Origin of the sequence: Streptomyces lomondensis (assembly GCF_014651035.1) — a bacterium.
In the GTDB taxonomy this organism is placed as follows: domain Bacteria; phylum Actinomycetota; class Actinomycetes; order Streptomycetales; family Streptomycetaceae; genus Streptomyces; species Streptomyces lomondensis.
In genome coordinates this window covers 285732-343402 of the sequence record NZ_BMWC01000009.1, presented here as the reverse complement: position 1 = coordinate 343402, position 57671 = coordinate 285732, and the positions used below count along the sequence as shown (strand labels likewise).

Here is a 57671-nt window from a genome sequence, read left to right as displayed (position 1 = left end):
CGCCGTGCTCCCGGGTGTCGAGCAGGTCGACGCTGACGAAGTCGGCGAGCGCCGGGACGCACACGTCCGCCAGCTCCTGGGCCGTACGGGTGACGTCGAGGGTGGTGCCGATGCGCACGCTCGCCTCGTTGACCAGTTGCAGCCGCTCCCGTGACCGGTACTGGTCGGTGAAGTCATGGGCGGTCACGCACACGCCCCGCACCCGCCCCGAGTCGTCGGAGAGGGGGGCGATCCGGGCCAGCCAGGCGTGCGCACCCCGGCTCTCGCCGCTGGCCTTCATGTACGTCTGCATCTCCTGCCGCCGGCCCGTGCGCAGCACCTGGCGCAGATACTCCTCCAGCTCCGCGTTCTGCGGCCGGCTGCCGACGTCGGTGGGCCTCAGACCCCACAGGCGGTCGGCCGGCAGCCCGACGAGGTCCGCCATGGCGTCGTTGACGCCGCGCAGCCGCAGCCGGTCGTCGAAGATCATCATGGCGCAGGGCGACTGCCTGAGGGCCGCCCGCACCAGCGGGTCGTCCGGCAGCTCCTGGTCGGGTGCCCGCGGCGGGGACACGGCGAGCCAGTCGGTCGTCTCCGGGCCGTCCGGTGGTCTGCGGTGGGCCAGCACCCACACGGACACCGTGTGGCCGTCCCGGTGCCGCAGCGCCAGGGTGCCGCTCCAGCGGGCGTCCAGGGGCACGGGCGGCGGGTCCGCGCCGTCGGCCAGCAGCTCGGCGGCCGGGCGGCCCACGACCTCGGCGGCCGGGTGGCCCAGCAGACGGCGGGCGCCCTCGCTCCACTCGGTGAGCGTGCCGTCGGCGGCGATGACGGCACGGGCGGCCACGCCATCGTCGAACGGCTCGTCCGGGCTCATCGTCGCCACTCCATACGGACACTCACAGTAAACAGGGAGGTCACTTGAGTTCCAGACTAGTCCGTGGACGCCCGGCGTGGACCGGTAACCCCCCTGCCGCCCGGCCCACGCGGTCGAGGTGCGCATCCGGCCGATGTGCCCTCGGGGGCAGAAGACCACTCCCGCACCCTTGACGGCCCGGTGTGACGCATCGACAGAATCTGTTTGTTCTCGATGAGTTGTGAGTACTTCTGGGCCCTGATGAGGGAGAGCCGCCATGTCGGTCAGTCGTAGATCGGTCCTGCTCGCCTCCGCGGCAGCCCCCGCGGCCGGAGCGCTGCTCGGCGCCCCGGAGGCGTGGGCCGCCGAGGAGGCGAGCGGCGCGTCCGGCCGCCGCACCGTCCCCCTGCGCGACGGCTGGCGCTTCGCGCTGGCCGACCCGGGCGGGATCACCGACCCGACCGGCGCCTTCGCCGACGCCGCCCTCCCCGGGTACGACGACTCCGGCTGGCGCGAGATCGCCGTCCCGCACGACTGGAGCATCGAGCAGACCCCCACCACCGAGCACGGCACCACCAGCGGCACCGGCTTCCTCCCCGGCGGCCTCGGCTGGTACCGCCTCGCCTTCACTCTGCCGTCCGCTCTCGCCGGGAAGCGGATCTCGGTGGAGTTCGACGGCGTCTACATGGACTCCTCCGTCTACTGCAACGGCAAGGAGGCCGGCCGCCACCCCTACGGCTATACGGGCTTCGCCCTCGATCTCACGGATCTGGTGCACACCGACGGCACGACGGAGAACGTGCTCGCGGTCGAGGTCCGCAACCGCCTGCCCAGCAGCCGCTGGTACTCGGGCAGCGGCATCTACCGCGAGGCCCGCCTGGTGATCACCGACCCGGTGCACGTGGCCCGCTGGGGCACCCGTGTCACCACGCCGGAGATCTCCGCCGAGCGGGCCGTCGTACGGGTCGCCACCGCGGTCGTCGACGCGTCGGGCACCGGCGCGGACGTCGAGGTCGTCTCCCGGATCGTCGACCCGAAGGGCCGGACGGTCGCCCGTACCTCCTCCACGGCCGCCGTCACCGGCGAGCACACCGAGACCCACGAGCTCACGGTCCGGCGCCCCGAGCTGTGGGACATCGAGAGCCCCCGCCGCTACACCCTGCACACCGAGCTGCGCGTCGGCGGCCGGACCACCGACACCTACCGCACGGTCTTCGGGATCCGCACCTTCCGCTTCGACCCGGACGAGGGCTTCTTCCTCAACGGCACCCACCACAAGATCCGGGGTGTCGACCTCCACCACGACCTCGGCGCACTCGGCGCCGCCGTCAGCATCGACGCGGTCCGCCGCCAGCTGGAGATCATGCGGTCCATGGGCGTCAACGCCCTGCGCACCGCCCACAACCCGCCCGCGCCCGAGGTGATCCAGGTCTGCGAGGAGCTGGGCGTCATCATGCTGGTGGAGGCGTTCGACTGCTGGCGCACCGGCAAGAACCGGTACGACTACGGCCGGTTCTTCGACGAGTGGGGCGAGAAGGACGCCACCGAGATGGTGCTGGCGGCCCGCAACTCGCCCGCCGTGCTGATGTGGTCCATCGGCAACGAGGTCCCCGACTCCACCTCCACCGCCGGCCTCGCCATGGCCGACCGGATCATCGCCGCGATCAAGTCCGCCGACGACACCCGACCGCTGGTCATCGGCTCCGACAAGTACCGCCGCCTGCCCGCCAAGGGCTCCGCGGCCGACCTGATGCTGGCCAAGCTGGACGGCCTCGGCCTCAACTACAACACCGCCAAGTCGGTGGACCAGCTGCACGCGGCCTACCCGCACCTGTTCCTCTTCGAGTCCGAGTCCTCGTCGGAGACCTCGACCCGGGGCGAGTACCAGGAACCCGAGCACCTCAACACGGGCGAGAACCACACGCCCGGCAAGCGCGGGACCTCCTCCTACGACAACAACCTCGCCTCCTGGACCATGAGCGGCGAGTACGGCCACAAGAAGGACCGGGACCGCAAGTGGTTCGCGGGCCAGTTCCTCTGGTCGGGCATCGACTACCTCGGCGAGCCCACGCCGTACGACGTCTTCCCGGTGAAGGCGTCCTTCTTCGGCGCGGTCGACACGGCCGGCTTCCCGAAGGACATGTACTACCTGTTCCAGAGCCAGTGGGTCAGCGAGCCGATGGTCCATCTACTGCCGATGAGCTGGAACCACGCCGAGGGCGACACCGTCGAGGTCTGGGCCTACTCGAACGTCGACACCGTCGAGCTGTACCTCAACGGAGAGTCGCTGGGCGTGAGGCGGTTCGACACCAAGAAGACCGTCGACGGCCGCCCGTACCTGGAGACGACCGAGGCGACCGGCGACGACAAGACCTTCACCGACGGCCCCTACCCCGGCAGTTACACCAGCCCCAACGGCAGCGCCGGCAAGCTCCACCTGACCTGGAAGGTGCCCTACCGGCCGGGCGAGCTGAAGGCCGTGGCGCGGCAGGACGGCAGGGTGGTCGCCACGGATGTGCTGCGCACCGCCGGCGCCCCGCACGCCATACGCCTGACCCCGGACCGCGCGTCCCTCGCCGCGGACGGCCGTTCCCTGGTCTTCGTGACCGCCGAGGTCGTCGACCGGCGCGGTGTCGTGGTGCCCGGCGCGGAGCACCTGCTCTCCTTCGAGGTGGCGAACGGCTCCCTCGCCGGGCTCGACAACGGCCGCCAGGAGAGCGCCGAGCGCTACCAGGCGAGCACCCGCACCGCCTTCCACGGCAAGGCCCTCGCCATCGTCCGGTCCGGCACGAGGACGGGCGCGGTGAAGGTGACCGCCTGGGCCGACGGCCTGCGCCCCGGCACCGCGACCGTACGCGCCACACCGGCCCGCGACCGGGCCGAGACCGAGCCGCCCGCGTTCCGGCCGGAGCATCCGGCACCGGTCACCTACCCGCACGCCGACGCCAGTTACTCCGGCCGCCCGGACACCCTGCCCGCCGCCATGCTCGACGGCGACCCGGCCACCGGCTGGTCCAACGGCTTCTTCAAGCAGGCCACCGCCCTGCTGCCCGCCTTCGACGGGGCGCGTACGCAGGACTGGGTCTCGGTCGACTTCGGGCGCGCACGCGGTTTCGACCGGGTCGACGTCTCCTTCACCGTGGACGCCACGCACAGCCTGCCCGCGGCCGTGGAGGTGGCGGTGTGGGACGGCCGGGCGTGGCGAGCCGCGGAGGGCACGGCGATCGACTGGGCCACCGCCTCGGACGCCCCGACCGTGATCACCTTCAGGGCGGTCCGCGGCTCCCGCGTCCGGCTCACGCTGACGAGCCGCCACCCGGACGAGGCCCGGGGCGCGATCCGCATCAGCCGGCTGGAGGCGCCGGCTGCCTGAGCCCGAAGCCGCGCGGTCCGGACGGGCAGGGAACGGCCAGTCCCGTCCGGACCGTTGACGGCGTGTCACATCTGCCACAAGCATGGCCTGCGTCCGCATCTGGGAGCGCTCCCACAGGAGCGCCACCCGCACCTCCCCTGAGGAGCCCAGACGTGAAACGACGCAGAACCGCCCTGTTGTCCCTGACGGCCCTCCTGGCGACCGCGCTCACCGCGCTGCCCTCCGCACCGGCCGGCGCCGAAGAGGTCGAGCAGGTCAGGAACGGCACCTTCGACACCTCCACCGATCCGTGGTGGACGACCAGCAACGTCACCGCGGGCCTGTCCGACGGCCGGCTCTGCGCCGACGTCCCCGGCGGCACCACCAACCGCTGGGACGCCGCCGTCGGGCAGAACGACATCACCCTCGTGAAGGGGCAGTCGTACCGCTTCTCGTTCAGCGCGACCGGGACCCCCGCCGGGCACGTGGTGCGGGCGATCGTGGGCCTGTCGGTGTCGCCGTACGACACCTACCACGAGGTGACACCGCAGCTCAGCGTCTCCGGCGACAGCTACTCCTACACCTTCACCTCGCCCGTGGACACCACCCAGGCCCAGGTCGGCTTCCAGCTCGGCGGCAGCGCGGACGCCTGGCGCTTCTGCCTGGACGACGTCTCCCTGCTGGGCGGCGTCGCGCCGGAGCCGTACGAGCCCGACACCGGGCCCCGGGTCCGGGTCAACCAGGTCGCCTACCTGCCGGCCGGGCCGAAGAACGCCACCCTGGTCACCGACGCCACGGCGAAGCTGCCCTGGGAGCTGAGGAACTCCGGCGGCACGGTCGTCGCCCGGGGCACGACCGTGCCGCGCGGTGTCGACGGCTCCTCCGGGCAGAACGTCCACTCGATCGACTTCGGCGCCCACCGCACGAAGGGCACCGGCTTCACGCTGGTCGCCGACGGCGAGACCAGCCGCCCCTTCGACATCGACGCGAGCGTCTACGAGCGGCTCCGGCTGGACTCGGCGAAGTACTACTACACCCAGCGCAGCGGCATCGCGATACGCGAGGACCTGCGGCCCGGCTACGGCCGCAAGGCCGGGCACGTGGGCGTGGCACCCAACCAGGGCGACACCGCCGTGCCCTGCCAGCCCGGCGTCTGCGGCTACACGCTCGACGTCAGCGGCGGCTGGTACGACGCCGGCGACCACGGCAAGTACGTCGTCAACGGCGGCATCTCCGTCTGGGAGGTGCTGAGCACCCACGAACGCGCGCTGCACGCCCGCACCGGCGACGCCGGCAAGCTCGGTGACGGCAGCCTCGCCATCCCGGAGAGCGGCAACAAGGTGCCGGACATCCTGGACGAGGCCCGCTGGGAGCTGGAGTTCCTGCTGAAGATGCAGGTGCCCGACGGCAAGCCGCTGGCCGGCATGGCCCACCACAAGATGCACGACGAGCAGTGGACCGGCCTGCCGCTGATGCCCCATGACGACCCGCAGAAGCGCGAGCTGCACCCGCCGTCCACCGCCGCCACGCTGAACCTGGCGGCCACGGCCGCGCAGGCGGCCCGCCTCTACCGGCCCTACGACAAGGCGTTCGCGGACAAGGCGCTGGCGGCCGCCCGCAAGGCCTGGTCGGCGGCGCTCGCCCACCCCGACCGCTACGCCTCGGAGAACGACGGCATCGGCGGCGGCGCCTACCCCGACCGCGACGTCACCGACGACTTCTACTGGGCGGCGGCCGAGCTGTACCTCAGCACCGGCGAGAAGCGGTTCGAGGAGTACGTCCTGAAGTCCCCGGTCCACACGGCCGACATCTTCAGCCCGGTCGGCTTCGACTGGGCCCGCACGGGCGCGGCGGGACGGCTCGACCTCGCCACGGTGCCGAACAAGCTGCCCGGCCGGGACAAGGTCCGCCAGTCCGTCGTCAAGGGCGCCGACCGCTACCTGGCCACCCTGAAGGCACACCCCTACGGCATGCCGTACGCGCCGGACGGCAACGTCTACGACTGGGGCTCCAGCCACCAGGTCCTCAACAACGCCGTCGTCCTCGCCACCGCGTACGACCTCACCGGCGCCGCCAAGTACCGGGACGGCGCACTGGAGAGCATGGACTACATCCTGGGCCGCAACGCGCTGAACATCTCCTACGTCACCGGCTACGGCGAGGTCAGCGCGCAGAACCAGCACAGCCGCTGGTACGCCCGCCAGCTCGACCCGAACCTGCCGAACCCGCCGAAGGGCACCCTCGCCGGCGGACCGAACTCGAGCATCCAGGACCCCTACGCGCAGAGCAAACTCCAGGGGTGCGTCGGGCAGTTCTGCTACATCGACGACATCCAGTCCTGGTCGACCAACGAGCACACGATCAACTGGAACGCCGCCCTGACCCGCATGGCCTCCTTCGTGGCGGACCAGGGATAGGGGCGCTGCGCCCCAGCCGCGTGCCGGGGGAGTCCGCCGACAGGACGCCCCCGGCACCCGCGCGTAGCCTGGTGTCATGCACGCGGTGCGGGTCGACGGCATCGAGGTCGCGTACGACCGGGTGGGCCAGGGCCCGCCCCTCGTGCTCGCGCACGGCGCCACGACGGACGCCCGCCTGTTCCGCCCGCAGCTCGCGGACCTGGCCGACGAGTTCACGGTCGTCGCCTGGGACGAACCGGGCGCCGGCCGCTCCTCCGACGTCCCGCCCTCCTTCGTCCTCGCCGACTACGCCCGCTGCCTGGCGGCGGTCATCGAGGACGTGGGCCTGGGCCCGGCCCATGTGCTCGGCCTGTCCTGGGGCGGGACCGTCGTGCTGGAGCTGTACCGGAACCATCCCGGCCTCGTCCGGACGCTGCTCCTGGTCGACACCTTCGCCGGCTGGAAGGGCTCGCTGTCCGCGGCGGAGGTGCGGTCGCGGGTCGAGGGGGCGGAGCGGATGCTCGCGGTCCCGGCCGAGGAGTTCGCCCCGACCATGCCGGGCCTGTTCGCCGCCGAGCCACCCGCCGAAGCCGTACGGCTGCTGTCCGTGATGTCGGCCGACACCCGCGCCCAGAGCATGCGGACCCAGGCCACCATCATGGCCGGGACCGACCAGCGCGACCTGCTGCCCGCGATCGAGGTGCCGACGCTTTTGCTGTGGGGCGAGCTGGACGCGCGCTCCCCGGTGGAGCCCGTCGCCCACCGGTTCCTCGAAGCGATCCCCGAGGCCACGCTGGTCGTGCTCCCCGGCATCGGGCACCTCAGCAACATGGAGGCCCCGGACGCCTTCAACCGGACCGTCCGGGAGTTCTGCCGCGCCCGGTCCTGACCTGCCCGGCCACGGCCCGGCGCGGCGGCTCGTGCCCGACGGGTTCCCCCGGCCGCTCATGGGCGGTCAGGGTGTGCAGCCGGGCCCGGCTCAGCGGCTCGTGCACCTCGACGTACTCGCCGTGCGGCAGCCGCTTGACCACCCCGGTGGGGCGGCCGTGCGCCACCAGCTCCCGGTCGCGCCGCTGCAGCCCCAGGCAGATTCGGCGGGTGGCGACGAAGACGGCCGCCGGGACGACGAACATCCCGATCCGCACCGCCCACGTCACCGTGTTGATCGACAGATGGAGGCGGGTCGCCACGATGTCGTTGCCGCCGCCCGCCAGCAGCACCAGGTAGAGACTGATCCAGGCCGCCCCGATCGCCGTGCGGACCGGGCGGTTGCGCGGCCGGTCCAGCAGATGGTGCTCGCGCCGGTCACCGGTGAACCGGGCCTCCAGGAACGGGTACACACCGATGAAGACCAGCAGCAGCGGGAACACCACGATCGGGATCAGCACGCCCAGCACCAGCGTGTGCCCCCACAGCGTGATCTCCCAGCCGGGCATGATCCGCACCAGGCCCTCGGCGAAGCCGAGGTACCAGTCCGGCTGGGCGCCCGTCGACACCTGGTCCGCGCGGTAGGGGCCGTACGACCAGACCGGGTTGATCGTCGCCACCGCCGCGATCAGCGCCAGCACCCCGAACACCAGGAAGAAGAAGCCGCCCGCCTTCGCCAGGTACACCGGCATGAACGGCGCGCCCACGACGTTGCGTTCGGTGCGGCCGGGGCCCGCGAACTGGGTGTGCTTGTGGTACACGACCAGCAGCACATGGACCACGATCAGCGCCGCCATGACCCCGGGGATCAGCAGCACGTGCAGCGAGTAGAACCGGGCCACGATGTCGTCGCCGGGGAACTCGCCGCCGAACAGAAACATCGCCAGATACGTCCCCACGATCGGCACCGACAGCAGCGCGCCGTGCACGAACCTGAGGCCCGTGCCCGACAGCAGGTCGTCCGGCAGCGAGTAGCCGAACAGCCCCTCGAACAGGCCGAGGAACAGCAGCAGCCAGCCGAACAGCCAGTTGACCTCGCGCGGCTTGCGGAACGAGCCGGTGAAGAAGTGCCGCATCATGTGCGTCAGCATCCCGGCGACGAAGACCAGCGCCGCCCAGTGGTGCAGCTGCCGGATCAGCAGCCCGCCGCGCACGTCGAAGCTGATGTCCAGCGTGGAGGCGTACGCCTCGGACATGCGCACGCCGTTCAGCGGCGTGTAACTCCCGTCGTACACCACCTCGTTCATCGACGGATGGAAGAACAGCGTCAGATACACGCCCGTGAGCACCAGCACCACGAAGCTGTACAGGCAGATCTCGCCGAGCAGGAAGGACCAGTGGTCCGGGAACACCTTGCGCAGGTACTTGCGGCCGAGCGTGTGGGTGCCGAGCCGGCCGTCGAACCAGTCGGCCAGGCGCTCGCCGCGCCCGGCGCTCACGCCGCGTCCTTGGGCACGCTGGTGAGCTTGTCCGGGTTGGCCACGACGTAGATGCCGCGCACCCGGTCGCCCTCGGGCGTGAGGTCCAGGACCAGGACGGCGAACGGCGCGTCGCCGTCGAACAGCACCGCCGCGTCGTCGCCGTTGACGCGCCGGTAGCGGAACACGGGGTTGCGCGGGCCGCCCCGCCCGGACGTGAGCAGGCGGGCCACCTTGTCCCGGCCGTGCACCGGGCGCAGGATCGCCGGCCTGCGCTTGCCGCCGGCGTCCGTCCACGCCGTGACGTCCGGCGCGAGCACCTCCATCAGCTCGGCGATGTCCCCGCCGAGCGCCGCCCGCACGAACCGCTCGGTCGCCTCCCGCCGCACCCGCGGATGCGCCCGGTACCGCGGCCGCCGCGTGTGCACGTGCTCCCGGGCCCGGTGCGCCAACTGCCGTACGGCGGCGGGGGAGCGGTCGATGATCTCGGCGATCTCGGCGTGCGGGTAGCCGAACACCTCGCCCAGGACGAACACGGCCCGTTCCAGCGGGGTCAGCGACTCCAGGACCACCAGCATCGCCAGCGACACCGATTCGCTCCGCAGGGCCGGGCCGTCGGCGGTGTCCTGGTCCGCCTCGGCGACCAGGGGCTCGGGCAGCCACGCGCCCACGTACGTCTCCCGCCGGCGGTTGATCACGGCACGGCGGCGCAGCGCGTGGTTGACCGCCACCCGGACGAGATAGGCGCGGGGGTTGTCCACGCCGGCCAGCGGAGCGCCCCCGCCGCGGGCCGTCCAGGACAGCCATGTCTCCTGGAGGACGTCCTCGGTGTCGGCGACACTGCCGAGCATGTTGTAGACGACGCCGAACAGCAGCTCGCGATGGTCGACGAACACCCCGGTCGCCTCGTCGAACGGGGCGTCGGTGCCGGGTACGGGGATCTCGGTCATGCGGGGTCCTCCCTGAGACGCGCTCACTCCTGCGAGCCGCCGAGGGACCCGGAATGTGACATCGCGCCGTGCGATGTGACCCACATCTCAGCGGCGGGCCCGTCCGCCCGCCTCTCCGGTACCGTCCGATTGCTGCTGTGACCTGGGGGTATTTACGAGTCAGTACCCGAGCGGTACCGTGAAGACATGCCAGCTCTCAACGTCGAGTTCAGCGACCGCGAACTTGAGGACCTGCGGCAGATCGCCAAGGAGCGCGGTACGTCCATGAAGGCACTCGTACGGGAGGCCGCCGCGGCCGACATAGCCCGCCACCGGGCGCTCCAGGAGGGCGCGGAGGCCTTCCGCCGGTTCTTCGCGACCCACGCCGACGAGTTCGCCGCCGCCTTCCCTGACGACGAACCGCCCACCAAGGGCGAGGGGCGGGCCGCCTGACCGATGGCACCCGTCCTCCATATCGACGTGCCCTGGCTGCTCCAGCGCCACGAAGAGGTCCTGCCGGACCAGCCCACGATCAACGACTTCTCCGCGCTGGTGGCCGCCGTCGCCCGGCACCGCGTCGACCCGCCGCGCCTCGGGGTGAACTCCGACCCCGCCTGGCGGGCCGCCGCGCTGCTGCACACCCTCGCCGTGCTCCGGCCGCTGCCCTCGGCCAACGCCCGCTTCGCCTGTGCGACCGCCGTGGCGTACATGTTCGTCAGCGGCGCCGGCATCGACCCGCCCTACGGCGCCCTCGTCGACCTCGCCCGCGACCTGATGTCCGGCACGACCGACGTCTACGGCGCGGCGGACCGGCTGCGCTCCTGGCAGATCTGAATCGTGCCCGATTCACACCGGCCGCAGGGAAATGTCGAAAACCGGTACGAGGCGCGTACGCCCGTTCCCGTTTCTGACTTCGTGTCAAAGGCGCGGATGTCGCCCATGCGCCTTGTTGGCCGTGTGGGGGTTGTGCAAGAGTGAAACACGCGTGCGGGGGGAATGGCCGAGTGTCGCACGTGATTTGTTGACCGGGTCCGATTCGCCGCCGGCGAATTCGTCCCTCCCGCGCCGCGCCAAAAAAGGTACGCACCAACCGGGCTCCTTTTTCGGCGGCAGGACTTCTGTGTGTCACATGCGTGGGAAGGAACCATCTCAGTGCCCACCCCCCACCCCCCTCGTCCTCCGTATCCCCCGCCCGGCGGGGATCCGGGGGAATCCGACGAAAGCCTCGCCGCGCCGCTGAGAGGCAGCCCGGAGGGCGAGGTCGCCGCCCATTCCGTCGCGCTGCTGATGGCGCGGCACTGGCAGCCGGTGTACGACTACGCGGTCATCTGTCTCGCCTCGTCGGCGCAGGTCGCCGCGATGGTCACCGGGACCGCCTTCCATCGCACCCTCAACCGGCTCGCCTTCGGCGAGTCGGCCGTCGCGCTGCGCCCGGCCCTTCTGGTGACCGTGCGCGACACGATCCGGGAGTGGTCCGGCGACGACCGAATATCGGCCGTCCTGCCCGCCCTGCAGAAACCGGCCGGAGGGCGCGGGCTGCGCGCGGCGACCTCCATGACGCCCGAAAACCGCGTCCTCGCGGAGCGGGCATTCCAGGCACTTCCCGCCGCCGCGCGCTGTCTGCTGTGGCACGTCGAGGTCGAGGCCGATCCTTTAAGCGTCCCGGCCGGCCTGCTCGGCATGGATACCGACCTCGCGTCGGCCGCGCTCGAACAGGCGCGTGACACATTCCGCAAAGGTTGTGTACATGCCCATCGCGAACTCGCGCCGACCCAGGATTGCCGGTTCTACAACCGCCTGCTCGACGTCCCGATCCGCCGGGGCGGCACCCTGCTGCCGGACGTCCAGGAGCATCTCGCGGAGTGCCGCTACTGCCGGAACGCGGCCGACCAACTGAGCCATTTCGAGGGGCCGCTGGGCCCGCTGATCGCCGAAGCGGTGCTCGGCTGGGGCGCCCGCCGGTACCTCGACTCACGTCCGGGCCGGTCCTCGCACGGCAGCCGGGGCGGTCGCGCCGGCCGGCGCGGTGGCGGGCGGCGCGGCGACGGAACGCGGGCGGACCGGCGGCACCGCCTGCTGTCCAGGATCCCCCTGCCCGCGCGCCGGGTCCCGGACGCGCTGCGGTCCTCCCGGGCGCTGCTCTCGGGCGTCGGCGCGGTGTCGGCCGGGGTGCTGGCGACCGTGCTCATCATCAGCGCCTCGTCGTACGACGGCGGCCAGGCCGACCCGGCCGGCTCCAATAGTGCCGCCGGCTCCGACGGCACCGCGTCCGTGACGCCGCCCGGCACCGCCGGGCTGCCCACGGCACCGGGCGTGACGCGGCTGCGCAACGCCGGTGCCGACCTGTGCCTGGACATCCGGGACCTGCCGAAGGAGGGCGCGGGGACGAAGCTGGCGGAGTGCTCGACGGTGTGGACCCAGCAGTGGACGTACGAGGACGACGGTCTGCTGCGCAGCGTCGCCGATCCCGGGCTGTGCCTGGACTCCCACAAGGACGCCGGCGTCGTCGTCCTCGGCAGCTGCGCCGACGAGGACGCCGAGCGGGGCGACGACGTGCGCTACGACCTCACCGTGCAGGGCGAGTTGCTGCCCCGCTGGGACGAGCGGCTCGCCGTCGCCGCCACGAACGACGACCCGGACGCCGACCTCGTCGTCAAGGTCCGCGACCGCTCCGACGACCAGCGCTGGCAGCCGGAGCCGATGCCGACGACGGCGGGTTCCCTGTCCATCGAGGAGCAGGACGCCCCGACGGCACGGCAGGTGACCCTGCCCCACGGCCGGACGGCGTGACCACGGGCCCCTGAGGCCCCGGGTGGGCTGCGCCGCGCGGCCCACCCGTCAGTCCGGGTCCTCGGCGAGGTCGGCCGGGCCGATCGTGCTCGGGGTGGCATGGCCCGAGAGGGCGAGGGTGAGGTCGAGTTCGGCCAGCAGGCACCGGATGACGTGCTCGACGCCCGACTGGCCGTCGAGGCCGAGGCCGTAGACGTACGGGCGGCCGACGAGGACGGCCCGGGCGCCCAGGGCGAGGGCCTTGGCGATGTCGTCACCGGTGCGGATGCCGCTGTCGAAGAGCACGGTGAGCCGGTCGCCGACGGCCTCCGCCACACGCGGAAGCGCGTCGGCCGCCGCGACCGAGCCGGCGACCTGGCGGCCGCCGTGGTTGGAGACGACCACGCCGTCCATGCCGGCCTCCGCGGCCAGCCGGGCGTCGTCCGGGTGCAGGACGCCCTTGAGGACGATCGGGCCGTCCCAGTTCTCCCGCAGGAACGCCAGGTCCGGCCAGGTCTTGGCCGGGTCGGAGAACATACCGACGAAGTGCGTCACGGCCGCGTCCGGGTCCTCGTGCACCGGCTTGGCCAAACCCGCCTGGAAGGCCGGGTCGGAGAAGTAGTTGGCCGTGCCGACGCCGTGCAGGAAGGGCAGATAGGCCTGGTCGAGATCGCGCGGGCGCCAGGAGAGCAGCGGCGTGTCCAGCGTGACGACGAGCACGCCGAAGCCGGCGGCCTTCGCCCGGGCCAGGAAACTGCGGGCCACCTCCGGGTCCTTGGGCCAGTACAGCTGGAACCACCGCTCGGCGTCGCCCATCGCCTCGGCCACCTGCTCCATGGGCGTGCTGGACGCGGAGGACAGGATGTACGGCACGCCGTGCGCGGCGGCGGCCCGGGCGGCGGCGGACTCGGCCTCCGGGTGCATGATCGACAGGACCCCCACCGGGGCCAGCGCCAGCGGGGCGGGCAGGGGACGGCCCAGCACCTCGACCGACAGGTCCCGCTCGTGGACGTCCCGCAGCATGCGCGGCATGATCCGGCGGCGTTCCAGGGCCGCCCGGTTGGCGCGGGCCGTGCTGCCGTTGCCCGCGCTGCCCGCCACATAGCCGACCGGGCCGGGCCCGAGCCGCCGCTCGGTCAGCTCCTCCAGCCGGGTCAGATCGGTGGGCAGCCGCGGTACGGCACCCGTCATCCCGTTCAGATAGATCTCGTACTGGAAGTCCGCCCAGTGCCTGCCCACGTACGCCCCGCCTCTCGTCGTCTCCTCGTCGAGACCGTGCCGTGGCGCCGACGATACCGAGCGGTAGGCGCGACGGCGGTCCAGGGGCGGGCCGCCTCAGGCCGGCAGCTTCGCCGAGGGGTCCGGCACCGCCCCCTCGGCGCCGGGCCCGGTGATCGGCGGCACCGGCACGTCGACGGTCCGGGCCAGCCGCGCGCCCTCGGGCCCGTACGCCGCCCGGGGTTCGGGGAACAGCCGCAGCAGCGACAGGAACAGCGCCGCCGCCACCCCCAGCGACAGCGGCAGGCTGATGTCGACACCGCCGGCGAGGTCGCCGAGGGGGCCGACGAACTGCCCGGGGATGTTGGTGCAGAGCACGCCGAGCAGCGCCGACACCCACCAGGCGGTCAGGCCCCGCCAGTTCCAGCCGTGCGCGAACCAGTAACGGCCGCCGCGCTGACGGCGGTTGAAGACCTGGAGCGCCTCCGGGTCGTACCAGCCGCGCCGCGTCCAGTAGCCCAGCATCATCACGACCATCCAGGGTGTCGTGCACGTGATGATCACGGTCGCGAAGGTCGAGATGGACCGCACGAGGTCCAGCCCGAACCGGCCGGCGAAGACGAACGCGATCGACAACGCCCCGACCAGCAGGGTCGCCTGGACCCGGGACAGCCTCGGGAACACCGAGGAGAAGTCGAGCCCGGTCCCGTACAGCGCCGTCGTGCCCGTCGCCATACCGCCGATCAGCGCGAGCAGGCACACCGGCAGGAAGAACCAGCCCGGGGAGATCGCGAGCAGCCCGCCCACGAAGTCGGGGGCCGCCGGATCGACGTACTCCGGCGCCTGGTGCGCGATGATGCTCGCCGTCGTCAGGCCGAACAGGAACGGCAGCAGCGTCGCGAGCTGCGACAGGAACGCGGCCCCGACCACCTTCCGGCGCGGGGTGCTCGCGGGGATGTAGCGCGACCAGTCGCCCAGGAACGCCCCGAACGACACGGGGTTGGACAGCACGATCAGCGCCGCCGCGATGAACGACGGCCAGAACAGGGCCGACGTCGCCGCGTCCGCCGCGTCGGTGAAGACGCCCGCGTACGAGGGATCGAAGTCGTCCGCGAACGCCACGGCGCCGAGCAGGAACAGCGCGCTCGCCGAGGTCACCGCGATCTTGTTGACGAACAGCATGAACCGGAAGCCGTACACGCACACCGCGAGGACCAGCACCGCGAACAGCGCGTACGCCACGGCGTACGACAGGTCGCCGCGGCCGAGCCCGAAGAGCCGGTGGGCGCCGCCGACCAGCGCGTCGCCGGAGCTCCACACCGACAGGGAGAAGAACGCGACGGCCGTCAGCAGGGACAGGAACGAGCCGACCACGCGGCCGTGCACGCCCAGGTGCGCGGACGACGACACGGCGTTGTTGGTGCCGTTGACCGGGCCGAACACCGCCATCGGGCACAGGATCAGCGCGCCCGCCAGCACTCCGAGGAGGATGGCCGCGAGGCCCTGCCGGAAGGACAGGCCGAACAGGATGGGGAAGGCGCCGAGGACGCAGGTGGAGAAGGTGTTGGCACCACCGAAGGCCAGCCGGAACAGATCGAACGGCGTCGCGGTGCGCTCGGCGTCGGGGATGCGGTCGACGCCGTGGGTCTCGACCTCCGTCAGGGACGGGGCGGACGCGGCGGGGGAGGGGCGGTCGGCCGACGAAGGCAAGGGGGCTCCAGCGGGGACGGGGCGGTGGAGCGCGGGGTGACGCGGCGGAGGGGCGGACGGCCGCCCGCCGGCGCCGGGGTGTGCGGCGGCGTGCGGAAGCCGTCCTCTGGGGGTGTGCCGACCGTAAGGCGGCCCGGGCGAGCCCCGCCAGAGGACGGTTCATCCCTTCTCGGTGCTGTCGGTGGACGAATCCTCCACTTCGGTCATGACTCGTCGTCCGTGTGCGGCGTTTGATCCGGCCCGGCGTCCGGCCCCTGCGCCCGTACCCGCTGCACGTGCTCCAGGGAGTCGCGCAACTCCGCGAGCCAGTCGTCGGCGTGACGCTGGACCAGACGCACGCACCAGGCCAGCGCGTCGCTGCGGCTGCGGGCGACGCCGCCGGCGATCAGGGTGTCGAGGACCTGGCGCTCCGGCTGGCGCAGCCGCGTCATGACGGGCGCGGCCACGTGTGTGAAGAGGGCGCGCCGCCCGCCGCACTCCACGCCCCAGGACACCTTCCGGCGGAACCGGTGCTCGGCCTCCCGGGCCACGGCCATCCGGTCCTCGCGGGTGCGCTCCCGGAACTCCTGCACCCGGCTCTCCAGGGCCGCCTCCCGCTCGGCGGCCGGGGCGTCCTCGGCCAGCCGCGGTTCGGGAATGCGGCCGATCACGGTGATCTCCTCGCGGTCGACCGTGATCTCGGTCAGTTCCTCGAAGAGGTCGTCGGGAAGGCGGCCGGCGAACCAGCCGCGCAGTTTCTCTCGCTGCTCGTTCGTAATCATGTAATGACGATTACTCGGCCGGAACATGAACGCAAGCGGTTGCAAAGTGGTCGGCTGAGAGCGGAATCGGAATGTTTCAGGCCTATTAACGAGCATGGGGAAATCGGCCATCTGGCCGCTTCATGCCGCCGGAGCCCGTGCGGTTACGGGCTTCACGCGCGCCCGTTCCGTAACTTCACGCCACTGATTCAATACGCAATGTTACTGAAACCCGTGGGGTCGATGTGTGTTTCGGCGGCGGACTCGGCAGACTCGCGCTCGCCGTCCCGGGCGCCGACCGAGCACGGGCCGGCACACTCTGTAATCGAGCGGAAGGATGCACACAATGCGGAACACCGCGCGCTGGGCCATGACCCTCGGCCTGACGGCCACAGCCGTCTGCGGACCCCTCTCCGGGGCCGCGCTCGCCACCCCGGGTCCGGCCCCCACCGCGCTCTACGCCCCGTCGGCCCTCGTCCTCACGGTGGGCCACGGTGAGAGCGCGCTCGCCGCGCCTCCGGAACGCGCGGTCACCCTGACCTGTGCCCCCAGGCCCGCGGGCACCCACCCGGCCGCCGGCCCGGCCTGCGCCGAACTGCGCGGCGTCGGCGGCGACTTCGACGCCCTGACCGCCACGGAGGGCGTGATGTGCACCAAGCAGTACGACCCCGTGGTCGTCACCGTCGACGGCGTCTGGCAGGGGCAGCGGGTCTCCTACGAGCGCGTCTTCTCCAACGAGTGCATGAAGAACGCCCACGGCACGGGCGTCTTCTCCTTCTAGGGACCCTTTCAGGGGCAGCCCTCCCGAGGACCGGGATCGCGCTGTTCCCGTGAAGCACGGCGGCTCGTTGCTGGGGAGCCGGGCCGCTGTCACGGGAAGCCGCGGTCTCGCGCAAGGGGGCCGGCGGGCGGAGTGGGGCCGCCCGCCGGCCCCTGGGCTTTTCGGGCTTCAGGGTCAGCAGAAGGGCCCTGGCGCTCAGGCCCGGTCCGTGCTCAGGTCCGGTCGGCGCTCAGGCCCGGTCGCGGTGGCTCGTGTCGCACCACGGATAGCGGCGGCTGCGGCGGCAGGTGCACAGGGCCACGCGGAAGCGGTCCGAGGTGACGACGGAACCGTCCTCCAGCTCCACCTCCACCGGACCCTCCACCAGCAGCGGGCCCTTGCGCTGCACCGCGATGCGGCGCCGCGCCCCGGACCGGTCAGACGGGGAGTTCGGCACGGACGACCACCAGCTCTTCCTTGTCCTCGGCGGCGGGCAGCAGCCCCCGCTCCCGCAGCCAGCGTTCCCGGCCGCGCAGTACCGGCCCGAACGGGATCCGGCGCCGGCGGGTCACCGCGGCCTTCAGGCCGGCGGCACGCAGCTGCCCCACGGTCAGGTCCGGGCCGCTCAGCGCGGACTGCACCAGCAGCAGCACACCGCCCGGACGCAGCAGGCCGGGCGCCTCCCGGCAGATCCGGTCGACGACCAGCCGTCCGTCGCCGCCCGCGTCCCAGGCCCGGGCGGCACCACGCGGCTCACGGTGGTCGTCCGGCGCCGGCACGTACGGCGGATTGGCCAGGATGAGGTCGTACGACTCCCCGCGGACGGGCTCGAACAGGTTCCCCTGCCGGATGCGGACCGGAAGCCCGGCCAGCCGGGCGTTCAGCCGCGCCGCCCATACGGCGCCCCGGGACACGTCCACGGCGGTCACCCTGAGGCCGCGGCGCGCCGCCTCCAGGGCCAGGGCGCCGGTGCCGGTGCCCACGTCGAGGGCCTCGGCGCCCGGGGGCAGCGGCTCGTCGGACAGGGCGCCGACCAGCAGCTCGGTGTCTTCCTGCGGGGCGTACACGCCCGGGAGTACCAGTGGATTCACGGACCTCGGGTACCCCGCCATTCAGGAGGTATGGGTCGTTTCACGGTCAAGCGGTGCAGACAGTGACGAACGGGATGCACGCCAGTCGGCGAGCAGCCGGGCGCCGAAGCGCTCCTCGACGAACTCGGTGGCGTCGATGCCGAAGGTGACGTCCGGGGCGAGATACGGCTCCTGCTCCAGCAGCCCGCCGATGACGTCGTGGCGCACGACCTGCTCGTGGACCGCGTCGGCCTCGACATGCTCGTCGTAGAAGTGCTCGGCCGCGGGGCCGGCGCCGGTACGGCGCATCGCCTCGGCGAGCCGCCGCGATCCCGGTGACGAGGTGATCTCGACCGTCGCGAAGTGGCCGACCAGGGCGCCCCTGAGGGCCCGGTGCAGGCCGAACAGGGACATGAGGTTCACCGTGACCAGGGCCTCGGCGGACGCCGCGTCGAGGTAGCGGCCGTAGGTGGTGTCCAGGCCCAGGTCCGCCATCAGGTCGGCGAACAGCCGGGCGTGCACGCGCTCGGCGCGCCCGCCGCCCCACTCGTCGAACTCCACCGCCGCCATCGCCGCCTTGGCCCGGCCCCACAGCCGCGGCAGCACCCAGGCGTGCGGGTCGGCCTCCTTGAGGTGGTACAGGGAGCGCTGCGCCGCGTACTCGCGCAGGTGCCACAGCTCGCCCTCGTCGCGCAGGAAGTGGCTGACGCCCGTGCCGTCGACGGGCTCGACCAGCAGGTCCGCCAGCGCCTCGTCCAGGCTGTCGTGGACCCGGGCGTCGGTGCGCAGGGCCGACAGGAAGCGCTGCTCCAGGGCCGCGCGGACGCGCAGCAGGCCGGGGTCCCACTCGCGGTCCGGGGAGACGCCCGCGAAGCCGCGGTAGTGCAGCTCGTAGCAGAGGTACAGGGCGAGCTGGAGGTCCTCGCCGTACACCTCGGCCCGGACGATCTCCTCGAGGCGGGGCAGTCCGCCCGCGCCCCGCAGGTACGTCGCGACGCCCCTGCTCAGCGGGCCGCGCGGGCGGGGAAGTCGTGGTTCTTCGCGGTCGTGCTCCATGCCCGCCGGGTACCCGCCCGGCGCCTGGTCACCCGCCCGCGCGGTACCGGTGCCCCGTTCCGGCGTGGCGCGGGCCCGGCTCGGTCTCCTGGAGCTCCCTTCAGTCCCCTTCTCAGTCCCCTTCGGACTTCTCCTGGGCGCGCGTGTTGGGGGTGATGGCCTCCCCGGCCTCGCCCAGGTGGCGTCGCTGCTCGGGGGAGCCCTCGGTGCGCTTCTCGGCGTCCTCGATCTCGCGCAGGACCTCCTCGAGCGCCGTCTCGGGCGGCTTGCCGGAGCGGTCGCGGTCCTGGTCCCGGTCGTGGTCCTTGTGGTGGGACACGGGGGTCTCCTTCCTGCGTTCGGTACGTCCGTGCACGCCTGCCGGTGCTCAGCTGGAGGCGGTCGCGATGCGCAGCGGCACGGGATCCGGCAGGTCGGCCTCCGCGTTGCGGCGGATCACCTCCGCCCACCAGGACGGGCCGTCCTCGATATGGCGCAGCAGCACTCCCTCGCGGATCGCCCAGGGGCAGACCGTGAGGGACCTGATGCCGGTCAGCTTCATCGCGGTGTGCCCGACCACCGCGCCGGCCAGGCTCTGCGCGGCCCGCGGCGCGGAGATGCCGGGCAGCCGCGCCCGCTCGGCGGCGGGCAGGGCGGCCAGCTGCACGATCGCCTCCCGCAGGTCCGCGCGGTGCATCTGCCGGTCCACGAACGGGCCGTGGCGCCCGGGTGCGGCACCGCACAGCCGACCCAGCTGCTGGAAGGTGCGGGAGGTGGCGACCGCGGTGCGCGGGCCCTCCCAGCGGATCCGGGCGGCGACGTCCCGCAGCTGATGGCGCACCCTGCGGCGCAGCGCCCGCACCCGCTCCGGCGACGGCGGGTCCTCGCCCTCGAAGAACTCGTGGGTGAGCCGCCCCGCGCCGAGCGGCAGCGACGCCACGAAGTCCGGCAGCCGGCCGCGCCCGAAGGCGACATCGAGCGAGCCGCCGCCGATGTCGAGCAGGGCGAGCGGCCCCGCCCGCCAGCCCATCCAGCGCCGGGCCCCGAGAAACGTCAGTTCGGCCTCGACCTCACCCGGCAGGGTGCACAGGTCGACGCCCGTACGGGCCCGGACGGCGTGCAGCACCTCGTGCCGGTTCGGCGCGTTGCGCACCACGGCGGTCGCGAAGGCGAGCGGGCCTGCGGCGCCCCACCGGGTGGCGGTCCGGCTCCCCTCGGTGACCGCGTCGACGAGCTGTTCGACGGCCTGCTCCGGGATGGGTCCCCCCGGTGTGACCTGCTCGGCCAGCCGCAGCCGCCACTTGGCGGTGTGCACGGGCAGCGGTACCCCGTCCCCCGCGTCCGCGACCACCAGTCTGACCGCGTTCGATCCCACATCCACGACGCTGATTCGCATGCGCGGTGGGTACCCATTTCTGCGGCAGACCAACGGGTCGGTCCGCCGGGTGGGGCGAAGACGCGCCAACGCGGGGGCGCCGGGGCCGCCGCGTCCCTGCGCACGGCGGCCCCGGCACGTCACGTCACGCCATCTGGCGCCGCACCAGCTCGTGCAGCCGGCCGCCGGTGTCGGCGAGCAGCTGGGCGGGCGGGCCCTGCTGGATGACCTTGCCGTCCTCCATCACCACGACCCGGTCGGCGTCCAGCACGGTCGACAGGCGGTGCGCGATGACGATCCGGGTGGCGTTGAGGGCCTTGGTGCTCTCGATGACCGTGCGCTGCGTCTCGTTGTCGAGGGCGCTGGTCGCCTCGTCGAAGAAGAGGATCCGCGGGCGGCGGATCAGCGCCTGGGCGATCATCAGCCGCTGGCGCTGGCCGCCGGAGACGGCCCCGCTGCCCGAAACGATCGTGTGCAGGCCCATCGGCATGCGCTTGATGTCCTCGGCGAGCCCGGCCATCTCGGCAGCCGCCATCGCCTCCTCCGGGGTGTACGGCTCGGTGCCGCAGATGACGTCCAGGATGGAGCCGGTGAACGGCTGCGCGTGCTGGAGCACCACCCCGCACTGGCGGCGCACCGCCGACTGGTCGAGGGCCGCCAGGTCCTGACCGTCGTAGAGGACGCTGCCCGACACCGGGCGGTCGAAGCCGATCAGCAGGCGCAGCAGCGTCGACTTGCCGCAGCCGCTCGGGCCGACGATCGCGACGAACTCGCCCGGCCGTACCTCGAACGACACGTCGTCCAGGACGAGCGGACCGTCGTCCGAGTACCGGAACGACACCCGACGGGCCTCGATCGCCCCGGTCAGCGGACCCGGCCGGGTGCTCGCCGTGCGCACCTCGGGGGTGGCGTCCAGCACCGGCTTGATCTCCTCGAACAGCGGCAGCGCGGCCACCGCCGACACGAACGCGCCCGTCAGCTGGGTGACGGAGGTCAGCACCATCGTCACCGAGGTGTTGAAGGTGAGGAACGCGGCCGCCGACATCGAACCCCGGGCCGGACCCGCCAGCAGCATGAACATCAGCAGGGTGCACAGCGGCAGGTACACCGCGCCCAGCACCGCCGTGAGGTTCTTGATGCGGCCGACCTTCTGCTGGAGCTCCCGGCTGCGCGCGAACTCCGACGCCCACGCGGCGTACGCGTAGTTCTCCGCGGCGGCCACCCGCAGCTTGGGCAGGCCCCGCAGGGTCTGGAACGCCTGGTTGTTCAGCTTGTTGGAGAGCACCACCAGCCGCCGCTGCCAGCGCACCTGCCACAGCCCGAGCCCCAGGAACACGGCCGCGATGACGACGAGCATGCCGATCGCGGCCATCGCCATCGGCACGCTGAACCACAGCAGCAGCCCCAGGTTCATCGCCCCGACCGTCACCGACTGGGCGACCGTCGGCCCGACCCCCGCCAGCAGCCGGCGGATCGAGCTGATGCCCATGGCCGCGCTGGCCAGTTCACCGGTGGAGCGCTCGGTGAAGAACTTCGTCGGCAGCCGCAGCAGCCGGTCCCACACGGCCGGCTGGAGCGTGGCCTCGATACGGCCCTCCAGCCGCAGGATGGTCAGGTTCTGCAGCAGCATGAAGGCCGCCGACACCACGCTGCTCAGCATCACCGCCAGACACACCTGCACGATCAGGTCCGTCTGCGCCTTCGGCACGAACTCGCCGAGCACCTTGCCGGTGGCGATGGGCACCAGCGCGCCGATCGCCACCGTGACCAGGCCGCTGAGCAGCAGCGCCGTGAGGTCGCCGCGCATGCCCCGCACGCAGAACCGCAGCAGCCGCAGCGGGCTGAGCCCCCGCTCGGGCAGCGGCCGGTAGAACATCACCGCACGCGGCTCGAACTCGTCCGCGTTGGCCTTCTCGACCGGCGTCTCACGCCCGGTCGACGGATGGACGGCGACGTATCCGCCGCGCCGCCACAGCAGCGCCACCGGCGCGCCCGACAGGGCCCGCCGGCCGACCAGCGGCCCGACGTCGTCCCGCCACCAGCGGCCGTCCAGGCGTACCGCCCGGGTGCGGACCCGGGAGGCCAGCGCGACCTGCTCGACCGGGTCGAGGCGGTCGCCGCCGGTGCCCTTCTGGGTGGGCTCGGAGAGGCTGATCCCGGCCGCCCGGGCGACCAGCTTGCACGCCGCGTAGGTCGCGTCGGCGTCGGCCGCGGTGGTCCGCTTCGACGACCGCTTGCCGATCGAGGCGAGCAGCGTCTGGTCGGCCTGGGCGCGCACCGCCTCACCGGCCTTGATGCCCTCGGCCGTGCGCGTCTCGTGGGTGCGCTCCAGCTGCTCGATCCAGCGGTCCAGCGTGGTCAGCAGCCGGTACTGCTGGTCGACCAGGGACTGCCACTGCGCCGGATCCATCAGCAGGTCGGCCGCCGCCTCCGCGCCGTACAGCGAGCCGTACTGCACGCTGCCCGGCGGCACCTGCATCCAGAACACGTCGTCGTCCGTGGGCGCGGCGGCCCGCTCGGTGGCCATCGGCGCCTGGAAGAGGATGGACAGGCTGCGGCCGACCCCGAGGGCGAGCGCGTACTCCAGCGGGCTCGTCGTCGGCGGCACGTACTGCGGGTTGCCGTACTCGTCGTACGACCACGTCGCGGTGCCGGCGGGCTGGTACAGCTCGCGCAGGCCGATGCGGCGCACCACGCAGTCCCGCAGCGGGCGGGCCACCAGGGTGTGCTGCGGTCCCGCCACCGGGCCGAGAACCAGCGAGCCCGCCTCCAGCCGGCCCAGGTGGTGCCAGTGGCCCTGCTGGCCGGCGTCGACCGCGAACAGGTCGATGGCGCCGGACGCCACCAGCCACAGCACCTGCGGGCCTTCGAGGTCCAGGCGGTTGAACCCGGCGCAGTCGATGCGCGAGCCCAGCTGCCCGAAGGCGCCCAGCACGAGGTCGCCGCCGTGTCCTTCGTGAACGGCCGTCATCTCACCGCTCCCTGACCAGTGCCGCGTAGGCGCCGCCACGCGCCACCAGGTCCTCGTGCCGTCCCCGCTCCACGACCGTGCCGTGCTGGAGGACGACGATCTCGTCGCTGTCGCGCACCGTGCTGAGCCGGTGCGCGATCACCACGCAGGCGCAGCCGCGCCGGCGCAGGTTGTCCATCACGACCAGCTCGGTCTCCGCGTCCAGCGCGCTCGTGACCTCGTCGAGCACCAGGATGCTCGGCCGGCGCACCAGCGCCCGCGCGATCTCCAGACGCTGGCGCTGCCCGCCGGAGAAGTTGCGGCCGTCCTGCTCGACCTTGCTCCGGATACCGCCGGGGCGGCGCATGATCACGTCGTACAGGGCGGCGTCCCGCAGCGCCTCCTCCACCGCGTCGTCCGGGATCGACGGGTCCCACAGCGCCACGTTGTCGCGGACCGTGCCCTCGAAGAGGAACACGTCCTGGTCGACGAAGGAGACGGAGGCGGCCAGCGCCCCGCGCGGGATGTCCTCGATGCGCTGCCCGTCGATGCGGATCACGCCCTCCCAGGGCGCGTACAGGCCGGAGATCATCCGGGACACCGTGGACTTGCCGCTGCCCGAGCCGCCGACCAGCGCCACCTGCTGCCCGGGGCCGACGGTCAGGTCGAAGCCCGTGAGCAGCGGCTTGTCGAGCGGGCTGTAGCCGAAGGTGATGTTCTCCAGCTCGACATGGCCCTGGAGGCGGCGCGTCGACTCACCGCCGCCGGGGCGGCCGTAGAGCGGGTCGGCCTTGAAGTTCTCCACGTCCTTCAGCCGGGCGACGTCGGCGGCGAAGTCCTGGATGCGGCCCGCGACGCCGTTCAGCCGGGTCAGCGGGGCGGTGAACCGGGTGACCAGGGCCTGGAAGGCGACCAGCAGGCCGACCGAGATGTGGCCCTCGACCGCCCGCATGCCGCCGATCCAGAGGATCAGCGCGCTGTTGAGCGTGGCGAGCGTCGGCGCGACCACGCCCAGCCAGGCGCTCGGCACCCCGAGCCGCTGCTGCTCCTCCAGGGTGGTGGCGTGCTGTCCCGCCCACTTGCGGAAGTAGCCGTCCTCACCGCCGGTCGCCTTCATCGTCTCGATCAGCTGCAGGCCGGTGTAGGCGGTGTTGGTGAGCCGGGCCGTGTCGGCGCGCAGCTTCGCCGTGCGCGTGGCCCGCAGCCGGATGACGACCCGCATGGCGACGATGTTCAGCAGGGCCACGCCGATGCCGACGAACGTCAGCTGCGGGTCGTAGGTGTACAGCAGCACCGCGTACAGGACGACGACCACCGCGTCCACGCCCGCCGCCGCGAGGTCGCGGGAGAGGGTCTCGGCGACCGCGTCGTTGGACTGGAGCCGCTGCACCAGGTCGGCCGGGCTGCGCTGGGAGAAGAACGTCACCGGCAGCCGCAGCAGATGCCGCAGGAAGCGGGCGCTGGACAGGGTGGAGGAGATGATGCGGCCGTGCAGCAGGTTGGCCTGCTGGAGCCAGGTCAGCACGACCGTGAGCAGCACGCAGGCCGCCATCGACGCGAACAGCACGCCGAGCAGCGAGGTCTGGTTGCCGATCAGGAACTCGTCGATGTAGGTGCGGCTGAGCGCGGGCACGGCGGCGCCGACCGCCACCAGCAGCAGGCTCGCCAGGACGGCCGCGGGCATCGTGCCCGCCGTGCCGCGCAGCCGGGCGGGCATCGCGCCCAGGACGCCCGGCTTGCGCCCGCCCCGGCTGAAGTCCTCGCCGGGCTCCATCACCAGCACGACACCGGTGAAGCTGCCGTCGAAGTCCTCCATGGGGACGAAACGGCGGCCCTTGCCGGGGTCGTTGATGTAGACGCCGCGGCGCCCGAAGCGGCGGCCCATGCCGTCGTAGACGACGTAGTGGTTGAACTCCCAGAACAGGATGGCCGGCGACTTCACCTCGGCGAGGGCGGCCAGGTCCATCTGCATGCCCTTGGCCGTCAGGCCGTAGCTGCGGGCCGCCTTGAGGAGGTTGCTGGCGCGCGAGCCGTCCCGCGAGACACCGCAGGCGATGCGCAGCTCCTCCAGCGGGACGTGCTTGCCGTAGTGGCCGAGCACCATCGCCAGGGAGGCGGCGCCGCACTCCACGGCCTCCATCTGGAGCACGGTGGGCGTGCGGACGGTCTTCGCCCCGCTCTTGGGCACCTTGCGCTTGGGCGGGGCGGCGCGGCGCCTGCCCCGGGTCTCCTGAGCGGTCGCGCTCATGGCAGCAGCCAGTCGACGGGACGCTGGTCGGCCAGCCGGATGGAACCGGTGGCCAGCGTCATGGAGGTCAGCTTGAACGGCGGCCCGTCGGCGGACGACCACTTGTAACCGCTCTTCGTGGCGGACGACTTGTCCAGCCGGACCGTGACGGCCACCGGCCTGCCCTTCTTCGTGAACTGCTCGCCCAACTGGCTGTCCCCGAGGAACGCGGCGATCTGCTGCGGGGACTGGGCCGAGCGGTCCACCGACTTCACATGGCCGCGCAGCACGCCGTACTCCTGGGTCGGCACCGACTGCACGGTCAGGTCCACGGCGGCGTCGTCGGGGATCGAGGCGGCGTTCTCGGCGGGCACGTACACGGTCGCGTAGAGGGGGTCCTTGGCGCGGGCGACCTTCTCGACGGCGGCGACGTTCGCGCCGGTCTGGATGATCTGCCCGACGGTCGCGGCGAGTGCGGAGACGCGGCCCGCGTCGAGCGAGCGGACGACGGTCTCGCCCTTGGCCGTACGGACCTTGAGCACGGGGGAGTCGGCGGCCACCTGCCGGCCCTGCTTCGCGAGCACCGCGGTGACCTGGCCCGCGACGGGGCTCTGGAGGACGTAACTGCCCTGCCCGTGCGTGAGGATGGCGGGTGCGCTGACGGTGGAGGTCACCGAGCCGGTCACCGCCCACACCGAGGCGGCCGCCATCGCGACCACCGTCACCGAGAGCACCAGCCAGCCCTGCGGGCGGGCGAAACGCACCGGGAGGTCGAGTTCCTCCGGTGACTGGAGCTTGGCGAGGGCCTGTTGGCGGAACTGCAAGGAACTTCCCTCACCCGTAGAAGAGGTTCTGACGGCCGTGGCAGAGGCTGCCACGGCACCCGAAGATCCCGGAACCGCCGGCTGCGGCTCCGGGAGTCAACGGCACTGGGGCCAGATCAGAGGCCGGCGACCAGGTTGGTGACCGGGGCCGTGTTCAGGCCGGTGACACCCTCCACGGTGCCGACAGCGGTGTTCACCAGGCCGGAGACCGGGGCGATGCTGTCGACCGTGTCGGTGACGGTGTTCACGGCGTTCACGGACAGGCCGCCGGAGACGGCGTCGAGCTCGGCGTCGGCGATCTCGATGGTCTCAACCTGGGGGGTGGAGTTCATGATGGAACTTCCTTCCGTATGGATATTTCACAAGGGGGGAGCGGCCCCCTCTGGGGACAGATGACGGCCGCGACCGCGAGCGCCGGGCATCCGTTTCCGAGTGCCCTTCGCGGCCCCCGCGGTGCGATGGATCAAAGCACGCTGCGGGTCCGGGCTTCCAATCAACCACCTGTCTCACCAGGGAACTTGCGTCGCAGAAGCCCCTGTCCGTGCAGGCGCGTGCACGTCTTGGTGGCGAGTTCTTCACATGCGGCACGGCATCGGCTCATCCGATCCCTTGCCCCTCGGGACGGCGAATCCGGCACTCCCGCCCCAAAGGCGTGACTGCACCGGTCGGCCTGTGGACAACCCTCTGCTTGGTGACCGGGTTGAGCATTCGATGTGCAGATTCGCTGAAGTCGGGATTCAACTCGACGATCGCAACAGATCGTTTCCATGCGGATACGGATCGTGTTCGTTCGGCGGGTCGGACTGGAGCCCCCGGCTGAAACGCCGTCATCCGGCCATGAGGCTTTGGGCGTCGGCCGGACCCCTCCTCCGGGGCGGACCGCTGTGACCAGGGAAGTCGCAGACCACGTGGTCGGTGCGCGGGCGGCGGGAGTTGGCTGATTCCGGGATGCGAAGGGATCGCGCGCAAACGGAATTGAACGCCCCGCGTGACCCGTGCGTACCAACAGCCATCCAGGCGCCCCCCAGAAGCTGCCGGACGGCGGCACCTACTCCGTTCCCCAGGAGGAGAGAAGTTTGAGTCACAAGCGAATTCCGAAGCGCAAGGCCGCGATAGCGGCGGGCAGCGTGGTGGCGCTCGGCGCGGCCGCGATCCTGCTCCCCAACGCCAACGCCTCGCAGGACGGCTCGTCCGGCGACGCGGCGGCCGCGCCGAAGACCCTGAAGGCGGGCGACGCCTCGGATCTCGCCTCGCAGCTCTCCGGGCTCCTCGGTGAGGCGTTCGGCGGCTCCTACTACGACAGCGACAGCCAGCAGCTCGTCGTCAACGTCGTACCGGGCGACAACAACAACGTGATCGTGCAGGCGAAGGCGGCCGGCGCGAAGGTCCGCGAGGTCGACAACAGCTGGTCGGAGCTCCAGGACGGGGCGTCGACGCTGAAGTCCGAGGCGACCATCGCGGGCACCTCCTGGTCGATCGACCCGCGCACGAACAAGATCCTGGTCACCGCCGACAGCACCGTGACCGGCGCCAAGTGGGACAGACTGGAATCCACCGTGCAGAGCCTCGGCTCCGACATGGCGACCATCAAGAAGTCCGCGGGCACCTTCAAGCCGTTCGTCTCCGGCGGTGACGCCATCTTCGCGGGCGGCTCCCGCTGCTCCCTCGGCTTCAACGTCACCGCGGGAGACGGCTCGCCCGCCTTCCTGACGGCCGGTCACTGCACCCTCGGCGGCAACGAGTGGTCCGACACCCAGGGCGGCCAGCCGATCGCCACCGTCGACCAGTCGACCTTCCCCGGCGCCGGTGACTTCGCACTCGTGAAGTACGACGACCCGGCGACCGAGGCGCCCAGCGAGGTCAACCTCGGCGACCAGACCGTCCAGATCACCGAGGCCGCGGAGGCGACCGTCGGCCAGGAGGTGTTCCGGATGGGCAGCACCACCGGGCTCTCCGACGGCCAGGTCCTCGGGCTGGACGCCACGGTGAACTACCCGGAGGGCACGGTCACGGGCCTCATCCAGACCAACGTCTGCGCCGAGCCCGGCGACAGCGGCGGCTCGCTGTTCACCCAGGACGGTCTCGCGATCGGCCTGACCTCCGGTGGCAGCGGCGACTGCACGGTCGGCGGCGAGACCTTCTTCCAGCCGGTCACCACCGCCCTGGAGGCGACCGGCGCGACCCTCGGCGCGGGCGGTGCCGCGGGCGGCGGCGCCGGGGCCGGGGCCGGTGAGGAGGCCGGTGCCGGTGAAGAGGCCGGCGCGGGTGCCGGTGCCGGCGAGGAAGCGGGCGCTGGTGAAGAGGCCGGTGCCGGTGAAGAGGCCGGCGCGGGTGCCGGTGAGGAAGCGGGTGCCGGCGCTGGTGCCGGGGCCGGTGAGCAGGCCGGAGGCGAGGAAGCGGGTGCCGGAGCCGGTGCCGGCCAGGACGCGGGCCAGGGCATCGAGGACAACTCGGGGCTGACCGAGTCCCGCTGACCGAAGACGTCGGCAGCCGGTCCGACGCCGCCGGCCCGGTCCCGCCCCCTTCCTGGCGGGACCGGGCCGGCCACCGGCCTTCCCAGCACCGTCCGGCTTCGGACGCGGTTCCGGCCGGCGGTGGACGGGCCGGCCCTCCGGCGGGAGGACCGGCCCGTCCGTGCGTCAGCGGAGTCGGTCCCGCCCGGCGTGCCGAGGAGGGGTCAGGCCGCCCGGCCCCCTACCCGAGGGCCCTGAGCAGCAGCAGGGCGATGTCGTCGAGCCGTTCCTCGCCGTCCGTGTGGAGCGGCTGGTGACGGACGAGATCGTCGGCCAGCTCGTCCAGCGGCTGTTCCCCCGCGTCGGCCAGGCGGCCGCCCAGGGCCGCGAGGGCCTCCTCGAAGTCCGTGCCGGGGGCCTCCACCAGCCCGTCGGTGTAGAGGACGAGCAGGGAGCCGGGGGGCAGGGCGACCTCCGTCGTCGGGTACACCGCCGAGGCGTCGATGCCCAGCAGCGGACCGCCGGCCAGGTCGAGGACGCGCACCCGCCCGTCCGGGCGTCTCAGCAGCGGCGGCGGATGGCCCGCCCGGGACATCACGGCCCGGCCGTGCGCCGGGTCGAGCCGCAGGTACAGGCAGCTCGCGAAGAGGTCGGAGCCCAGGTCGAGCAGCAGCCGGTTGGTGCTGCGCATGACCTCCTCGGGTGCCTGCCCCACGGCCGTGTACGCGCGCACCGCCGTGCGGACCTGCCCCATCAGCCCGGCCGCCGTGACGTTGTGGCCCTGCACGTCCCCGATCACCGCCGCCGCCATGCCCTGGGTGCGCACCAGGTCGTAGAAGTCCCCGCCGATGTCCATGCCCTGCGTGGCCGGCACATACCGGCCGGTGGCCTCGATGCCGGGCAGCGACGGCAGCGAGTGCGGCAGCAGCGCCTCCTGGAGTCCGTGCGCGAGCCGGTGCTTGGCGTCGTAGAGCAGCGCCCGCTCCAGCGCCTGGGCGATCAGCCCGGCCAGGCTGGTCATCACCGCCCGCTCCTCCGTCGGGAACGGGTGCGGCTCGGCGTAGGAGAGCACGCACGTGCCCACCGGGCGCCCCTGGGCGATCAGCGGCAGATAGGCCCAGGCCGCGAACCCGTCGGGCGTCATCAGCCGCGCCGGGTACAGGCGCTCCAGCTGCTCCTGCGACTCGAAGAACGCGGGCACGCCGGTGCGCAGCACCTGTGTGCCGGGCGTCGGCTCGGTCAGGGGCATCCCGTCGAACCGCTCCACCACGTGCGGGTCCCGGTATCCGCGGTGCCCGAGCACGCGCAGCCGGTTCGCCCGGGAGCCGAGGACGACCAGGGCCTGGCTGCCGACGGCCGGGGCGATCTCGTCCGCGACCAGCTGCACCACGTCCTGCACCCCCACCGCCTCGGTGAGCGCGCTGGCCAGGTCCAGCACCTGCGACATGGTGACCAGCCGGTACGGCTTCCCGTCGGGCGGCGGTACGCCCCGGTTCATCTCCGAGACGGCCCGCGACCTGGTGATGCGGACGCTCAGGCCCGTCGTGCTCGGATACAGCCGGAACGACAGCCACTCGCCGGGCGGGCGCAGCGCCACGAACGAGGTGGAGTGCTGGCTCATCAGCGCGGCCCGGTAGCGGTCCTCGTAGACCGGGTCGTTGAGCCAGGGCACCGACGCCCACAGCTGGGTGCCGAGCAGCCGGCTGACCGGGACGTTCAGCAGCTCGGCCGCCGCCGCGTTGACGAAGCCGACCCGTCCGTGCAGATCGAGCGAGACCAGCCCGTAGGGCAGCCGGCTCACCATCCGGGCCGCCTCGACCGTGCCGAGCGTGCCGGCCATGCCGCCCACCAGGGGAGAGGCGACCAGATCGGTCTCGGTGTGCGGCGGGACGCTGTGCTCGGCGGCCCGCTCCAGCCGGACCGCCAGTCGGCCGCAGGCCGCCGTCAGATGCTCGCGCTCCCGGTCGGACAGCTCCGGCGGATGCCCGCCGGGCCAGGTCACGAAGACCGCGCCGTAGACCTTGGAGTCGGTGGCCACCGGCACCGCGGCCAGGGCGAAGGGATAGGGCAGCACCACGGCGATCCGCGGATAGCGGCGGGCCATCTCCTCCTCGCCGCCGACCCAGACCAGCCGCCGCTCGCGCGCCGCGTCGGCGACCGGGATCGGCGCGCTCAGCCCCACCCGCTCCCAGGGCGCCGCGAAGGCCCGGGGCAGCCCGGCCATCACCGCCATCTCCAGCACCGGCTGGTCCGGCGCCAGCAGGTAGACCGCGCCGGAGTGGGCGTGCACCTCGTCCATCATCGAGGCCAGCGCCAGGGACAGCAGCGGACGGCCGACCGGCGACCTGGCGGCTGCCGGCGCCTGCGCGGACGACTGCCCGTCGGACACGCCGACCACCTCCTCGCACGGCCGCGCGACCGGGCCCAGGAACAAATCTCCCCCCTGGCGGCCCGTCGCGCACGACGAGCGGCCCGGGGACGGGCCGTGGTCACCGTCGGTCACGAGCCCACGGGTCCCCAGAAAGCCGCCCGCGTACCCCGGCCGCCGCGACCCATGCCCCCGAAGTCGAAGCGCGGCTGGGCGTACAGGCGCCGCGTGTGCGCCCCCACGCACCCTGATGGCCGGTTCTTCGCGCCCACGCAGGGTCACGATCGCGAACAATGGGGCACGCGCTCCACAGGACGAGGGGGCGTGGCGAGCCGAGGGGGTGGCAGTTGATCCGGGTGCTTCTGGTGCACGACGCGTGTCTGGTGCGATCGGTGCTGGCTGAGTGGCTGCGGGGGGAGTCCGATCTGGCGGTGCACGACACCTCGTGGCGCGGTGCGCCGGGCATGGTGCGGTCCGTGCGGCCGGATGTGTGCGCGGCGGACCTGGAGTGCGCGGACTCCTACGGCATTCCGCCGCTGGGCGAGCTGTGCCGGCCGGGGCCGGACCGGACGCGCCCGCGGCTGCTCGTGCTCGCCACCGCGAACCGGCCGGGGCTGCTGAGACGGGCGGTCGAGGCGGGGGCGCTCGGCTACGTCGACAAGGAGGGCTCGCCGCACAACCTGCTGCGCGGAATCCGGCGGGTCGCCGAGGGGGAACGTTTCGTCAACGACTCGCTGGGCTTCGGTTTCCTCAAGGCGGCGGAGATGCCGCTGACCCGAAGAGAGCTGAGCGTGTTATCCCTCGCGGCCGAGGGAGCCTCCGTCGCGGAGATCGCCGGGAGCCTGCACCTGTCCCACGGGACCGTGCGCAACTACATGGCGGCCATCACCCGCAAGACCGGGGCCCGCAACCGCATCGACGCGATCCGCATCTCCCAGGGTCAGGGCTGGCTCTGACCGCCGCCGGGCCGGCCCGGGCGTCCAGCTGCCGACGAGGTCCCGGTACAGCGCCGAGGACCGCATCAGCTCCTCGTGGCCGCCGTACGCCGTGTTCCGGCCGTCCATGACGAGCACCCGGCCGGCGCGGCGGGCCGAGCTGATGCGGTGGGCGACGACCACCAGGGTCCCGCCCGGCCGCGCGGCGAAGGCCCGCTCCGCCCGCTCCTCCGTCTCGGCGTCCAGATGGCAGGTCGCCTCGTCGAGCAGGGCGAGCGGGGCGTACGACAGATAGGCCCGGGTCAGGGCGACGAGCTGCCGTTCGCCGGCCGAGAGGGCCGCCGGGTCGACCCGGGCGCCGAGACCACCGAGCCGGTCGGCCAGCGGGGCGAGGCCCACCGCCTCGGCGGCGGCGAGCAGTTCCTCCTCGGGCACCGGGTCCGGCCGCAGATACGCGAGGTTCTCGGCCAGGGTGCCGGTGAAGACGTACGCCTCCTGGGGGATGAGCACGCGCGCGGCGGCGGCCTCCGGCCCGGGCACGGGGTGTCCGCCCACCGTGATCGTGCCCCGGTCCGGCGTGAGGAGCCCGGCGGCGAGGGCGGTGAGCGTGGACTTCCCGGCGCCGCTGGGCCCGACGACGGCCAGGTGGGAGCCGGGCGGGAGGGTGAGGTCGAGGTGGTCGACGACCGGGGTGCTCGCCGGGCCGTAGGCGAAGGTGACGGCGGAGAGGGCGAGGGCCGGGGGCGGCTCCGCGGTGGGTTCCGGTCGTGCGGGCACGGCGTTCCCGGTGGGCGCCTCCGGCTCCGCCGGGGCCAACCTGCGCAGCACCACCGTCAGGCGGGAGCCGCTGGCGCCCAGGCCGTGGACCAGGTTGCGCAGGGCCGGCAGCAGGGACTGGGTGACGTAGGCGAGGGCGCCGACCAGGGCGCCCGTGGTGACGCCCTGGGCCAGCAGCCACGGGGCGGCGGCGAGCAGCAGCACGATCGGCAGCTGACCGCCGAGCGCCAGGGACGCCACGCGCAGCACGCCCCAGTGGGCCAGGGCGCGTGCCGCCCGCAGCTCCGCCTCGACCCGTTCACCGGTGGCGGCGGACAGGTGCGCCTCGGCGCCGGTCGCCGTGATGTCCCGCAGGCCCGGGCAGACCGTGCCCAGATGGCCGGCCAGGGCCTCGTCGGCGACCAGGAACGCCTCCTGCCGCCGGGCGAGCGGCCGCAGGGTCGCCGCGAACAGCGCCACCCCGGCGGCCAGGGGCGGCCCGACGACCAGCAGGAGCGGCGGGGCGAGGGCGAACAGGCCGGCCAGGGCGCCGGCGGCCGTGAACACGAAGGAGCGGGAGACCATGACCAGTCCGGCGAAGGTGTCCCGGGCGATCTCCACCTGCTGGGTGAGCCCCGACAAGGACCCCGCGTCACCGGTGCGCACCCCCCGGGAGACCACCCGCTCCACGAGCCGGTCCCGGAGCGGTTCGACCAGCTCGGCGACGGCGGTGTAGACCCGCGCGGTCCCGTACGCGCCGAGCAGGACACCGAGCCCGGTCACCGCGAGCCAGGCGAGACCGGTATCCGGCCGCCCCAGCAGGAACCCCGCGTCCAGGGCGCGGGCGGGCCCGTACCCGATGAGGAAGGTCTGCCCGGTCTCCAGCACCGACCAGGTGGCGAGGCGCAGCAGGACCCGCCGCCGGGCCAGCAGGAAGCGCAGGCCCCGCGCGGGCAGGGTCGTACGCCGTGCGCCGGTCATGTTTCCGCTCCGCTCACGGCTCCGGCGGGCTCCCCGAACACCGCCCGGTACTCCGCGAGCCGCCACAGCTCCTCGTGCCGCCCCACCGCCCGCACCCGCCCCCCGTCCAGCCAGGCCACCGCGTCGGCGCACGCGGCCGTCGCACTGCGGTGGGCCACCAGGAGCCGGGTGGTGCCCGGGCCGTCGCCGAGGAGGGCGTCGGTGATGCGGCGCTCGGTCACCGTGTCGAGGCTGGACAGGGCGTCGTCGAGGATCAGCAGCCGGCCGCCGTGCGCGAACGCCCGGGCCAGGCCGAGGCGTTGGGACTCGCCGCCCGAGCGCGGGGCGTCGGCGACCGGCGTGGCGTATCCGCCCGGGAGGCGGCGGACGAAGTCGTCCGCGAGGGCCGCGCGGGCCGCCTTTCGGATGCGGCCGGGGGAGGAGGAGGGCAGGCCGAGGCCGATCGCCTGCTCCACCGTGCCGCCCAGGAGGGCCGGGCGGGCGAAGGCGTAGCCGACGGCGCGGCGCAGGTCGTCGTGCGGCAGCTCGCGCAGCGGCACCCCGTCGAGGAGCACCTCGCCCGCGTCCGGGTCGGCCAGCCGCCCGGCGAGCGCGGCCAGCAGGGACTTGCCCGCGCCGGAGCGACCGACCACGGCCAGGGTCGTGCCGCCCGGGACCACGAGGTCCACTCCGTCGAGCACGGCGCGTCCGCCGCGCCGGGCCGTCACCCCGCGCAGTTCCAGCCGCCCGGGGCCGTCCGGCAGCGGGCGTGCGCCGAACGCGGTGGCGGGCTCGGCCTCGACCTCGCCGAGGCGCCGGGCCGCCGCCCGGGCCCGGGCCAGGCCCGCGAGCCGGCCGACCAGGACGCCGACGCCCGTCGCGAGCACCGCGTACCGCGAGGCGGCGAGCACGTCACCCACCGACAGCCGGTCCCGGGTGAGCAGCACACCGGCCACCGCGACGACCCCGAGGTGCAGCAGCGGGGCCACGGCGACCGCCTGCGCGGCGGCCCGCCCCTGCACCCGCCACATGCGGTGCCCGGCGCGGGACAGTTCCGGCAGCGGCCCGAGGACGCGGGCCGTCTCCCTGTCCTGCGTACCCGCCGCCCGCACGGTACGGACGCCCTCGACGGCCTCCGCCAGCGCGGCCGCGATCCGGCCCTGCGCCCGCTGGTAGCGCCCCGCGCTCTCCGTGGTGTCCCGGGCCACGGCGCGGAGCAGGAACGTGAGGACGGGGGCTCCGGCGAGGAAGACGGCCGCGAGCCACCAGTCGATCAGGCCGAGCGCGACCACACCCCCGACGGGTCCGGCGAGCGCGGCCAGGAGCGCCGCACGGGCCGCCGGAGTGGTCCCGGCCTCGGCGGCGTTGCCGACCAGCCGCGCGACGAGGTCACCGGAGCCGAAGCAGTCGGCGGCCCGCGGGCCGACACCCAGGACGTGCCCGGTCAGCCGGCGGCGCAGCCACGCGGTGCTGCGGGCGTCGACGGTGCCGGTCAGCACGGTCTGGGCCGCGTCCAGCAGGGCGAGCAGCAGCACGAGGGCGGCGCAGGACAGCACCCAGCGGGTCGCCGGGGCCTGCGCCAGCAGCAGATCCAGGGCTCGGCCCAGCGCCGTCGGCAGCAGCAGCCCGGCACCCGTCGCCGCCATGCTCACCAGGCACAGGGCCGCGCAGCGCGGCCCGCTGTACCGGGTGGCCGTACGCAGCAGCGCGCGGGCGTGTCCGGCCGCCGCGTCGTCGTCGGCACGCGTGCTCATACGGGCCTTCCGTGGGACGGGAGGACCCCGGGCGGCCCCTCCCCGAAGGGAGAGAGCCGCCCGGAGCCGTGGTGCGGACCTCCGGTCAGAGGCAGAGCAGGACGCTCGCGGCGCTGATGCAGGAGAGCAGGCTCACGGTGCTGGCGCCGGCGCCGTCCGTCCGCTCCTCGGACTCGATGGTCTGCAGGTCGAGAAGTGCCATGATCTGTCCTTCCGTTGGGTGTCCGTCCGTGGTCATCCGTGGGGACGGGGTGGTGTCACGACTCCGCGGGATCGCGGAACCGCGTCATGTGGGCCGCCGCTGTAGCGGCGGGAGGAACGGCAGGTGGGCGCCGGTCGCCGGGGCGAGGGCCGCGCCGAGCGCCAGCAGGCACCCCGCCGTTCCGGTGGCGAGGTCCATGGACAGCCGCATCATCTGGTGCCCGGGGAAGGCCAGTTGGCCCTGGTACGCCATCGCGAACCAGCCCAGCCCGGAGATCTGCCCGGCCAGCCGGTCCGCGGTCGCGCCCGGCGTGGTCGTGCGGCTGAGGTGCAGGATCATGCCGGCGCGGCCCTGGAACAGCCCGGGCTGCGCGTAGAAGCGCGCGGTGGCCGCGGTGAGCACGCCGGCGCGGGCGGTGTCGAACTCCCCGGCGAGAGCGGGGGAGTGGGCCACGAGGTCGTCGAGGACCATGCCCAGTCCGGCGCTGCCGTCGCCGAGGTAGGGCAGGGTCCGCCAGCCCTCGTCGACCTCCAGCGCCCCGCCCTCGCGGGTCACGCAGGACCCGAGGTCCTGGCGCAGGGCCACGGCCGCCGCCTCCAGCCACGCGTCCTGGCCGGTCCACTCGTACTGCCGCAGCAGGAACAGCGCCGGTCCCGTCGCGCCCCGCAGCAGTCCGGCGCGCCGCCGGGGCGCGGCCGGGGGCGGCTCGGCGAGCCGGTGCACGAGGATCCGCGCGGCGTCGTCGGCCCGCTCGCGCAGCTCGCTCTCGCCGGTGGCGCGGGCCAGGTGCCCCAGGACGAGGCCCAGTCCGGCCAGTCCGCCGTGCAGGTCGGAGGAGAGGTTCTGCCAGCGCTCCGCGAGGATGCCCTCGACCAGGTCCAGCGCCCGCTGCCGGTGACCGAGCCGGTCCAGGACCAGCGCGACGCCCGCGAGCCCGTCGTACAGGCCGAGCGGCGTGCCGACCGGGGCCGGTGCCGTGCGGTCCAGCAGCCAGCGCTCGCCCTCCTCGTACCGCTCGGCGCCCGCCGCGTCCAGCGCGTACAGCACCCCCGCGGCGCCGTGGGCGAGCCCGAGCCCGCCGCCGTCCGAGAACTGGGCGACATCGCCGGGGAAGAGCCGGTCGACGCGCTCCGGGGTGGCCGAGGCGAGGATCGCCTTGACCATCGAGTCGCGGCTGTACGGCCAGTCGCCCGGGTCGACCGGCGCGGAGGCGGCGGCCGGGGCACGGCCGGACACCTCCCGCGTGATCTCCGCGACCGCCTCGTCGAGGAACTCCCGCGGCACGTCCGGGAACTGCTCCGCGATCACCTCGGCCAGATGCGCCGCCTTGCCGCGGTCGACCACGAACAGCGTGGTCACGGGCAGGAACAGGGCCAGCCTCAGACAGGCCAGGGCATAGCGGTCGACGTCGGCGCCGCGGCGGTCGGGCGGGGCGAAGAAGCCGGGGTGGGCGACCACTTGGCGGCCGTCCTCCCCGGCCCGGGCCGCGGCCTCGAAGTCGAGGAGGAAGACCGACTCCTCGTCCGGGGCGACCATGATGTTGAAGACGTGCAGGTCGTTGAAGACGATGCCGCGCGCGTGCACCGCCGCCACGGCCTCCGCCACGCGCCGGTGGATCCGCAGCGCCCAGGCCGTGTACGAGGCGACCGCCTCCGGGTCCGGATCCCGCGCGAGCAGCGGATGCCGCTCCGCGAAGAACGAGTTGAGCGGACGGCCTTCCAAGAAGTCCATCACCAGGAAGCGGTGGCCGCCGAGTTCGAACCAGTCGCGCACCTCCGGGACCACGCCCGTGCCCGCGAGCCGCTCCAGCGCCCGCTTCTCCCGCTCCAGCCGGGCGATCGCGTCGGCGCCGTCCGAGGCCAGCCCCGCGTGCGGCCGGCCCTCCTTGAGGACGACCTTGCGCCCGTCACGGGTGTCGGTGCCGGCGTACACCCCGCCGCCGTTGGAGAAGTGCAGCGCCTTCTCGATGCGGTACGGCAGCTCGCCGACCGTCGTGGTGTTCCGGGCGTCGAGATGCGGCTGGAGGAACGGCGGCAGCGTCACCCACTCGGGCACCTGGAAGGACGGCGCCCGCCGGTCCGGCACCAGCCGTCCCTGGCCGTCGCGCACCGCCGGCACCAGCGAGCCACGGTCGTCCACGACGAAGGAGCGCGCGAAGGCGCCGTAGCGGACGTACAACGGCCCCTCGCCCCAGCGCAGGTCGGTGAGGATGTACGGCCCCTCGAACCCCTCCAGCAGCGCGCCCAGCTCGCGCAGCACCTGGTGCAGTTGCTCCTCGCCGTCCGGGTAGACGGTGACGAACTTGCCGCTGCCGTCGCGGGGCGCGTACTTGGTGTTGCGCAGGTGCAGCAGGTGCGGGCCCGGCACGAACTTGAAGGGGACGCGCCGCTCGACGCAGTAGTCCCAGACGATCCCGGCGACCTCCTCCGCGTTCGCCCGGGTCGCCGAGGCGTGGATCTTCCAGCCCTGCGCCGGGCCCCGCACCGGCTTCCCGTCCGGGCCGAGCGGCGTCATCGTCAGCCAGTCGCCGATCCGTGCCGCCTCCCAGCCCTCGGGCACCGGCCGGCGGGCCGTCTCGTAGAGGTGAGCGGCCTGCTGCCCGTCCCGCGCCAGCCGGTCCGGCGTCTCGTAGAAGTGCCGGTCGGCGAGCGCGTACACCTCGTACCGCTTGTCCATGCGTCCCCCTCCGTGACGGGCACCGAGCCTTCCAGCCACCCGCCGGGGCCGGACAGTCACGGCTGTCACGACGTCGCCGTGCGGAACGCATGCGTCAAGACTTGTTCGGTGTGTTTCGAGCGCATCTGTGCGCGCGGGCCCACAGAACGCTCACAGGGGCTGCGCAGGTGTCTCATAAGCGCTGTAATGGCCAACGTGGTCAGTCGGGGCGCCCAGGAGCGCGGAACGCGAACGCTGCGTGCCGAGGGTGCCCTCAAAGCGATCGCGGTCGATCAGGAGTCGCCCGAACGGGTGCGCCGCGTGCTCGAACAGGCCCTCGTCTTCGCCGGGGCGGCCCTCGCCGCCGTGTACGCGCCCAGCCAGGACGGCGAACTGCTGTGCCTGATGGAGTCGGCCGGGGTGCCGAGGACGCTGTACGGACTGCGCGACAGCTATCCCCGTGCCGGGCGCTCCCCGGTCGCCGAGGCCCACCGCGACGGGCGGACGGTGTCACTGAGCCCGGCGGAACTCGCCGAGCACGCCCAGGCGCGGCGCGTCCCCTCCGGGGACTTCTTCCTCACCGCCCTGCCCGTGCACGGCGACGGCGGCGGCTGCCTGCTCGCCGTGAGCGAGCGCCCCGGGGGATTCGACACGGACGACCGCAAGTGCCTGGAACTCATCTCCGAGGCGGTCGCCTTCCCCGCCCCGGCCGCCCCCGCCGAGGGCGGTGAACTGCCGCCGGGCGCGTTCAGCCTCGCCATGGACACCGGCCGCGTCCGCGTCGGGGACGACCTGCTGGACCTGTTCGGCCTCGACCCCGTGGAGTTCGACGGCCGCGTCGAGACCCTGCTGAGCCTGACCGTGCCGGAGGACCTGCCCTCGCTGATGTCCGTGGTGGAGGCCGACCACATGTCCATCGGCGACCGCGAGCTGGAGTTCCGGGTGCTCCAGCCCACCGGGCCGCCGAAGTGGCTCCGGCTGCGCGGGCGCCTGCTGCCCGGCGGCGAGGGCCGTCCGGCACGGCTCGTGGGCACCGTCGCCGACGCCTCCACACTGCGCTCCGACGTCACCGACGTGGCCCGCGTCCAGCGCCTGGCCGCCGCGCTGGCCACCGCCGTCACCGTCCGCGACGTCGGCAAGGCCGTGGTCGCCGCCCTGCGCCGGCCGCTGCGGGCCGACCGGATCGCGCTCGCCGAGCTGGAGAGCGACCGGCTCGTCGTCACCGTCCTCGACCCGCCCGAACCCGAGGCCTGGCCCGAGCTGTGGCGCACGGAGTGGCGTGGCGAGTGGCCCGACGCGCCCGTGCGCGCCATGCCCACCCTCGCCGCCGCCCTGCGCGAGGGCCGCGCCCGGATCTGGCCCGCCGGCACGCCCCTGGAACCCGCCCTGGGCGAGGTCGGCCCCGGCGGCCTCGCCGTACTGCCGCTGCCCGCCGGGAACCGGATGGCCGGGTGCTGCCTGATCGGCTGGGACACCCCGCACGACTTCGGCTCCGACGAACGCGCCCTGCTCACCGCCTGCGCGGGCCTCGCCGGGCAGGCCCTGGTGCGGGCCCGCGCCTTCGACGCCGAGCACGAACTCGTCGGCATGCTCCAGCGCCAGCTGCTGCCGCGCCGCCTGCCCCGGCTGCCGGGCGCGGTGGCCGTCGCCCGCTACCTGCCCAGCACGGCCGGGCTGGAGCTCGGCGGCGACTGGTACGACGTGATCCCGCTGCCCGACCACCACGTCGCCCTCGTCATCGGCGACGTCCAGGGCCACAGCGCGGGGGCCGCCACCCTCATGGGGCAGATGCGCACCGCCCTGCGCGCCTACGCCGTCGAGGGGCACCCGCCGGACGTGGTCGTCGCGCACGCCAACCGGCTGCTCATGGACATGGAGAGCGACCTCTTCGCCACCTGCTGCTACGTCGACGTCGACCTGGAGGAGGGCTCCGCCTGGTGCGTGCGCGCCGGGCACCCGCCGCCGGTGCTGCGCTACCCCGACGGCGGCACGGAGATCGCCGAGGCCGAGGGCGGCCCGCCCCTCGGTGTGATCACGCAGGCCGACTTCCCCATGAGCCCGCTGCGGCTCCCGCCCGGCACCGTGATCGCCCTGGCCACGGACGGGCTCGTCGAGTCACCGGACGCCGACATCGACGAGGGCATGGACCGCCTCGCCGCCCGGCTGGCCGCCGCCACCCCCGCCGACCTGGGGCTGGTCGCCGACGCCCTCCTCGGCAACGCCCGGCGCAGCGACGACGTCGCCCTGCTCCTCCTGCGCTACGACGGCCTGACCCTCCGGCCGCTGCGGGAGAGCTGGACGGTGTGGCGCGTGCCGCAGGCGGTCGGGCACGCCCGCCGCTTCGCCCGGCGCACCCTGCGCGCCTGGGGCGTCACCGAGGACCTCGACACCGTCCTCCTCGTCGTCTCCGAACTCGTCACCAACGCCCTCGTCCACACCGACGGCCGGGTCCGCATGGACCTCACCCTCGTCAACAACCGCCTGCGCGTCGCCATCGCCGACGCCTCACCGCGCAGCCCGGTCCGCCCGACCAGCATCGGCTGGGAGGCCACGGGCGGCCGCGGCATCCTCCTCGTCGAGGCCCTCTCCGCGGCCTGGGGCACCCTGCCGGTCAGCGGCGGCAAGCAAGTGTGGGCGGAACTGACGCTGGGCCGCTGAGCGGCGTGACGGGGCTGGTCCGGTGTGTGGCCAGCTGTCGGCCCGTGCCGCCCGCCCGGCGGCGCCCCGGCGCCCCGGGATCAGCCCAGCCGCTTCAGCAGTTCCTCCGCGAGCGGTGCGGACGACGCCGGGTTCTGGCCGGTGACCAGGTTGCGGTCGGTGACCACGTTCGGGGCCCACGGCTCGCCGGCCCGCACGGTCACACCGGCCTCGGTGAGGCGGTCCTGGAGCAGCCACTTCGCACGGTCGGCGAGGCCGCCCTGGATCTCCTCGGCGTTGGTGAAGGCCGCGACCTCGTAGCCGGCGAAGACGTTGGCGCCGTCGGCCCCGACGGCGGCCAGCAGCGCGGCGGGCCCGTGGCAGACGACACCGAGCGGCCTGCCCGACTCCAGGGCCCGGGCGAGCAGCCGGCCCGAGTCGGCCTTCACGGCGAGGTCCTCCATCGGGCCGTGGCCGCCGGGGTAGAAGACGGCCGCGTAGTCGTCCAGCCGGACGTCCTCGAGACGGACGGGATGCCGCAGCTCGGTGAAGGACTCCAGCGCCTTCGCGATCCGGTCGGCGTTCTCCCGGCCCCCGTTCACCTCGGGAGCCAGGGAGGCCCGGTCGACGGTGGGCACGACACCGCCGGGCGTGGCCACGACGACCTCGTGGCCGGCGGCCCGGAACGCCTCGTACGGGGCGACGGCCTCCTCGGCCCAGAAGCCGGTGGGGTGCGCGGTGCCGTCGGCCAGGGTCCAGGTGTCGGCGCCGGTGACGACGAAGAGGATCTTCGACATGGTGGGTGCATCTCCGTGGGGGCGGGCCGCGGCCGGACAGCGCGGCGATGACTGGGACGCTCCCGACCGTAGGCCCTCGGACCGCCGGTTTTCCAATGGCGGATCCCATGGCAGCCATAGGGTTCTTCATGGCGGAGCTCGGTAGGGTCGGGTCGTGTGAGGCCCATCGACCCTCTCGGCGCCGGCGGCCCGCCCGCGCAGCCCGACCTGAACCTCCTGCGCACCTTCCTGGCCGTCTACCGGTCCGGCTCCTTCACGGCCGCCGCACAGCTCCTGGGCCTGTCCCAGCCCACCGTCACCGTTCAGATCCGCTCACTGGAACGGCAGACCCGCCGGCAGCTCTTCGAACGGCTGCCGCGCGGCGTCGCCCCGACCGCGGTGGCCGACGACCTCGCGGCCCGCGTCGCGGCACCCCTCGACGCGCTCGCCGAGGCCACCGGGCACGGCGAGCGGGAGGCGGCACGCGCCGACCCGGTCCACCTGGCCGGGCCCGCCGAGCTGCTGTCCACCCGGGCCCTGCCCGCCCTGGCCCCGCTCGTCACCGAGGGCGTACGGCTGCGCGTCGCCATGGGGCTGACCGAGCCCCTGCTCGACGAACTGCGCGCCGGCCGCCACGACCTGGTCATCTCCACCACCCGGCCGCGCGGCCGCACCCTGTCCGCGGTGCCGCTGACGGACGAGGAGTTCGTCCTGGTCGCCGCCCCCGCCTGGGCCGACCGCGTCGCCGAGCGCCTGGCCGCCGACGGGCCCGCCGCGCTGCACGACGTACCGCTGATCACGTACGCCGAGGACCTGCCCATCGTGCGCCGCTACTGGCGGCATGTCTTCGGCCGTCGCCTGAACTGCCGCGCCGCCGTCTCCGTGCCGGACCTGCGGGCCGTGCTGGCGCTGGTCACGGCCGGTGCCGGCTTCAGCGTCCTGCCGCGCTACCTGTGCGCCGCCGACCTGGCGTCCGGCGCCCTGGTCCCTCTCCACGCTCCCGAGGACGCGCCGATCAACACCGGCTTCCTCGTCCAGCGGCCCGGCACCTCGGACAACCCGCACGTCACCCTCGTCCGCGATCGTCTGCTGGAGGCCGCCCGCACCTGGTGACCCCGCGGATCGACCGGGTACCCGGGGCGCGCAGGACGGAGAAACCAGCAAGAGCCGAGGAAAGAGGAACGTCATGGCTCAGCATGTCCGCGACATCATGACCGGCGACCCGGTCACCGTCGAGCCACAGACCTCCGTCGCCGAGGTGGCGCGCATCATGCGCGACGAGGATCTCGGAGTCGTCCTGGTGACGGACGGCGACGATCTGCGCGGCGTGGTCACCGACCGCGACCTGGTGGTCCGGTCGATCAGCCAGGGCGGCGACCCGGAGCAGACCACCGTGGCCGGCGCGTGCAGCGACGACCTGGTCACCGTCGGCCCCGACGAGGACCTGGACCACGCGGTGCAGCTGATGCGCGAGCACTCCGTGCGCCGTATCCCGGTCGTCGACCACGGGCACCCCGTGGGCATCGTCTCCCTGGGCGACATGGCCATGGAGCGCGACCCGGAGTCGGCGCTGGGCGACATCAGCGCCGCGCGCCCCAACACCTGACGGCGGCGGCCCACCGGACGGTCCCGCGCACGCTCCCGTGCGCGGGACCGTCGTACGTCGCGCGAACAGCCGTGCCGGGGGCGCGAGTTCGGCGTCGCGGCACAGGCGTCCCGGCCCGGGTTTGTTCGGTTTGTCCCTGGGGACTCGAACGGCAGCGGATGCAGAAGGAAGATGATGAGCCGTGACGTCCATGGAGACCACTGAGAAGCCCCCCGCCCGTCGGCCCGAGACCGGCTGGTCGAAGGCACGCCGCCTGCGCGGAAAGACCGCACTGTGGACCTGCCTCCCCGCCGTCGAGGACCGGGCCGCCCCCGCGACAGCGCGTTCCGGGCCCGAGTGGAACATCGTCAGGGGCGAGGACTGACCGCTTCCCAGGAGGCCGCGCGGTGACGTTCCGGGTAACGCCGCGCGTCGACAACCCGACGAAGTGATGTTCACATCCGCCGGATCGCGACTAAGGTGAGCTGAATGAAGGCTCTCGTGCTGTCCGGCGGTGCAGGAACACGGCTGAGGCCGATCACACACACGTCGGCCAAGCAACTGGTGCCAGTGGCCAACAAGGCTGTGCTCTTCTACGGGTTGGAGTCGATCGCCGAGGCCGGCATCACCGACGTGGGGATGATCGTCGGTGAGACGGCCGCGGAGATCGAGGAAGCGGTGGGCGACGGGTCGACGTTCGGCCTCAAGGTCACCTACATCCCCCAGGAGCGGCCCCTGGGGCTGGCCCACGCGGTACTGATCGCCCGTGACTACCTCGGCGACGACGACTTCGTGATGTACCTCGGCGACAACTTCATCGTCGGCGGTATCACCGGCCTCGTCGACGAGTTCCGCAGACACCGGCCCGACGCCCAGATACTGCTCACGCGCGTGGCCGACCCACGCGCTTTCGGTGTCGCCGAACTCGACCCGTCCGGCCAGGTGATCGGCCTGGAGGAGAAGCCCGACCAGCCGAAGAGCGACCTCGCGCTGGTCGGCGTCTACATGTTCACGCCCCTGATCCACGACGCGGTCCGCGCCATCGAGCCGTCCTGGCGCGGCGAACTCGAGATCACCCACGCCATCCAGCACCTGATCGACTCCCGCGCCGACGTGCGCTCCACGGTCATCAAGGGCTACTGGAAGGACACCGGCAACGTCGGCGACATGCTCGAGGTGAACCGCACGGTCCTCGAAGTCATGGAGCGCCGCATCGACGGCGACGTCGACGACGCCTCGGAGACCATCGGGCGGGTGGTCGTGGAAGAGGGCGCGCGGATCGTCAACTCCCGCATCGTCGGGCCCGTCGTCATCGGCTCGGCCACCCTCGTGAGCAACTCCTACATCGGTCCCTTCACCTCCGTCGCGGAGAACTGCCGCATCACCGACAGCGAACTGGAGTTCTCCATCGTGCTGCGGGACTCCTCGATCCTGGGCGTCGGCCGGATCGAGGCCTCGCTGATAGGCCGGCACGTCGAGGTGACGCCGGCCCCCAGCGTCCCCAGTGCCCACCGCCTCGTCCTCGGAGACCACAGCAAGGTGCAGATCACTTCATGAATCTCCTCGTCACCGGCGCCGCCGGGTTCATCGGCTCCCGCTACGTCCGCGCAACCCTCGCCCCGGACACGCCCGACGCGCCGCGCATCACCGTGCTGGACAAGCTCACCTACGCCGGCACCCTCGACAACCTCGAACTGACCCACCCGCGGCTGGAGTTCGTCCAGGGCGACATCTGCGACGCCGAGCTGGTCGACAAGCTCATGGCCGACGCGGACCAGGTCGTGCACTTCGCCGCCGAGTCCCATGTGGACCGCTCGATCACCGGCGCCGCCGACTTCGTCCGCACCAACGTGCTGGGCACCCAGACCCTGCTGGACGCCGCCCTGCGGCACGGCGTGGGCCCCTTCGTGCACGTCTCCACCGACGAGGTCTACGGCTCCATCGAGTCCGGCTCCTGGCCGGAGGACCACCCGCTCCAGCCCAACTCCCCGTACTCCGCCTCCAAGGCCTCCTCCGACCTGCTCGCCCTCGCCTACCACCGCACCCACGGCCTGGACGTGCGCGTCACCCGCTGCTCCAACAACTACGGCCCGCACCAGTTCCCCGAGAAGGTCATCCCGCTGTTCGTCACCAACCTCCTCGACGGCCACAAGGTGCCGCTGTACGGCGAGGGCCGCAACGTCCGCGACTGGCTGCACGTCGACGACCACTGCCAGGGCGTCGACCTGGTCCGCACCAAGGGCCGGCCCGGCGAGGTCTACAACATCGGCGGCGGAACCGAGCTGACCAACAAGGAACTCACCGGCCTGCTCCTGGATGCCTGCGGCGCGGGCTGGGACCGGGTGGAGTACGTCGAGGACCGCAAGGGCCACGACCTGCGCTACTCCGTCGACTGGAGCAAGGCCCGCGACGAACTCGGCTACCGGCCCCGCCACGACTTCACCACCGGCCTCGCCGAGACGGTCGCCTGGTACCGCGACAACCGCGCCTGGTGGGAGCCCCTGAAGCGGCGCGTCGCCCAGGAGCGCGCATGAGGTGGCTGGTCACCGGAGCGGGCGGGATGCTCGGCCATGACGTCGTCGACGAGCTCACCCGGCGCGGCGCGACCGTCGTGGGCCTCGACCGGGCCGCCCTGGACATCACCCGCCCCGAAGCCGTCGACGCGGCCGTGCGGGAGCACCGCCCCGACCTCGTCGTGAACTGCGCCGCGTACACGGCCGTCGACGACGCCGAGACCGACGAGGCCCGCGCCCTGGCGATCAACGGCGACGGCCCGCGCCTGCTCGCGAGGGCCTGCGCCGCACACGGCGCCCGCCTGGTCCACGTCTCCACGGACTACGTCTTCTCCGGCGAGGCCCGCACCTCCCCCTACCCGGAGGACCACCCGACGGGCCCGCGCACCGCCTACGGCCGCACCAAGCTGGCCGGGGAGCGGGCCGTGCTCGAAGAGCTGCCCGGGGCGAGCGCGGTCGTGCGCACGGCTTGGCTCTACGGGGTCCACGGCGCTAACTTCGTGCGGACCATGATCGGTCTGGAAGCCCGCCGCGACACCGTCGACGTCGTCGACGACCAACGCGGGCAGCCGACCTGGAGCGCGGACGTCGCCGAGCGGATCGCCGACCTCGGACCCCGGCTCGGCCCCGACGCGCACGGCGTCTTCCACGCCACCAGCTCGGGTGAGGCGACCTGGTACGAGCTGGCCCGTGAGGTGTTCTCCCTCATCGGCGCCGACCCGGACCGGGTACGCCCCACCAGCAGCGCGGCCTTCCCCCGGCCCGCGCCCCGCCCGGCGTACAGCGCCCTCGCACACCGCCGGTGGCAGGAGATCGGCCTGCCGCTGCCGCGCGAGTGGCGTTCCGCCCTGCACGAAGCACTGCCCCGCATCCGCAAGGAAGGTCTCCCTCGTGAAACGCCATGAGTTCCTCCGGGAACTGCACAAGGTCAGCGCCAATCGCAACTACCTGGAGATCGGCGTCAACGACGGGCGCAGCCTGACGCTGTCCCGCGTCCCCAGCATCGCGATCGACCCCGCCTTCAAGGTGGTCTCGGAGCTGAAGTGCGACGTCCACCTGGTGAAGGCCACCAGCGACGACTTCTTCGCCCGGGACAACCCGCTGCAGCACCTCAAGGGCGGGCGTCACCCCCTGCGCAACCTGCGCCGCGGCCGCAGCCCGATCGGCTACTGGCGCCGCACCACGCTCGACCTGTCCTTCATCGACGGCATGCACCTGTTCGAGTTCGCGCTGCGCGACTTCATGAACGTCGAGAAGTACTCGGACTGGTCCAGCGTGATCGTCCTCGACGACATGCTGCCGCGCAGCGTCGACGAGGCGGCCCGGGACCGGCACACCAACGCCTGGACCGGTGACGTCTACAAGATCACCGAGGTGCTGGCGCGTTACCGCCCCGACCTGGTCACGGTCCTGGTGGACACCGCCCCCACCGGCCAGCTGGTCGTCTTCGGCGCCGACCCGGACAACCGGGTCCTGCACGACAAGTACGACGAGATCATGGCCGAGTACAAGGTGCCCGACCCGCAGAAGGTCCCCGAGGCGATCCTGGAACGGGCCGGAGCGGTACGTCCCGAGGACCTCCTCGGAGCCCGCTTCTGGCGCCCCCTCACCCAGGCCCGCAACCGCGGCCTGCCCCGCTCCGTGGGCTGGGAGCCCCTGCGCCGGGCCGTGGAACAGGTCGGGGTCAGCCGCTGAACACGGGCGCCGGCCGCCATCCAGCGGCCGGCGCCTCGTCGACGTTCTCGCCGTGCCACGGCACGGGCTTGGTGGTGGGGGAGAGGTCAGCCGGTTCCCCGGCCGCCCCGCAGCTCCTCGTAATACGCCCGGCAGGCCTCGTACGACGGCAGCAGGCCCTGCCGCTCCGCCTCGGCCAGGGTCGGCGCCTGCTCGTCCTTCGGGGACAGGAGCGGGGCGATGCCCTCCGGCCAGAAGATGCCCAGGGCCGGGTCGAGCGGGTGGATGCCGTGCTCGCGTTCCGGGGCGTAGCCCGCCGAGCAGAGGTACACCACCGTGGCGTCGTCCGTGAGGGCCATGAAGGCGTGCCCCAGGCCCTCGGCGATGAACACCGCGTGCCGGGTGTCCTCGTCGAGGCGTACGGCCTCCCACCGCCCGTAGGTGGGGGAGCCCACCCGGATGTCGATCACCACGTCCAGGACGGCGCCGCGCACGCAGGTGACGTACTTGGCCTGGCTGGGCGGCACATCCGCGAAGTGCACACCGCGCAGCACGCCCCGCCGGGAGACCGAGCAGTTGGCCTGGGCCAGGGACAGGTCGTAGCCCGTGGCCTCGCGGAATTCCTCGCCCCGGTACCACTCGTGGAAGCTGCCCCGGTCGTCCGGGAAGATCTTGGGCTCCAGAACCCAGGCGCCCTCTATCCCCAGTGGTCGCATGCTGTCACTGCCCTCCGGTCCTGATACGGGAAATCACTTTCCGGCGCGCCGCGCCGAGCACGCGCCGAGCCCGTTTGGCCAGTTTCAGCGCGACACCGGGCCCCGGCACCGGCACGACCTGCACCGTGCCGCCCGTGACGCGCAGGGCGAACGGCAGGCCGGTGAAGCGGGGTTGATCGGCACCCGGGGTCGGGCACAGGGCCACCCGCCAGACGCCGCGTGAGACGTCCCGGGCGGGCAGGTCCGCCACGAGCACCGCGCCCCGTCCGTCCGGCGCGGGGACGAGCGTGCCGAGCGCGTCGAGGATCCGCTCGGCGGAGACGAACCGCAGCCGCACCTCGCTGTCACCCGGGACGTGCAGCGGAAGCCGGGCACGGAAACCGTCCCCGGCGACGGTGACGTCCGCCGGCCGCACCCGGCCCAGCCCGAGCCGCTTGCCCCGCGCGCCGAGCTCCAGGGAGAGGTTGCCGTGCGGCTCGGTCCAGTACGGCAGGACGGGCCGGTCGTCGACGACTGCGACGTCCGGCGTGGGCCGGCTCGCGCGAGGCGCCGGACCGAGCTGGCACTCCTTGGTCCAGCCGCCCAGCTTGACCCGGACGACCGCGTCCCAGACGCCGTCACCCGGCAGGCCGGCGGGATCGACGGTGGCGGTCGCCCGCAGCACCAGCCGGACCTTCTCGCCGTCCCCGACGGGCACGGTCTCCCGGCTGAACTCCACCGGCTGGAAGTACTGCGCGGCGCTGGAGCGCTCCCGCAGCAGCAGATCGGCCGTCGCCTGCGGGAACCGTGCGGCGGTCTCCGAGGCCACCCACGCCACCGCCTCGGACACGTCCTTCGGCGCGTCGTCCAGCGGCGTCGCCCCGGCGTCGGCGGGGAAGGTCATCGGCTCGCCGCCGGACAGGTACTCGGCCGTGAAGGCGATCCGGAGGGAACCCTCCCGCCACTCCACGTCCGCGGGGGTCGCCCGGGGCGCGACACCGGCCTCCCACTCGGCGAAGGAGACCACGTCGTCGTACCGGTCGGCCGCGGTCAGCGCGGCGACGACCTGCTGCGTCGGCTGGAGCCCGGCCGCCACACCGGGACCGAACCGCTCGACGACGACCTCGTGGATCTCCGCGAACAGCTCCCTGCGGTAGTCGTCCGGCAGCTTCAGCAGGCGCCGGGCCCGCAGCCGCTCGACCATCTCCACGCGCAGCCAGCGCCGGAAGAGCTTGTCGCGCACCGGTCCGGGCTCGGTGTACCGCTCGACGACGTCGAGGGCCTCGCGGAGGTTCTTGAAGTAGCCGACGGGATCGAAGCGTTCGAAACCGGCGTTGGAGCCGTCGTCCCGCCGCAGGTGGTAGTAGCAGACGTAGTCGCTGAGCACGGAGACGTTCTCCGCGCGCAGATACGCCTCGGCGATGAAGACGTGGTCCTCCAGGCGCCGCCTGCCCTCGGGGAAGCGCAGGCCGATGCGGTCCAGGAAGGCACGGCGGAACATCTTGTGCGGGGTGAGGCTGTCGATCAGCGGGGCGTTCTCGACGGTGGCGCGCGGGTGGTTGCGGCGGAACAGCTCCACCGGCACCCCGCGGCCCTTGCCGGCCATCTTGCCCACGATGACGTCGGCGCCGTTGGCCACGCCGTAGTCGTACATCCGCTCCAGGGCCTCGTCGCCCAGGTAGTCGTCGTTGTCGACGAACATGACGAACTCGCCCCGGGAGGCCTCGATGCCGACGTTGCGGGGCTTGCCCGACCAGCCGGAGTTCTCCTGGTGGATGACCTTCACCCGGGGATCCTCGGCGGCGAGCCGGTCGAGCCGGGCCGGGGTCTCGTCGGTCGAGCCGTCGTCGACGAAGATCACCTCGTACTCGTCGGGAGGCAGCGACTGCCTCTGGAGCGAGGAGATGCAGTCCTCGATGTAGATCCCCGGGTTGTAGACGGGGACGATGACGCTGACCTTGACCGGCATCGGGTTTCCGGGCCCCTTCGGGTCGCTTGCCGTAGACGTCCTGTTGTACTGCGCGTTGCCCGATGCTAACCCGGTCGGGTGGGCGGTCTCACGTGCGGACCCCCGCCGAGACCGTGCCGTGATCATCTCGGCGGAGGGCAACTGGGCTGTGCCGTCGGCCTGTTCGCGGCCGGGGATGCGCGTCAGCCGGGGACGTCCACGCCGTGGCCCCAGGCGGGGGGGGCAACCTGAATGCCGGTTCATCCGTATAAGTGGATATTGCGCCGCCACCCTCTAGGGTGAGGAACGTGCGCCTGCTCCTGATGTCCGACACCCACCTGCCCAAGCGGGCCAGGGAACTGCCCGCCCCCCTGCTGGCCGAACTCCCGCACGCCGACGTCGTGTTCCACGCCGGGGACTGGGTCGACACGGCCACCCTCGACCTGCTGGAGGCCCGCAGCCGCAGGCTCGTCGGCGTCTACGGCAACAACGACGGGCCGGACCTGCGCGCCCGGCTGCCGGAGGTGGCGTACGCGGAACTGGGCGGGCTGCGCTTCGGCGTGATCCACGAGACGGGTCCCAAGCAGGGCCGGGAGCAGCGCTGCGCGGCCCGCTTCCCCGATCTCGACGTGCTGGTCTTCGGCCACAGCCACATCCCCTGGGACACCACCGCACCCACCGGCCTGCGCCTGCTCAACCCGGGCTCCCCGACGGACCGCCGCCGCCAGCCGCACTGCACGTACATGACCGCCACCGTCGCCGACGGCCGGCTCACCGACGTGGAACTGCACCGGCTGCCGCCCCGCACACCGCGCTGACGGCCGTGGAGAGGCCCGTGACATGACCGGCTCATGGGGCAGGACGAGGGGTACCTCCCGGACGCGGCACGCCCGTCTCGTCCTGGTCCACGTGGCCGAGCGCGCTCCAGGCGTCCGGCCTCCACGGCGGTCGGGCGCCGGTCGAGCTCCTCGTCGGTCTCGCCACCTCACCGATGATCTCGGCGTGGGGCCGCAAGCCCTTCGGCGACGCCTGAGTCAGCGGGGCGGGCGCGGATGCACCGCCCCCTCCGTCGCCGTGAGCGGCGCGCCGGTGCCGCCCCAGCGCAGGGCCACGATCTCGGCGGCTACGGACACCGCCACCTCCTCGGGCGTCCGGGCCCCGAGGTCGAGGCCGACCGGTGAGCGCAGCCGCGACAGCTCGTGCTCCGTCAGCCCGGCCTCGGCCAGCCGCGCCGCCCGGTCGGCGTGGGTACGGCGGCTGCCCATCGCCCCGATGTACGCGGCCGGCCGGCGCAGCGCCTCGGTCAGCAGTGGCACGTCGAACTTCGGGTCGTGCGTGAGGACGCAGATCACCGTGCGCTCGTCGGTGTCCGTGTCGCGCAGATAGCGGTCCGGCCACTCGGCGACCACCTCGACGCCCTCGGGGAAGCGCCGGGGCGTGGCGAAGACCGGGCGGGCGTCGCAGACCGTGACCCGGTAGCCGAGGAAGTCCCCGATGCGGGCCACGGCCGCCGCGTAGTCGATCGCGCCGAAGACCAGCATCCGCGGCGGCGGCGCGAAGGACTGGAGGAACACGCTGACGGAGTCCTCGCGGCGCTGCCCCTCGGGCCCGTAGTGCCGCAGGCCGGTGGCGCCCAGGGCGAGTTCGCCGCGCGCGTCGGCGGTGACGGCGGCGTCCAGGCCCCGCGCGCCGAGCGTGCCCGAGACCCGGTCCGGCCAGACGGCCAGCACCGCCCCGCGCCGCGCCGGGCCGTCGGTGACCGTGGCCACGGTCACCGGCTCTCCCGCCGCGACCGACTCCGCGACCGCGCCGAACGCGGGATCCCGCTCGGGCGTGACGGGGCGGACGAGCACCGTGATCTCACCACCGCAGGTCAGGCCGACCGCGAAGGCGTCCTCGTCGCTGTAGCCGAAGGTCGCCCGCCGGGCCTCGCCGCTCGCCACGACCTCCTTCGCCAGTTCGAACACCGCGCCCTCGACACAGCCTCCGGACACACTGCCCACGACCTCGTCGTCCGGGCCCACCGCCATCGCCGCACCCGGGTCGCGCGGTGCGCTGCGGCTCACCTCGACGACCGTCGCGAGGCCGAACGGGAGCCCGGCCGCGTACCAGCGCCCGAGCACCGGGAGAACGTCACGCACGAGCCGCTCCTCTCCTTGGCGCACCCCCGCCGGGTACCCCGGCGCGGTTAATTCCGTTGTGGCTCCCCGGGCCGTTCTGCTGCACTGCACGGGACGACGACGTCGCCGAGTCCCGAGGAGCTTCAGATGCGCACTGCGTCCATGTCCCCCCAGTCCGGAACGCCTCTCTCTCCGAAGGACATGACGCTTCGTGCAGTTGCTCAACCTTGGAATTCTCGCCCATGTCGACGCCGGTAAGACCAGCCTGACCGAGCGGCTGCTCCATTCGGCCGGGGTGATCGACGAGATCGGCAGCGTCGACGACGGGAACACCCGCACCGACACCCTGGCGCTGGAGCGGCAGCGCGGCATCACCATCAAGTCCGCCGTGGTCTCCTTCCCGCTCGACGGCGTGACGGTCAACCTCATCGACACCCCCGGTCACCCGGACTTCATCGCCGAGGTGGAGCGCGTGCTCGGCGTGCTGGACGGTGTCGTCCTCGTCGTCTCCGCCGTCGAAGGGGTGCAGGCGCAGACGCGGGTGCTGATGCGGACGCTCCGGCGGCTGCGCATCCCGACGCTGCTCTTCGTCAACAAGATCGACCGGCGCGGGGCACGCCACGAGGAGGTGCTGCGGGAGATCTCGGCCCGGCTGACACCCGCGATCGTGCCCATGGGCACCGCCACCGGCCTCGGCACCCGCGCGGCCCGCTTCGTCCCCGGGCCCGGACCGGCCGCCGCCCTGGACGTCCTCGCCGACCACGACGACGCCCTGCTGTCCGCGTACGTCGAGGACACCGTCACGGACACCCTCCTGCGCAGGGCCCTGGCCGCCCAGACCCGTCAGGCCCTGGTCCACCCGGTGTACTTCGGCTCCGCCGCCACGGGCGCCGGTGTCGACGCGCTCCTGGCCGGCGTCGGGGAACTGCTCCCGGCGGCCGACGGGGACCCGGACGGGCCGGTCTCCGGAACCGTGTTCAAGGTCGAGCGGGGCCCGGCGGGGGAGAAGGTCGCCTACGCCCGGATCTTCTCCGGCACCCTGCGCGTCCGCGACCGCATCCCCTGCGGAGCGGACGGCGCCGAGGGCCGGGTCACCGCGATCAGCGTCTTCGGCCACGGCACGGCCACCCCCGCGGACGCCGTCGTCGCCGGTCAGATCGCCCGCCTCACCGGTCTCGGCGACATCAGGATCGGCGACGCCCTCGGCGAGCCCCGCAAGGCGTACGAGCACGTCTTCGCCCCGCCCACCCTGGAGACGGTCGTCGTCCCCGGCCCGGGCACGCACCGGGGCGCACTCCACCTCGCGCTCGCCCAGCTCGCCGAACAGGACCCGCTGATCGGCCTGCGCCACGACGAACGGCGGCAGGAGACCTCCGTGTCCCTCTACGGCGAGGTGCAGAAGGAGGTCATCCAGGCCACCCTCGCCGAGGAGTACGGCCTCGACGTCACGTTCCGCGAGACCACGCCGCTGTGCGTCGAACGGCTCGTCGGCACCGGACACGCCGTGGAGTTCAACAAGAAGGACGAGAACCCGTTCCTCGCGACGGTCGGTCTGCGCGTCGAGCCCGCACCGGCCGGGTCGGGCGTCGCCTTCCGGCTGGAGGTGGAGCTCGGATCCATGCCGTACGCCTTCTTCAAGGCCGTGGAGGACACCGTGCGCGAGACCCTCGACCAGGGCCTGCACGGCTGGCAGGTCCCCGACTGCCTGGTCACCATGACGCACAGCGGCTACTCGCCCCGCCAGAGCCACGCCCACCAGGGCTTCGACAAGAGCATGTCGAGCACGGGCGCCGACTTCCGCGGCCTGACCCCGCTGGTGCTCGTCGAGGCGCTGCGGCGGGCCGGGACCCGGGTCCACGAGCCGATGCACCGCTTCCGTGTCGAGGCCCCGGCGGACACCCTCGGCGCCCTGCTGCCGGTCCTGGCCGGGCTCGCGGCCGTACCCGAGACGACGCGGAACCGGGGGGACGTCTGCGTCCTCGAAGGCACCGTGCCGGCGGCCCGGGTGCACGCCCTCGAACAGCGGCTGCCGGGGCTCACCCGGGGCGAGGGCGAGCTGGAGAGCGCCTTCGCTCACTATGCGCGGGTCACGCACGGCACGGTCCCCGAGCGCCCGCGTACCGACCACAACCCGCTGAACCGGAGGGAGTACTTGTTGAACGTGACACGAAGAGTGGGCGGCTGAGGTGTGCGCGCCGGCCGAGCGGGAACTTACTCCAGAGTCAGGGGTGTTGACGGTGTCCTGAAATTACCGGACTGTAGTGGACATGCCGACTATCCGAGTGCGTCTGCTGGTTGTCCTGGCTGTCCTCTTCGGCTCCACGTCGGTGGCGGGCGTCCCGCCCGCCACCGCCGCGCCCCCGGCCGGCTCCCTGTGGTTCGACGACCCGACGGTCACCGTGCGGGGCGGCCGCTTCACCGACGCCCACGGCCGCGAGATCGTGCTGCGCGGCTACAACGTCTCCGGTGAGACCAAGCTCGCGGAGAACAAGGGCCTGCCCTTCGCCTCGGTCGCCGACGCCCGCAAGTCGGCGACCGCGCTGCGCGCCCTCGGCGGCGGCAACACCGTCCGCTTCCTGCTCTCCTGGGCGTACGCCGAACCCGAGCGCGGCCGGGTGGACACGGCCTACCTCGCCGCCGCCACCGACCAGATGAAGGCCTTCCTCGACGCCGGCATCCGCGTCTACCCCGACTTCCACCAGGACCTCTACTCCCGGTACCTGTTCGACGCCGACAGCTGGTACACCGGCGACGGCGCGCCCAAGTGGGCCGTGGACGCCGGGAACTACCCCGACGAGTCCTGCGGCATCTGCCTCTTCTGGGGGCAGAACATCACCCAGAACGAGGCCGTGAAGCGGGCGTCGTACGACTTCTGGCACAACGCCCACGGCGTGCAGGACGCCTTCCTCGCCACCGCCCAGAAGACCATGGACTACGTCCGGCAGCACGTGAGCGCCGACCAGTTCAAGGGCGTCGCGGGCTTCGACCCCTACAACGAGCCCCACGCCGGCGTCTACGACTCCGGGCAGACCAGCCGCGCCTGGGAGAAGGACGTGCTCTGGCCGTTCTACGAGAAGTTCCGCGCCCGCATGGACGCGGCCGGCTGGCGCGACAAGCCCGCCTTCGTCGAACCGAACCTGTTCTGGAACGCCAACCTCGACTTCCAGAAGCAGGAGGGCGGCCTGCTGGACGCCGGCAAGCTCGGACCGCGCTATGTGTTCAACACCCACTTCTACGACCAGAAGGCCATCTCCGGCGTCTTCATGTGGGGCAAGGCGGCCGACGGCCAGTACGTGAACGACTTCCGCACGGTCCGCGACCGGGCCGCCGCCGCGCAGACCGCCGCCGTGGTCAGCGAGTTCGGGCATCCCCTGGCGGGCAACGTCTCCGACAAGGCGCCGACCGTCCTCAAGGGGATGTACCAGGCCCTCGACTCCCGCCTGAAGGGAGCCGACTGGTGGTCCGACCCGGCGGCCTCCGGGCCGGTCCTCTCCGGCTCCCAGTGGCAGTGGGACATCTACAACGGCCGGCACCGCGAGCTGATGAACGGCAACCCAGACAAGGTGCTCACCGAGGGCGACGCCTGGAACGACGAGGACCTGTCCGCCGTACGCCTCGACGACTCGGGCAAGCCGGTGCTGCGCCAGGACGCCCGGCTGCTGGACCGCCTCTACCCGAGCGCCACGGCCGGTACGACCGTCGGCTTCACCTACGAGGACCGCTCCCGGGACGGCTCGACGACCCTGACCTGGAACCCGGTGCCGAGTTCGCTGCCGAACGTGCAGCGGCTGGTGGGGTCCGGGCAGTACGGGCTGCTGCTGTGGCGCTCGAACGGCGGCTCGGCGCCCACCGAGCTGCATCTGCCGGCGAGCTTCCCGACCGCGTCCACCACGGTCGTCTCCGACCTGGGCACGGTCCACGCCCCGCCGGCGTACACCTCGACGACCCCGGTCGGCGTGGCCGAGGAGCCGGGCGGCACGGGAAGCCGCCGCCTGCTGCTCACCGCGCCGGACTCGAACGTCCTGCACTACGCGCTGGTGACCAACGGGGCGACGGCTCCCCCGGCGGACCTGCTCGCCGCGGCCCGCTCCGAACTGGCGGCGTGGGCCGCGAAGGAGGTCAGCTAGCGGACGGCCCGGTCCAGCCGGCCGCCACGTGACCCAGCCGTACCCGCTGCGGGTGGTCGCCGACCGGCACGGACACGACCTTCTTGCCGGTGGCGAAGTCGATGGCCGTGACCTGGTCGGTGCCGCTCTCGGAGACGACGCAGGACCTGCCGTCACCGCTGACCGTGGCCCAGTAGGGCTTGGAGGCGGTGACGAGCGGGCCCTCCTTGAGGGTGGCGCGGTCGACGACCGTGGCGTAGTCGTCCATCGTGCCCGCGACGCACAGCTTGCGGCCGTCCGGGCTCATCGAGATGCCGTGGTGGCGGGAGTCGTTGACGAACGTGGTGCGGTCGTCGCTGGTCGCCGGGTTCTTCGGCAGCGTCTTCGTCCGGGTGATCTTGTCCGTGGCGAGGTCGTACTCGAAGAAGCCGTTGAAGAACGACACCTGGAAGTACAGCTTCGACTCGTCCGGCGAGAACACGGCCGGCCGGACGGCGTCGGAGTGGTCCTTCAGACCGAGCGCGTCCAGATGCGGGCGCATGTCGATGACCTTGACCTGCTTGTACGTGCTCGCGTCGACGACCGTGATGCGCCGGTCGCCCTTCGTCCAGTCCAGCCAGGGCGCGTCGGTCTGCGTGTTCACGTCGCCGATCGCCATGTTGTAGATGTACTTGCCGTCCTGGGTGAAGATGTTCTCGTGCGGCTTGTCACCGGTGGCGAACCTGCCCAGCTCCCTGCCCGTGACGATGTCCAGCACGTGCACGGTGTTCGAGGTCGACGCCGACACCGCGACCCGCTTGCCGTCCGGGGAGACGGCCATGTGGTCGGAGCGGTAACCGGTCACGGGGAAGCGCCAGTTGATGTCGCCGGTGGCCAGATCGATGGACACGACGTCGGCGAAGCTCGGCCGGGACACGACCATGGAGCCGCCGTCCGGCGTGGAGTACATGTCGTCGACGAACTGGTCGTGGCCCTCGCCGACACTGTTGCGGATCGCCATGA

The 57671-nt window shown here is 73.0% G+C and carries 44 protein-coding genes and 1 pseudogene (2 of these 45 cut by a window edge); 20 read left to right on the top strand and 25 right to left on the bottom strand.

What is annotated here, in order from left to right; translation table 11 throughout:
* Positions 1 to 853, bottom strand: partial view of a SpoIIE family protein phosphatase gene (locus IE255_RS28470; RefSeq protein WP_190053232.1) — the 5' end (the start) only. It extends 1532 nt beyond the left edge of the window; 853 of the gene's 2385 nt are visible here — the first part of the coding sequence; it begins with the start codon at positions 851 to 853; its stop codon lies beyond the left edge, outside the window.
* Between the two features lie 256 nt (positions 854 to 1109).
* Here IE255_RS28470 and IE255_RS28465 point away from each other — a divergent pair, with 256 nt between their 5' ends.
* From IE255_RS28465 to IE255_RS28455, 3 genes are all read left to right on the top strand, one after another.
* The gene (locus IE255_RS28465; RefSeq protein ID WP_190053231.1) at positions 1110 to 4205 is read left to right on the top strand and encodes a glycoside hydrolase family 2 TIM barrel-domain containing protein; all 3096 of its coding nucleotides are present in this window, start codon (positions 1110 to 1112) and stop codon (positions 4203 to 4205) included.
* Between the two features lie 152 nt (positions 4206 to 4357).
* Entirely contained in the window at positions 4358 to 6601 is a 2244-nt protein-coding gene (locus tag IE255_RS28460; protein ID WP_190053230.1) for a glycoside hydrolase family 9 protein, read from the top strand.
* Between the two features lie 76 nt (positions 6602 to 6677).
* Positions 6678 to 7469 carry an alpha/beta fold hydrolase gene (locus tag IE255_RS28455; protein ID WP_190053229.1) on the top strand — a complete coding sequence of 264 codons (792 nt, stop codon included), beginning with the start codon at positions 6678 to 6680 and terminating at the stop codon, positions 7467 to 7469.
* Here the strand turns inward: IE255_RS28455 and qcrB are convergent.
* Positions 7429 to 8946, bottom strand: coding sequence for a cytochrome bc1 complex cytochrome b subunit (gene qcrB, locus IE255_RS28450; protein ID WP_190053228.1), 1518 nt, complete (start codon positions 8944 to 8946; stop codon positions 7429 to 7431). The two genes, IE255_RS28455 and qcrB, sit on opposite strands and share 41 nt — an antisense overlap.
* Positions 8943 to 9875 (bottom strand): sigma-70 family RNA polymerase sigma factor, encoded by a 933-nt coding sequence (locus IE255_RS28445; RefSeq protein WP_190053227.1) that lies wholly within the window; start codon positions 9873 to 9875, stop codon positions 8943 to 8945. Before IE255_RS28445 ends, qcrB begins: the two co-directional genes overlap by 4 nt.
* A gap of 186 nt (positions 9876 to 10061) precedes the next feature.
* On the opposite strand from IE255_RS28445, the gene IE255_RS28440 reads away from it, so the two are divergent.
* The 3 genes from IE255_RS28440 (at position 10062) to IE255_RS28430 (ending at position 12644) form a co-directional block, all read left to right on the top strand.
* Positions 10062 to 10307: a hypothetical protein gene (locus IE255_RS28440; RefSeq protein WP_094056765.1), complete on the top strand. Its 246-nt coding sequence runs from the start codon at positions 10062 to 10064 to the stop codon at positions 10305 to 10307.
* Positions 10308 to 10310: 3 nt separating this feature from the next.
* Positions 10311 to 10688 carry a toxin Doc gene (locus IE255_RS28435; RefSeq protein ID WP_190053226.1) on the top strand — a complete coding sequence of 126 codons (378 nt, stop codon included), beginning with the start codon at positions 10311 to 10313 and terminating at the stop codon, positions 10686 to 10688.
* Positions 10689 to 11006: 318 nt separating this feature from the next.
* Entirely contained in the window at positions 11007 to 12644 is a 1638-nt protein-coding gene (locus IE255_RS28430) for an RICIN domain-containing protein (protein WP_190053225.1), read from the top strand.
* A 48-nt stretch (positions 12645 to 12692) separates the two neighbouring features.
* Here IE255_RS28430 and IE255_RS28425 read toward each other — a convergent pair whose 3' ends face one another.
* From IE255_RS28425 to abmR, 3 genes are all read right to left on the bottom strand, one after another.
* Positions 12693 to 13862 (bottom strand): lactate 2-monooxygenase, encoded by a 1170-nt coding sequence (locus tag IE255_RS28425; protein WP_190053224.1) that lies wholly within the window; start codon positions 13860 to 13862, stop codon positions 12693 to 12695.
* Between the two features lie 96 nt (positions 13863 to 13958).
* The gene (locus IE255_RS28420) at positions 13959 to 15551 is read right to left on the bottom strand and encodes a purine-cytosine permease family protein (protein WP_190053223.1); all 1593 of its coding nucleotides are present in this window, start codon (positions 15549 to 15551) and stop codon (positions 13959 to 13961) included.
* Between the two features lie 203 nt (positions 15552 to 15754).
* The gene (abmR, locus tag IE255_RS28415; RefSeq protein WP_190053222.1) at positions 15755 to 16312 is read right to left on the bottom strand and encodes an ATP-binding transcription factor AbmR; all 558 of its coding nucleotides are present in this window, start codon (positions 16310 to 16312) and stop codon (positions 15755 to 15757) included.
* Positions 16313 to 16637: 325 nt separating this feature from the next.
* Here abmR and IE255_RS28410 point away from each other — a divergent pair, with 325 nt between their 5' ends.
* Complete coding sequence (locus IE255_RS28410) at positions 16638 to 17072, top strand: protease inhibitor (RefSeq protein ID WP_190053221.1); 435 nt, start codon at positions 16638 to 16640, stop codon at positions 17070 to 17072.
* A gap of 229 nt (positions 17073 to 17301) precedes the next feature.
* Here the strand turns inward: IE255_RS28410 and IE255_RS28405 are convergent, their stop codons facing one another.
* The 9 genes from IE255_RS28405 to IE255_RS28365 all read right to left on the bottom strand — a co-directional run bounded on the left by IE255_RS28405 (position 17302) and on the right by IE255_RS28365 (position 26864).
* On the bottom strand, positions 17302 to 17508 hold the full coding sequence (locus IE255_RS28405; protein ID WP_190053220.1) for a CDGSH iron-sulfur domain-containing protein: 207 nt from the start codon (positions 17506 to 17508) through the stop codon (positions 17302 to 17304).
* The gene (locus tag IE255_RS28400; protein ID WP_190053219.1) at positions 17489 to 18163 is read right to left on the bottom strand and encodes a HemK2/MTQ2 family protein methyltransferase; all 675 of its coding nucleotides are present in this window, start codon (positions 18161 to 18163) and stop codon (positions 17489 to 17491) included. Before IE255_RS28400 ends, IE255_RS28405 begins: the two co-directional genes overlap by 20 nt.
* A complete protein-coding gene (locus IE255_RS28395) occupies positions 18164 to 19177 on the bottom strand; it encodes an iron-containing redox enzyme family protein (RefSeq protein WP_190053218.1) in 1014 nt (337 codons plus the stop codon).
* A 112-nt stretch (positions 19178 to 19289) separates the two neighbouring features.
* Positions 19290 to 19496 (bottom strand): hypothetical protein, encoded by a 207-nt coding sequence (locus IE255_RS28390; RefSeq protein WP_190053217.1) that lies wholly within the window; start codon positions 19494 to 19496, stop codon positions 19290 to 19292.
* Between the two features lie 48 nt (positions 19497 to 19544).
* Positions 19545 to 20552, bottom strand: coding sequence for a Ppx/GppA family phosphatase (locus IE255_RS28385; protein ID WP_190053216.1), 1008 nt, complete (start codon positions 20550 to 20552; stop codon positions 19545 to 19547).
* Between the two features lie 124 nt (positions 20553 to 20676).
* Positions 20677 to 23502 carry an NHLP bacteriocin export ABC transporter permease/ATPase subunit gene (locus IE255_RS28380; protein WP_190053215.1) on the bottom strand — a complete coding sequence of 942 codons (2826 nt, stop codon included), beginning with the start codon at positions 23500 to 23502 and terminating at the stop codon, positions 20677 to 20679.
* Position 23503: 1 nt separating this feature from the next.
* The gene (locus IE255_RS28375) at positions 23504 to 25729 is read right to left on the bottom strand and encodes an NHLP family bacteriocin export ABC transporter peptidase/permease/ATPase subunit (RefSeq protein WP_190053214.1); all 2226 of its coding nucleotides are present in this window, start codon (positions 25727 to 25729) and stop codon (positions 23504 to 23506) included.
* Entirely contained in the window at positions 25726 to 26532 is an 807-nt protein-coding gene (locus tag IE255_RS28370) for a biotin/lipoyl-containing protein (RefSeq protein WP_190053213.1), read from the bottom strand. Before IE255_RS28370 ends, IE255_RS28375 begins: the two co-directional genes overlap by 4 nt.
* A gap of 116 nt (positions 26533 to 26648) precedes the next feature.
* Positions 26649 to 26864, bottom strand: coding sequence for a type A2 lantipeptide (locus tag IE255_RS28365; protein WP_190053212.1), 216 nt, complete (start codon positions 26862 to 26864; stop codon positions 26649 to 26651).
* A gap of 744 nt (positions 26865 to 27608) precedes the next feature.
* Here IE255_RS28365 and IE255_RS28360 point away from each other — a divergent pair.
* Entirely contained in the window at positions 27609 to 29006 is a 1398-nt protein-coding gene (locus tag IE255_RS28360) for a S1 family peptidase (RefSeq protein ID WP_190053211.1), read from the top strand.
* Positions 29007 to 29226: 220 nt separating this feature from the next.
* Here the strand turns inward: IE255_RS28360 and IE255_RS28355 are convergent, their stop codons facing one another.
* Positions 29227 to 31374, bottom strand: a complete 2148-nt coding sequence (locus IE255_RS28355; protein WP_229906625.1) for a SpoIIE family protein phosphatase — start codon at positions 31372 to 31374, stop codon at positions 29227 to 29229.
* 272 nt (positions 31375 to 31646) lie between these two features.
* Between IE255_RS28355 and IE255_RS28350 the strand changes: the two are divergent.
* A pseudogene (locus tag IE255_RS28350) lies at positions 31647 to 32225 on the top strand (LuxR C-terminal-related transcriptional regulator); the annotation flags it as partial.
* Here IE255_RS28350 and IE255_RS40210 read toward each other — a convergent pair.
* From IE255_RS40210 to lanKC, 4 genes are all read right to left on the bottom strand, one after another.
* Positions 32148 to 34025: an ATP-binding cassette domain-containing protein gene (locus tag IE255_RS40210; RefSeq protein WP_308280888.1), complete on the bottom strand. Its 1878-nt coding sequence runs from the start codon at positions 34023 to 34025 to the stop codon at positions 32148 to 32150. The pseudogene IE255_RS28350 and the gene IE255_RS40210 overlap by 78 nt on opposite strands.
* On the bottom strand, positions 34022 to 35758 hold the full coding sequence (locus IE255_RS28340; protein ID WP_190053209.1) for an ABC transporter ATP-binding protein: 1737 nt from the start codon (positions 35756 to 35758) through the stop codon (positions 34022 to 34024). Before IE255_RS28340 ends, IE255_RS40210 begins: the two co-directional genes overlap by 4 nt.
* An 85-nt stretch (positions 35759 to 35843) precedes the next feature.
* Entirely contained in the window at positions 35844 to 35960 is a 117-nt protein-coding gene (locus IE255_RS28335) for a SapB/AmfS family lanthipeptide (protein WP_190053208.1), read from the bottom strand.
* A gap of 84 nt (positions 35961 to 36044) precedes the next feature.
* Positions 36045 to 38636, bottom strand: coding sequence for a class III lanthionine synthetase LanKC (gene lanKC / locus IE255_RS28330; RefSeq protein ID WP_190053207.1), 2592 nt, complete (start codon positions 38634 to 38636; stop codon positions 36045 to 36047).
* Positions 38637 to 38822: 186 nt separating this feature from the next.
* Between lanKC and IE255_RS28325 the strand changes: the two genes are divergently transcribed.
* Positions 38823 to 41273, top strand: coding sequence for a SpoIIE family protein phosphatase (locus tag IE255_RS28325; RefSeq protein WP_190053206.1), 2451 nt, complete (start codon positions 38823 to 38825; stop codon positions 41271 to 41273).
* Positions 41274 to 41353: 80 nt separating this feature from the next.
* On the opposite strand, the gene IE255_RS28320 is transcribed toward IE255_RS28325, so the two are convergent.
* A complete protein-coding gene (locus IE255_RS28320) occupies positions 41354 to 42049 on the bottom strand; it encodes a type 1 glutamine amidotransferase domain-containing protein (RefSeq protein WP_190053205.1) in 696 nt (231 codons plus the stop codon).
* Positions 42050 to 42214: 165 nt separating this feature from the next.
* Here IE255_RS28320 and IE255_RS28315 point away from each other — a divergent pair, with 165 nt between their 5' ends.
* The 7 genes from IE255_RS28315 to IE255_RS28285 all read left to right on the top strand — a co-directional run bounded on the left by IE255_RS28315 (position 42215) and on the right by IE255_RS28285 (position 47821).
* Positions 42215 to 43141: a LysR family transcriptional regulator gene (locus IE255_RS28315; protein WP_190053284.1), complete on the top strand. Its 927-nt coding sequence runs from the start codon at positions 42215 to 42217 to the stop codon at positions 43139 to 43141.
* 73 nt (positions 43142 to 43214) lie between these two features.
* On the top strand, positions 43215 to 43634 hold the full coding sequence (locus tag IE255_RS28310; protein ID WP_190053204.1) for a CBS domain-containing protein: 420 nt from the start codon (positions 43215 to 43217) through the stop codon (positions 43632 to 43634).
* A 190-nt stretch (positions 43635 to 43824) separates the two neighbouring features.
* Positions 43825 to 43998, top strand: a complete 174-nt coding sequence (locus tag IE255_RS28305; RefSeq protein WP_190053203.1) for a hypothetical protein — start codon at positions 43825 to 43827, stop codon at positions 43996 to 43998.
* Positions 43999 to 44102: 104 nt separating this feature from the next.
* Positions 44103 to 45170, top strand: coding sequence for a glucose-1-phosphate thymidylyltransferase (locus IE255_RS28300; protein WP_190053202.1), 1068 nt, complete (start codon positions 44103 to 44105; stop codon positions 45168 to 45170).
* Positions 45167 to 46147, top strand: a complete 981-nt coding sequence (rfbB, locus tag IE255_RS28295) for a dTDP-glucose 4,6-dehydratase (RefSeq protein WP_190053201.1) — start codon at positions 45167 to 45169, stop codon at positions 46145 to 46147. The genes IE255_RS28300 and rfbB overlap by 4 nt, the downstream gene beginning before the upstream one ends.
* Positions 46144 to 47031, top strand: coding sequence for a dTDP-4-dehydrorhamnose reductase (gene rfbD / locus IE255_RS28290; protein WP_190053200.1), 888 nt, complete (start codon positions 46144 to 46146; stop codon positions 47029 to 47031). The genes rfbB and rfbD overlap by 4 nt, the downstream gene beginning before the upstream one ends.
* Positions 47018 to 47821, top strand: coding sequence for a class I SAM-dependent methyltransferase (locus IE255_RS28285; RefSeq protein ID WP_190053199.1), 804 nt, complete (start codon positions 47018 to 47020; stop codon positions 47819 to 47821). Before rfbD ends, IE255_RS28285 begins: the two co-directional genes overlap by 14 nt.
* Positions 47822 to 47907: 86 nt before the next feature.
* On the opposite strand, the gene rfbC is transcribed toward IE255_RS28285, so the two are convergent.
* Positions 47908 to 48516, bottom strand: a complete 609-nt coding sequence (rfbC, locus tag IE255_RS28280) for a dTDP-4-dehydrorhamnose 3,5-epimerase (protein ID WP_190053198.1) — start codon at positions 48514 to 48516, stop codon at positions 47908 to 47910.
* A 4-nt stretch (positions 48517 to 48520) separates the two neighbouring features.
* Positions 48521 to 50464 (bottom strand): glycosyltransferase family 2 protein, encoded by a 1944-nt coding sequence (locus tag IE255_RS28275; RefSeq protein ID WP_190053197.1) that lies wholly within the window; start codon positions 50462 to 50464, stop codon positions 48521 to 48523.
* Between the two features lie 287 nt (positions 50465 to 50751).
* On the opposite strand from IE255_RS28275, the gene IE255_RS28270 reads away from it, so the two are divergent.
* Complete coding sequence (locus IE255_RS28270) at positions 50752 to 51261, top strand: metallophosphoesterase family protein (RefSeq protein WP_190053196.1); 510 nt, start codon at positions 50752 to 50754, stop codon at positions 51259 to 51261.
* Positions 51262 to 51477: 216 nt separating this feature from the next.
* Here the strand turns inward: IE255_RS28270 and IE255_RS28265 are convergent, their stop codons facing one another.
* Positions 51478 to 52584 (bottom strand): XdhC family protein, encoded by a 1107-nt coding sequence (locus IE255_RS28265; protein WP_190053195.1) that lies wholly within the window; start codon positions 52582 to 52584, stop codon positions 51478 to 51480.
* A 190-nt stretch (positions 52585 to 52774) separates the two neighbouring features.
* On the opposite strand from IE255_RS28265, the gene IE255_RS28260 reads away from it, so the two are divergent.
* Positions 52775 to 54748 carry an elongation factor G gene (locus IE255_RS28260; RefSeq protein ID WP_190053194.1) on the top strand — a complete coding sequence of 658 codons (1974 nt, stop codon included), beginning with the start codon at positions 52775 to 52777 and terminating at the stop codon, positions 54746 to 54748.
* 82 nt (positions 54749 to 54830) lie between these two features.
* Positions 54831 to 56690 carry a cellulase family glycosylhydrolase gene (locus tag IE255_RS28255; RefSeq protein ID WP_190053193.1) on the top strand — a complete coding sequence of 620 codons (1860 nt, stop codon included), beginning with the start codon at positions 54831 to 54833 and terminating at the stop codon, positions 56688 to 56690.
* Here the strand turns inward: IE255_RS28255 and IE255_RS28250 are convergent.
* On the bottom strand, positions 56683 to 57671 hold the 3' portion of the coding sequence (locus IE255_RS28250) for a YncE family protein (protein WP_190053192.1). 268 nt of this gene lie beyond the right edge of the window; the window shows 989 of its 1257 coding nt (coding positions 269–1257); its start codon lies off the right edge, out of view; its stop codon occupies positions 56683 to 56685. The two genes, IE255_RS28255 and IE255_RS28250, sit on opposite strands and share 8 nt — an antisense overlap.

What these genes read in the sequence shown, in the direction of transcription:
- IE255_RS28465 (WP_190053231.1), top strand. Translation starts at nt 1,110, where the DNA reads ATGTCGGTCAGTCGTAGATCGGTCCTGCTCGCCTCCGCGGCAGCCCCC.
- IE255_RS28455 (WP_190053229.1), top strand. Translation starts at nt 6,678, where the DNA reads ATGCACGCGGTGCGGGTCGACGGCATCGAGGTCGCGTACGACCGGGTG.
- IE255_RS28445 (WP_190053227.1), bottom strand. Translation starts at nt 9,875, where the DNA reads ATGACCGAGATCCCCGTACCCGGCACCGACGCCCCGTTCGACGAGGCG.
- IE255_RS28440 (WP_094056765.1), top strand. Translation starts at nt 10,062, where the DNA reads ATGCCAGCTCTCAACGTCGAGTTCAGCGACCGCGAACTTGAGGACCTG.
- IE255_RS28435 (WP_190053226.1), top strand. Translation starts at nt 10,311, where the DNA reads ATGGCACCCGTCCTCCATATCGACGTGCCCTGGCTGCTCCAGCGCCAC.
- abmR (WP_190053222.1), bottom strand. Translation starts at nt 16,312, where the DNA reads ATGATTACGAACGAGCAGCGAGAGAAACTGCGCGGCTGGTTCGCCGGC.
- IE255_RS28410 (WP_190053221.1), top strand. Translation starts at nt 16,638, where the DNA reads ATGCGGAACACCGCGCGCTGGGCCATGACCCTCGGCCTGACGGCCACA.
- IE255_RS28400 (WP_190053219.1), bottom strand. Translation starts at nt 18,163, where the DNA reads ATGGCGGGGTACCCGAGGTCCGTGAATCCACTGGTACTCCCGGGCGTG.
- IE255_RS28395 (WP_190053218.1), bottom strand. Translation starts at nt 19,177, where the DNA reads ATGGAGCACGACCGCGAAGAACCACGACTTCCCCGCCCGCGCGGCCCG.
- IE255_RS28385 (WP_190053216.1), bottom strand. Translation starts at nt 20,552, where the DNA reads ATGCGAATCAGCGTCGTGGATGTGGGATCGAACGCGGTCAGACTGGTG.
- IE255_RS28380 (WP_190053215.1), bottom strand. Translation starts at nt 23,502, where the DNA reads ATGACGGCCGTTCACGAAGGACACGGCGGCGACCTCGTGCTGGGCGCC.
- IE255_RS28375 (WP_190053214.1), bottom strand. Translation starts at nt 25,729, where the DNA reads ATGAGCGCGACCGCTCAGGAGACCCGGGGCAGGCGCCGCGCCGCCCCG.
- IE255_RS28365 (WP_190053212.1), bottom strand. Translation starts at nt 26,864, where the DNA reads ATGAACTCCACCCCCCAGGTTGAGACCATCGAGATCGCCGACGCCGAG.
- IE255_RS40210 (WP_308280888.1), bottom strand. Translation starts at nt 34,025, where the DNA reads ATGACCGGCGCACGGCGTACGACCCTGCCCGCGCGGGGCCTGCGCTTC.
- IE255_RS28340 (WP_190053209.1), bottom strand. Translation starts at nt 35,758, where the DNA reads ATGAGCACGCGTGCCGACGACGACGCGGCGGCCGGACACGCCCGCGCG.
- IE255_RS28335 (WP_190053208.1), bottom strand. Translation starts at nt 35,960, where the DNA reads ATGGCACTTCTCGACCTGCAGACCATCGAGTCCGAGGAGCGGACGGAC.
- lanKC (WP_190053207.1), bottom strand. Translation starts at nt 38,636, where the DNA reads ATGGACAAGCGGTACGAGGTGTACGCGCTCGCCGACCGGCACTTCTAC.
- IE255_RS28325 (WP_190053206.1), top strand. Translation starts at nt 38,823, where the DNA reads ATGGCCAACGTGGTCAGTCGGGGCGCCCAGGAGCGCGGAACGCGAACG.
- IE255_RS28320 (WP_190053205.1), bottom strand. Translation starts at nt 42,049, where the DNA reads ATGTCGAAGATCCTCTTCGTCGTCACCGGCGCCGACACCTGGACCCTG.
- IE255_RS28310 (WP_190053204.1), top strand. Translation starts at nt 43,215, where the DNA reads ATGGCTCAGCATGTCCGCGACATCATGACCGGCGACCCGGTCACCGTC.
- IE255_RS28305 (WP_190053203.1), top strand. Translation starts at nt 43,825, where the DNA reads ATGGAGACCACTGAGAAGCCCCCCGCCCGTCGGCCCGAGACCGGCTGG.
- IE255_RS28300 (WP_190053202.1), top strand. Translation starts at nt 44,103, where the DNA reads ATGAAGGCTCTCGTGCTGTCCGGCGGTGCAGGAACACGGCTGAGGCCG.
- rfbB (WP_190053201.1), top strand. Translation starts at nt 45,167, where the DNA reads ATGAATCTCCTCGTCACCGGCGCCGCCGGGTTCATCGGCTCCCGCTAC.
- rfbD (WP_190053200.1), top strand. Translation starts at nt 46,144, where the DNA reads ATGAGGTGGCTGGTCACCGGAGCGGGCGGGATGCTCGGCCATGACGTC.
- rfbC (WP_190053198.1), bottom strand. Translation starts at nt 48,516, where the DNA reads ATGCGACCACTGGGGATAGAGGGCGCCTGGGTTCTGGAGCCCAAGATC.
- IE255_RS28275 (WP_190053197.1), bottom strand. Translation starts at nt 50,464, where the DNA reads ATGCCGGTCAAGGTCAGCGTCATCGTCCCCGTCTACAACCCGGGGATC.
- IE255_RS28255 (WP_190053193.1), top strand. Translation starts at nt 54,831, where the DNA reads ATGCCGACTATCCGAGTGCGTCTGCTGGTTGTCCTGGCTGTCCTCTTC.